The organism is Agrococcus carbonis (assembly GCF_900104705.1).
Classification (GTDB): domain Bacteria; phylum Actinomycetota; class Actinomycetes; order Actinomycetales; family Microbacteriaceae; genus Agrococcus; species Agrococcus carbonis.
In genome coordinates this window covers 1,119,839-1,174,181 of record NZ_LT629734.1, presented here as the reverse complement: position 1 = coordinate 1,174,181, position 54,343 = coordinate 1,119,839, and the positions used below count along the sequence as shown (strand labels likewise).

The following is a 54,343-nucleotide window of genomic DNA, read 5'->3' as shown; positions in this document are numbered from 1 at the left end:
GTGCCGGTGCTCGCCTCGTGGCTGCTCCGGCGCCCGAAGGCGGTCGTCGAGGCGGAGGCGGCGGCCGAGGCCGAGGCTGCGCGCGAGCATGCTGCGGCGGATGCGCGCGGCGCGGATGCGCGCACGACCGCCCGCCCGGGCCTCCGGCAGCGCTTCCGCCTGCGCCGCGCATCCGCCCCCGAAGCGCCGTCGGGCGCCGTCGCCGACGCGCGCGGGGCCGGCCGCTCCCGGCCGGGCGGTCCCGATGCCCCGGCCGCTGCCGCCCACGACCTCGAGGAGCGCCGCGACCGGCTCCGGCGCGGCTACCGGCCGATCCTGCTCGCGACGCTGCGGAGGCCCTGGCTCGTGCTCGTCGGTGCTGCCCTCGTGCTCGGTGCGAGCGGCGCCGCGGTGCCGCTCATGGCGACCAACTTCCTCGGGGACGACGGGCAGACGACGCTGCGCATGTCGCAGCAGCTCGAGCCCGGCGCCTCGCTCGACGCGCAGCTCGACGCCGCCGACGAGCTCTCGGCGCGCGTGGGCGAGCTCGACGGCGTCGAGACGGTCTCGGCGACCGTCTCGAGCGGCGCCGGCCAGTTCGCGGCCTTCCTCGGCGGCGGTGGCGGCGGCGCGATCAGCTACGGCGTCATCGCCGCCGACGGCACCGACATGACAGCGCTCCGCGAGGCGATCCGCGACCTCGCGGACGACCAGCCGGGCGAGGTGACCGTCGGTGAGTCGGGCGGCTTCGGCGGCAGCGACATCGAGGTCGAGGTGCAGGCCCCGACGCCCGACGCGCTCGAGGCGGCCACCGCATCCGTCACCGACGCCGTCGCCGGGCTCGACGGCGTCGCGCAGGTGACCGATTCCCTCGAGGGCGCGCAGCCGCTCGTGCAGGTCGCGGTCGACCGCGAGCTCGCCGCGAGCCTCGGGCTGAGCGAGGCCGCCGTGTCGGGCCTCGTGGCCCAGGCGATGCAGCCGACGCCGATCGGCGACATCCAGCTCGACGGCTCGCTCGTGCGCATCTGGCTCGACGCGATCGCGCCCGCCGCGACGCTCGACGAGCTGCGCGAGCTCGAGCTGCCGACGCCGCAGGGCCCCCTGCCGCTCGCCGACGTCGCCGAGGTGAGCGAGATCACGGGGCCGGTGTCGATCTCGACGAGCGACGGCAGTCGCACCGCGACGGTGACGATCACCCCCGACGCGGCCGACGTCGGCGGCCTCTCGGCGAGCCTGCAGGCCGAGCTCGACGCGCTCGAGCTCGCCGACGGCGCGACCGCCGAGGTCGGCGGCGTCGCCACCCAGATCACGGATGCGTTCACGCAGCTCGGCATCGCCGCGCTCGTCGCGGTGCTGCTCGTCTACGTCGTGATGGTCGCGACGTTCAAGAGCCTGCTGCAGCCGTTCCTGCTGCTCGTCTCGGTGCCGTTCGCGGCGACCGGCGCGATCGCGATGCAGCTCATCACGGGCGTGCCGCTCGGCGTCGCCTCGATGGTGGGCGTGCTCATGCTCGTCGGGATCGTCGTGACGAACGCGATCGTGCTCATCGACCTCGTCAACCAGTACCGCGACCGCGGGCTCAGCGTGCGCGAGGCGCTCGTCGAGGGCGCCGAGCGGCGCCTGCGCCCCATCCTCATGACCGCGGCGGCGACGATCTTCGCGCTCGTGCCGATGGCGGCGGGGCTGACGGGCCAGGGCGGCTTCATCTCGCAGCCGCTCGCGATCGTCGTGATCGGAGGCCTGATCTCGTCGACGGTCCTCACGCTCATCGTGCTGCCGGTGCTCTACCTCGTCGTGGAGGGCGCGATCGAGCGCCGGCGCGTGCGGCGCGGCACCGGCACGCGCGCCGAGCGGCGCACCGAGCTCGCCGCGGCCAGCGCACGCTGACCGCGCTCCCAGCGGATGCGCGGGGCGCGCTGGTTGGATGGCTCCGGCCCCGCGGCTCCCGAGCGCGGCGGTCGCACGGATGCGAGCGAGGAGGAGGTGAGGCATGCCGGCATTCCTGATCGTCCACTCGGCGTGCCCCGACGGCCGCATCGACGCGTACCTCCAGCCGCCGACCCTCGACATCGGCGGGCTCCGCGCGCCCCTCGACTGGGGCGACGTGACGCTCCACGTGCCGGCCGGCGACCTGCCCGTCACGGTGTTCGTCACCCGCACGAGCGGGCAGGTCGAGGGGGCGCGGATCACCGTGCGCACCCCGGCGGGCACCGGCACGCGGCTCACGTTCGTGCCGCCCCTGCAGCCGGGAGGGCAGTCGATGCTCCGCATCGACGGCCAGTGGCCCTCCGACCCGTCGATGCACTACTACGCGGCGCGCGACGCCCGCATCCTCGCCCGGCCGGCACCGGTCGCCGCCCCGGCGCAGCCGATGTCCGCGCCGGCTGCGCAGCCGATGTCCGCGCCGGCTGCGCAGCCGATGTCCGCGCCGGCTGCGCAGCCGATGTCCGCGCCGGCCGGGCAGCCGATGCAGGCTCCCGGGGCGCAGCCGATCCACGCGCCCGTCCCGCAGCCGGGGCAGCCCCTCCAGCCCACGTCGGCGATCTCGGCGCCCGCCGCCCACGTGACGCCGGCCGCGCCCGGCTGGCAGCCGTCGGCGCAGCTGCCCGCCGCACCGTCGGCGCAGTCGCCCGCCGCGCCGTCGGCGCAGTCGCCCGCAGCGCCGACCGAACCGCAGCCGGCGTCGCCCGTGCCTCCCGTCGGCCCCACGCCCGGCTCGACGGCGGAGGTGCCGCCGCGGCCATCCGCGTTCGGCCATCAGCAGGGTGCGCGCGTCGACCCCGTGCAGCCGTCGCCCGTGGCACCCGCGTCGCAGCCGGCGCCGTCGTTCGGTCAGCGCCCGCCGACCGTCGATCGCAGCGCCCAGACGCCCCCGATCCCGACCCCTGCCGAGTTCCACCGCCTCGAGCAGGAGGCGCACGACGCGCAGCGCAGGGCGTACGAGGCGTGGCAGGCGCAGCAGGTACCGCAGCAGCCGGCCGCGGCCGGCGCGCACGACGGAGCGCCCCAGCCGATCGAGCTCCAGGGGGCAGCCGGGCTCGCCGCGCCCGGCTGGTATCCCGACCCGTTCCGCCGCGCCGAGACGCGCTGGTTCGACGGGCGCCAGTGGTCGTCGTCGGTGATGCGGGGCGGCGTCCGCGCGGTCGATCAGCCGGGCTGAGGCGAACTGCCCCTGTCGTCGCGCGCGGTCGTGCCGTAGAGTGGGTCGGTCGGCTCGGGACAGCGCGCGTGTGCGCACCATGGAGATGTCGCCGCGGCCGGAGATCCCGCGAGCACCCTCGCGGTCGATGACGAAGCCCGCGATGCATGCGGCTCTATCAGCGCGAGCGAGATCTCGCGCGCAATGAATGCGAGCAATGGCAAGGAATGACTCGCGCCCCGAGGGCGCCCGCCGACCGAACGACCGAGACAGCCGCCCCGGCTCCCGCAGCAAGGGCCACCGCGGCTACCGCGACGAGCAGCCCTCGAAGGGGCGCTGGAGCCGCGACGACCGCGAGCGACGCGACCAGGGCGGCCGCACCGCATCCGGCCGCCCGAACTGGACGCCGCCGGAGGCGCGCGACCGCGACGCCCGTCGCGGCCCCGCCTTCCGCACGCGCGGAGGCGCCGACGGCGGCCGCGATCACCAGCGCGACGACCGCCTGCACCGCGGCGAGCGTCCGCGCGGGTTCGACCGCGCCCGCGACGAGCACAACGGCCGGGGGCGCTACGGCGCTGCACCGGCGCGCGGCGACCGACGCGACGACCGCCCGGCGCGCGACGACCGCGACCGCCGGTTCGATCGCGACGACCGCTCGCGCGGCGGCGACCGCCGGTTCGACCGCGACGATCGCGGCCCGCGTCGCTTCGACCGGGACGATCGCTCGCAGGGCGGGGACCGCCGGTTCGATCGCGACGACCGCTCGCGCGGCGGCGACCGCCGGTTCGACCGCGACGATCGCGGCCCGCGTCGCTTCGATCGGGACGATCGCTCGCAGGGCGGGGACCGTCGCTTCGACCGGGACGACCGCTCGGGCGGCGGTGACCGCCGGTTCGACCGCGACGATCGCGGCCCGCGTCGCTTCGACCGCGACGACCGCGGCCCGCGCCGCTTCGACCGCGACGACCGCTCGCAGGGCGGGGACCGTCGCTTGGACCGGGACGACCGCTCGCGCGGCGGTGACCGCCGCTCCGACCGCGACGATCGCGGTCCGCGTCGCTTCGATCGCGACGACCGCGGCCCGCGACGCGACGACCGCGGCCCGCGTCGCTCCGACCGCGAGGACCGCGGCGACCGCCGCTTCGACCGCGACGACCGCCCGCGCCGCGACCGCTCCGACGAGCGCCCGCGCCGCGACAGCACGTACTACCCGTCGAAGGAGTCGAACCCCTTCGAGCCGAAGGAGGACGTCGTCCTCGAGCGCCTTGAGGCGCAGGCCACGCGCGCCGAGGACATCGAGGGCGTCACGTTCGCCGACCTCGGCCTCGGCGCCGGGATCGCCGGTGCGCTCAAGTCGATGGGCGCCGAGCGTCCGTTCCCGATCCAGGCGGCGACCATCCCCGACGTGATCGCGGGCCGCGACGTGCTCGGCCGCGGCCGGACCGGCTCGGGCAAGTCGATCGCGTTCGGCGCGCCAATCGTCGAGATGCTGCTGCGAGGCCGCCCTGAGCGTCGCGAGCTCGGCCGGGCTCCCCGCGCGCTCGTCCTCGCCCCGACGCGCGAGCTCGCCCAGCAGCTCAACCACACCATCATGGGGCTCGGCCGTGCGGTCGGCATCTTCACGACCGTCATCGTCGGCGGCGTGAAGCAGGATCGACAGGTCGAGGCGCTCCGCCGCGGCGTCGACATCGTCATCGGCACGCCCGGTCGCATCGAGGACCTCGTCGAGCAGCGCCGCCTGAACCTCGGCGCCGTCGAGATCGCGGTGGTCGACGAGGCCGACCACATGTGCGAGCTCGGCTTCCTCGAGCCCGTGCAGCGCATCCTGCGCCAGACGAAGCCCGGCAGCCAGAAGCTGCTCTTCTCGGCGACGCTCGACTCCGAGGTGCAGACGATCGTCAAGGAGTTCCTCCCCGAGCCGGCTGTGCACGAGGTGGCGGGCGAGGAGCAGTCGACGAGCACGATCGACCACCAGGTGCTCGTCACCGACCGCTACGACAAGGATGCGGTGCTCGAGCAGATCGTGCGCAACCCGGGCCGCATCGTGGTCTTCACGCGCACGCGCGCGTACGCCGAGCGGCTCGCCGAGCAGTTCGACGACGCGGGCATCGCCGCGGTGAGCCTCCACGGCGACCTCACGCAGGCCAAGCGCAACCGGTCGCTCGAGAAGCTGCGGCGCGGCAAGGTCGACGTGCTCGTCGCGACCGACGTCGCGGCGCGCGGCATCCACATCGACGACGTCGCGCTCGTCGTGCAGGCCGACCCGCCGGACGAGTACAAGACCTACCTGCACCGCGCCGGCCGCACCGGCCGCGCGGGCAACGACGGTCGCGTCGTCACCGTCATCGCGCCGGCCCGCCGCAAGCGCACCCAGCAGCTGCTGGACCGCGCCGAGATCGAGGCGCCGATGATCCCCGTGCGCCCCGGCGACGACCTGCTCGACACGCTGAGCGCGCCGCCGGCACCGGCGCCCGCGCCGCCCGCCGAGGCGACCGAGGCCGAGCCGGCACCCGCCGGCGCCGACGCGTAGCGCGCCCCGACGCATCCGCCCCCGCAGCCCGAGCCGACGCGCTCCGCGGGCTCGGGGGCGGATGCGCGCCGCGGGCGGGGGCGGATGCGCGCTGCCGCCCAGGCGATCGGCTTGCGCGCGGCCCACGCTGGCGTAGCGTTGGGGCATGCGCATCGTCGTCATCGGCGGAACAGGGAACGCGGGCTCGGCGATCGTCCGAGCGCTCGCGCGCCGGGGAGCCGAGGCCGTGCCGCTCTCGCGCTCCGGCCGGGCGGTCGACGGCCATCCGGGCGTGCAGGCCGACATCGTCTCAGGCACCGGGCTCGACGCCGCGCTCGCGGCCGCCGAGGTGCTCGTCGACGCGTCGAACTCGCGCAACCCCATCGACCCCAAGCCCTTCACGATCGGCGCCCGGAACGCCGTCGCGGCGGCCGAGCGGGTCGGCGTGCAGCGCGCGGTCGTGCTCTCCATCCTCGGCGTCGAGGCGTCGAAGCTCTCCTACCATCGGCGCAAGCGCGAGCAGGAGCTCGCGTACCTCGACTCGCCCATCGAGACCGCGATCATCCGCGCCGCCCAGTTCCACGAGTGGTCGGCCGACCAGTTCGAGGCCGGCTCGGCGCTCGGAGCGATCCCCGTCGTGCTCGGCGGCCGGCTGCAGCCGGTGGCGGTGAGCGAGGTCGCCGAGCTCGTCGCCGACGAGGCGCTCGACCCGAGCGGCAAGCGGTTCATCGAGATCGCCGGCCCCCAGGTGCGCGTCTCCCGCGACCTCGCCAAGGCGTGGCAGGCCGCCACGGGCGCGCGCGGCATCATCGTGAACGGGCCGTTCCCGCCGTCGATGCTCGACTACCTGCGCTCCGGCGCCAACCTCACCGAGCAGCGCAAGGGCCGCATCACGTTCGAGGAGTGGCTGGCGCAGCGCCGCTGAGCCCCTCCACAGCGACCCGCCGGAGCGCGGCCGATGTCGGCGGCGCGGCCTAGGGTGGATGCGTGATGGACGCGAAGGGGGACGCGTGACGCACGCCATGCGCGACGACCGCACCGACGGCCGCATCGACGGCCCGATCGACGACTGGTTGCCGCCGAGCGACGACGACGCACCTGAGCCGCCCGAGCCGTCTGAGCCGTGGGACTCGTGGGGCGACGACGGCTGGGTGCCGCCGGACGACGCCGACGCGCCGCCCGCCGGCGGCGGCTGGGCGACCGCATCGCCCGGCGGGGCGCGAGCTGCGACCGCCGCTCGCCCTGCGCCGCGCGCTGCCCGCGCGCACGCGCCGGGCGTCGCCGCGTCGGCGAAGGCCGCCACGCCGCTCGAGGCGCTCACCCGGGTGTGGGGCTACGACGCCTTCCGCGGGCAGCAGGCCGAGGTGATCGACGAGGTCGTCGCGGGCCGCGACGCGGTCGTGCTCATGCCCACCGGCGGCGGCAAGAGCCTCTGCTACCAGATCCCCTCGCTCGTGCGCGAGGGGACGGGCGTCGTCATCAGCCCGCTCATCGCCCTCATGCACGACCAGGTCGACGCGCTCGAGCAGCTCGGGGTGCGGGCCGCCTACCTCAACTCGACGCAGTCCGTCGACGAGCGCCGCGACGTCGAGCGCCGGCTGCTCGCGGGCGAGCTCGACCTGCTCTACCTCGCGCCCGAGCGCCTGCCGGTCGCGCAGGGCCTGCTCGACGCCGCGCCCATCGCGCTCTTCGCGATCGACGAGGCGCACTGCGTGAGCCAGTGGGGCCACGACTTCCGCCCCGACTACCTGCAGCTGTCGATGCTCGGCGAGCGCTGGCCCGGGGTGCCGCGCATCGCGCTCACCGCGACCGCGACCGTCGAGACGCGCGCCGAGATCGTCGAGCGGCTCGGGCTCGACGGCGCGCAGGTGTTCGTCTCGAGCTTCGACCGGCCCAACATCCAGTACCGCATCGCGCCGAAGCAGGATGCGAAGGCGCAGCTGCTGCGCATCATCCGCGACGAGCACCCCGGCGCCGCCGGGATCGTCTACTGCCTATTGCGCCGCTCGGTCGAGTCGACGGCCGAGTGGCTGCGCGCCCAGGGCGTCGACGCGCTCCCGTACCACGCGGGCCTCGACGGCGGCACCCGCGCGGCGAACCAGCAGCGCTTCCTGCGCGAGGACGGCGTCGTCATGGTCGCGACGATCGCGTTCGGCATGGGCATCGACAAGCCCGATGTGCGCTTCGTCGCCCACCTCGACCTGCCGAAGTCGGTCGAGGGCTACTACCAGGAGACCGGCCGCGCGGGCCGCGACGGCGAGCCCTCGACCGCGTGGCTCGCCTACGGGCTGCAGGACGTCGTGCAGCAGCGGCGGATGATCGCCGAGGGGGAGGGCGACGCGCAGCGCAAGCGCAACCAGACCCTGCACCTCGACGCGATGCTCGCGCTCTGCGAGACGGTCGAGTGCCGGCGCGTGCAGCTGCTCGCCTACTTCGGGCAGGCGAGCGAGGCGTGCGGCAACTGCGACACGTGCCTCACCCCGCCCGACTCCTACGGCGGCACGGTCCCGGCGCAGAAGCTGCTCTCGACGATCGTGCGGCTGCAGCGCGAGCGCCGGCAGGCGTACGGCGCGGGGCACCTCGTCGACATCCTCGTCGGGGCCGACACCGAGCGCATCCGCCGATTCGGCCACGACGGGCTCGCGACCTACGGCATCGGCGCCGATCTGCCCGCAGCGCAGTGGCGGGGGATCGTGCGCCAGCTGCTCGCGCAGGGGCTGCTGCGCGTGCAGGGGGAGTACGGCGTGCTCGCGCTCACGGATGCGTCGGCCGCGGTGCTCGCGGGCGAGCGCGAGGTGCGCCTGCGGCACGAGACGAAGGCGCCCGCGCGCGCTGCGAAGCGGTCGGCGTCGACGATCGCGCTCGACGACGCGCAGCAGGCGGTGTTCCAGGCGCTGCGCTCCTGGCGCGCGGCGACGGCGAAGGAGCAGGCGGTTCCCGCCTACGTCGTGTTCAACGACAAGACGCTCGCGGCGATCGCCGAGCGCCGGCCGGCAACGATCGTCGAGCTCTCGACCATCACGGGGGTCGGCGAGTCGAAGCTCGAGCGCTACGGCGAGGCGGTGCTGGGGGTGCTCGCCGAGGCATGAGCGACCGCGTGCGGCTCGACGTCTGGATCTGGGCGGTGCGGCTCGTCAAGACCCGCGCGGCCGCGACCGAGGCGTGCCGCGGCGGCCACGTGAAGCTCAACGGCCAGGCGGCGAAGGCGGCGCAGCCCGTGCGGGTCGGCGACGAGGTGCGCGTGCGCATCCACGGCTTCGACCGCATCGTGATCGTGCGGCAGCTGCTCGCGAAGCGCGTCGCGGCGCCGATCGCGGCCGAGGCGATCGAGGACCGCTCGCCGCCGCGGCCCACCGCGATCGATGCCGCGCAGGTGCCGCACCGCCCGAAGGGCGCCGGGCGTCCGTCGAGCCGGGAGCGGCGCGAGATCGACCGGCTGCGCGGCCGCGACCGCTGACCGCGCTGCGCGTCAGCCTGCGCTCGCGAGCGCGCCCATGAGCAGCACGGAGCCCCAGGCGAGCACGAGGAGCCCGGCGGCGATCGCCGTCCAGACCCCGACGCTCTGCAGCCTGCCGTCGGCGCGCACCGCCAGGACGACGCCGCCGGCGCACACGGCGGCCGACGCTGCCAGCAGGGTGACCAGCATCGTGATGGTCGTGGCTCCATCGCTCATGGCTCCACCCAACCACGGCCCGCGAGGGTCGGGCGCGATGCTCTCAGGACATTCCCAGCAACGCGCTCGCGGCGGAGAGCACCGCGGGCACGAGCAGCAGCGTGCCCAGCACGAGCAGCGTCACGCCGAACGCGAGGAACGGCCGCGACGTGGAGTCGTCGTGCCTGCGGGAGCCCAGCACGAGCAGCACGACGCCGCCGCCGATGACCAGCAGACCGAGCACGACGGCGCCCACCAGGAGCAGGGTGCCGAGCATGCCGAAGGCCATGCCCGGAGCCTACCCGTCGGAGGCGGCGCGGCCGGCGCTGCGGATAGGCTGGAGCGCGTGCCTCGCCATTCCGTGTCGCCCCTGATCGCCCGCTCCTGGCTGCTCGTGCCGGCCTCGAAGCCCGAGCTCTTCGAGATCGCGCAGGCCAGCGACGCCGACGCCATCATCATCGACATCGAGGATGCGGTCGCGGCGAAGGACAAGGCGCAGGCGCGCGCGGACACGATCGAGTGGCTGAGCACGGGCCACCGCGCCTGGGTGCGCATCAACGACGCGGCGAGCGAGTTCTGGAGCACCGACCTGGCCGAGCTCAAGGAGGCGCCGGGGCTCGAGGGCGTCATGCTGGCGAAGACGGAGTCGTCCAGCCACGTCGACGACACGGCCGACCGCCTGCCGGAGGAGATGCCGATCCTGGCGCTGGTCGAGACGGCCCGCGGCCTGCAGAACGTGGCCCAGATCGCCAGCGCCCCCTCCACGTTCCGCATCGCCTTCGGCACGGGGGACTTCAAGCGCGACACCGCGACCGGCGAGGACCCCATCGCACTCGCCTACGCCCGCTCGCAGCTCGTGATCGCCTCGCGCGCCGCCCGCCTGCCCGCGCCGATCGACGGTCCGACCCTCGCGATGGACGCGCTCGAGGAGGGCACGCGCCTCGCGAAGGAGATGGGCATGTCCGGCAAGCTGTGCCTCACGCACACGCACGCCGCGACGATCAATGCGGGCCTCGCGCCGAGCGTCGAGGAGGTCGCGTGGGCGCACGGGTTCGTGCGCGCCTTCGAGGAGTCGGGCGGCAAGATCACCGACGGCAGCGACCTGCCGCGCCTCGCCCGAGCCCAGAAGATCCAGGCGCAGGCGCGCGACTTCGGCATCGAGGTCGACCCGGCGACGCTCGCCGAGCTCAACTACTAGGCCACCGCGCCGGTCGAGGAGCGCGCGCCGCAGGCGCACGCGAGCCTGTAGGTCGAGGAGCGCGCGCCGCAGGCGCACGCGAGCGCGTAGGTCGAGGAGCGCGCGCCGCAGGCGCACGCGTCGCGAGACCGGAGCCCGCATCCTCGCCGACGACGAGGCGCAGACGCTGAGGGGGCGGAGCGCCGCAGCGCCCCGCCCCCTCATGCATCGGATCAGCGTCCGAAGGCGTCCCCCACATCCTTGCCGGCGTCCTTGACGTGCTCGCCGGCCTGCTTCGCGTTGGCGACGGCCTGGTCCTTGTGGCCCTCCGCCTCCAGGCGCTCGTTGTCGGTGGCGTCGCCGATGCCCTCCTTGGCCTTGCCGACGCCTTCCTTGGCAGCGTTCGAGATCTTGTCGTCGAGACCCATACTCAACCTCCTTGCTCGGCCTGGAGCGATCGCTCCCGGGGGTACAGAACGTACGCGCGGATCCTGGACGTCTGCTCAGGGCGCCGACGCGCTGCGATCGCCCGAGCCGCCCACGACCGGGATCGACGACGTCGTCACGGGAGGGGCGTACGAGCCGGGTGCCGACGCATCCGCTTCGAGCTGCGCGAGGCGCGCCCGCTGCTCCATGGCCTCCTCCATCGCCGACTTCTGCTTGAGCGGCGGTGCCTTGAAGAAGATCGCGAGCACGAACGCGACGCTCACCGTGATGAGCCCCACCCAGAAGGGCATGAGGGTGGCGGTGTTGAAGCCGTCGAGGAACGGCGCTGCGAGCCGCGGGTCGGCGGTGTTGAGGAACGACGAATCGGAGTTGAGCGCGCCGCCGATCTGCTCGGGGTGCTGCAGCACGTCGAGGATGCGCGCGTTGCCGGGGTCGGCGAGCACCGCAGGATCCTCGAGCGCCGTCGCGAGGTCGGCCCGCAGGTCGGTGCGCGAGAAGGATTCGCGCAGCGTCTCGGGCAGCCGGGCGAACAGGAGCGAGAACGCGACGGCGACGCCGGCCGTGCCGCCCAGCTGGCGGAAGAAGGTCGACGAGCTCGTCGCGACGCCCATGTCCTTCGCCTGCACGGCGTTCTGCGAGGCGATCGTGAGCGTCTGCATGAGCTGCCCGAGGCCGAGGCCGATGCCGAACTGCGCGAGCAGCAGCGCCCACAGCGGGCTGTCGTACGAGAGCGTCACGAGCAGGCCGTAGCCGAGCGCCATGACGCCGAGGCCGACGACGGGGAAGAACCGGTACCGGCCGGTGCGGGCGATGATCTGCCCGGAGCCGATCGAGGCGATCATGAGCCCGAGGATCATCGGCAGCGTCGCGAAGCCGGCCTCGGTCGGGTTCATCCCGTGCACGATCTGCAGCACGAAGGGGATGAGCATCATCGCGGCGAACATGCCGAAGCCCGTGAACACCCCCAGGAGCGTCGCCATCGAGAAGGTGCTCGAGCGGAAGAGGTGCAGCGGGATGAGCGCGGCGTCGCCCATGCGGCGCTCGACCCAGACGAAGAGCACGACGCCGATGGTGCCGACCGCGTAGCAGGCGATCGCGGGGGCCGAGAGCCAGCCCCACTCGCGGCCCTGCTCGCCGACGAGCAGCAGCGGCACGACGCCCACGACGAGCAGCGCGGCGCCCCACCAGTCGATCCGCACGCGCTCGTGGTGGGCGGGCAGGTGCAGGTAGTGGAAGACCATCCACACCGCGGCGATGCCGATCGGCAGGTTGAACAGGAAGACCCAGCGCCAGCCGTCGAGCCAGAGGATCTCCGGCGTGCCGGCGAGCACGCCGCCGATGAGCGGGCCGAGGATCGACGAGACGCCGAAGACGGCGAGGAAGTAGCCCTGGTACTTGGCCCGCTCGCGGGGGCTCAGGATGTCGGCCATGATCGTCATCGGCAGCGACATGAGGCCACCGGCGCCGAGGCCCTGGAGGGCGCGGAACGCGGCCAGCTGCACCATGTCCTGCGCGAACGAGCACGCGATCGAGCCGACGAGGAACAGCACGATCGCGATGAGGAACAGCGGCCGGCGACCGAAGATGTCGCTCAGCTTGCCGTAGATCGGCGTGACGATCGTCGACACGATGAGGAATGCCGTCACGACCCACACCTGCAGGTCGAGCCCGTGGAGGCTGTCGGCGATGGTGCGCATCGACGTGCCGACCACGGTCTGCGAGACCGAGGAGAGGAACATCGAGATCATCAGGCCGACGATCACGAGCGTGATCTGGCGGCGGGACATCAGGGGATTCGTCGACTCGGGGTCGGCGGAAGAGCGCGGATCGCGCTGGGGCATGCGGGTCCTTGTCTGAAAAGTCATTAGCCCGACGAACGGTCTGGGCCCAGCAAGTATCGCACGACCGACCCTCGCCGCGCATCCGCCATCGCGACCGCGTGCGACGATGGCCTCGTGCGGATGCTGGTGCTCGGAGCGCTCGTGGTCGCCCTGGTGGGCGGCTGCTCAGCCGTGCCCGCGCAGCCGAGCGGCAGCCCCGCGCCGGCGCCGACCGCGACCGCGGCCGTGACGCACAGCGAGCGCCCCCAGGTCGAGCCCGCCCCGACCCGCACGCCGGCGCCCGCCGAGATCTGGGACGTCGACTCGGCCGAGAGCCTCCAAGTGGTCGTCAACAAGCGCCGGCCCATGGACCCGGCCGACTTCGCGCCCGAGCTCGTCACGGTCTCGACGGGCAACGAGGACGGCGCGGAGGTCGTGCGCCCCGAGGTCGACGCCGCGCTCACCGCGCTCGACGCCGCGATGCGCGCCGCGATCGGCGAGGGCACGTTCGTCACCTCGTCGTACCGCTCCTACGACCTGCAGGCCACCTACTACCGGCAGGCGGTCGCGCGCTTCGGCCAGCAGGGCGCCGACACGACGAGCGCGCGCCCGGGGCACTCCGAGCACCAGACCGGCCTCGCGATCGACCTCATGTCGACGTCGATGCAGTGCCGGCTCGCCCACTGCTTCGGCGACACCGAGGCGGGCCGCTGGATCGCCGCGCACGCGTGGGAGCACGGCTTCGTCGTGCGCTACCCCGAGGGGTCGGATGCGGTGACGGGCTACGCGTGGGAGCCGTGGCACCTGCGCTACGTCGGGCCCGAGGTGTCGAGCGCGATGCACGAGCAGGGGATCGCGACGCTCGAGGAGTTCTTCCGCCTGCCGCCGGCCCCGGACTACGACTCGTGAGCGCCGCCCGCCTCGTCCGTCCCACGCGCGCCGAGCGACGCATCCGTCCCGTGCGCGCGGCGGCCGTAGGGTTGCTCGCGCTCGCGGCGCTCGCGGGCTGCGCGGCGCCCGCGCCGCAGCCCACGGCCGAGCCCACCGCCGCGCCGCCCGAGCCGGCGACCGCGAGCCCCGTGCCCTCCGCGACGCCGACCGAGACCGTCGTCGAGGTCTCGGCGCTCGGCGACATGCTGCCGCACCAGACGATCCTCGACGGTGCCCGGACCGCGGACGGCTGGGACTTCACCCCGTACCTCGCCGACATCGCGCCGGTGCTCGATTCGAGCGGCCTCGTGACCTGCAACCTCGAGGCCCCGGTCGCCGGCGACGCGCTCGGCGTGCGCGCCTACCCGGCGTTCAACGCGCCGTCGGCGTTCGCGCGCGACCTCGCCGCCTCCGGATGCGACGCCTTCAGCACCGCCAACAACCACGCGCTCGACGCGGGGGTCGAGGGACTCGAGCGCACCGCCGACGTGCTCGACGCGCTGCCTGTCGTCTGGCACGGCACCGCCCGCTCGGCCGAGGAGCAGCGCATGCCCGCGATCACGGAGGTCGACGGCGTCCGCATCGCCCTCGTCTCGGCGACCGCGCTCACGAACGTCGCCGGCCCCGCCACGAGCCTCTCGATGCTCTCCGACCGGCCGCTCATCGAGCAGCTGATGGCGACGGCGGAGGCGGAGGCCGATGTCGTGGTGGTCGCCGCGCACTGGGGCGTCGAGTACGCGCCGACCGTCTCGCCCGCGCAGCGCGAGGCCGCCGAGTGGCTCTCGTCGCTCGGCGCCGACGTGATCATCGGCACCCACCCGCACGTGCTCGAGCCGGTCGAGTGGGTCGAGTCCGACGCCGGCCGCACGCTCGTCTGGTACTCGCTCGGCAACGCGCTCTCGTCGCAGATCGACGTGCCGCGCGTGTTCAGCGCCATCGGTCGCTTCGACATCGCGCGCACGGCGGACGGGGCGATCGAGATCCGCGAGCCGCGCGCGATCCCGATCTACATGCACTTCGACTGGTCGGTCGCCGACCGCCGGGCGGGCGTGCTCGAGACGCGCTCGAACCCGCACCTCTACCTGCTCGAGGATGCCGCCGAGCCGCTCACGCGCTCGGCCTGGGAGACGACCGTCGACGAGCAGCGGGCCGCGATCGCGGCCGCGCTCGGGCCCGAGGTGACGCTCGTCGACCGGTAGGCGCCGCTCGCCGCCGGTCGCCGCGCCCGGTCGCATCCGCCGCGTCGTCGCATCCGCCACGTCGCGGTCATCCGCCACGTCGTAGTCTGCCTGCATGGCGAAGATGGGCCGCAGCGGCGGCGGCTTCAAGGGCGGTGGCGGCGGCTTCCGCGGCGGCGGAGGCTCGCGCAGCTTCTTCGGCGGCGGCTCGCGCTCGGGCGGCGGCGGGTCGTTCGGCGGTGGCCGACGCAGCGGCTCGGGCGGCTCGAGCTGGTCGAGCTGGGGCGGCAGCTCGGGTTCACGGCGCTCCCGCAGCCGGTCGGGCGGCTCGAGCCAGGGAGACTGGCGCACGACGCTCATCGTCATCGCCGTGCTCGTCGTCATCTACATCATCATGAGCCAGTCGTGATGCGGCGCCCGCTCCTCGCCGCGCTCGCGGCCGCGCTGCTGCTGACCGGCTGCCAGCAGGGCGCGCTCGACCCGGCGCCCTCGGCCACCGGCAGCGCCACGCAGCCCACCCCATCCGCGACCCCGAGCCCGACGCCCGAGCCCGTGACGGTGTCGGTGAGCGCGATGGGCGACATGCTGCCGCACGACTCGGTGACGGCCGACGCCCGCCAGCCCGACGGCAGCTACGAGTACGGGCACTTCTTCGACGCCGCGCGGCCGATCTGGGCCGACAGCGACCTCGTCTACTGCAACCAGGAGGCGCCGAGCGGCGGCGTCGAGCTCGGCCTGACGTACTTCCCTGCGTTCAACGCCCCGGTCGAGTTCGCCGAGGGCCTCGCCGCGGCGGGCTGCAACACCATCGGCCTCGGCAACAACCACACCTTCGACCGCGGCCAGGAGGGCATCGACCGCACGCGCGCGGTGTGGGACGAGCTCGACCCGCTGCTCATCCACGGCGCCTTCCGCTCGGAGGAGGAGCAGGCCGAGGTGCCGACGACGCAGATCGCGGGCGCCGACGGCGGCGAGCTGACCGTCGCGTTCCTCAACTTCGTCGACCTGTCGAACACGCCCACGAACGACTACGCCGTGACGTGGCTCACCGACCCGCTCGTCGAGGAGCAGCTCGCCGAGGCCGAGCGCATCGCCGACGCCACGATCGTCGCCGTGCACTGGGGCGACGAGTACTCGCCGACCGTGAACGCGCGCCAGCGCGAGCAGGCGCAGCGGCTCGCCGACCTCGGCGCCGAGGTCATCCTCGGCACCCACCCGCACGTGCTGCAGACCGCCGAGTGGCTCGAGCGCGAGGACGGCACGCGCGCGTTCGTCTACTACTCGCTCGGCAACGCCCTCACGACGCAGATGGCGGTGCCGCGGGTCGTGAGCGCGGTCGCGCAGTTCGACCTCGTCGGCATGCCCGGCGGCCCCGTCGAGGTCGTCGACCCCGCCGCGGTGCCGCTCTACATGCACTTCGACCTGACGCCCACGCAGTTCGTCACGCAGGACTGGATCCACCGCCGCAACCTGCAGCTGCACCCGCTCGTCGACGCGGCCGAGCCCATCACGCGCTCGGCGTGGCGGAACGAGCTGACGGTCGAGTCGGGCGTGCAGCTCGTGACGGATGCGCTCGGCCCGCAGGTGCGCATCATCACGGACTCCTTCGCGCAGTAGTCGCCCGCTCGTCGAATCGCCCCCACCCTCGTCGAGCAGCGCCGTCGAGCCGTCCCCACGCTCGTCGAGTAACGCCGGAGGCGTGTATCGAGACGACGCTCGTCGATGATCTCGATACGCGCTTCGCGCTACTCGATCAGCGGCTGGGGGCGCTTCGCGCTACTCGATCAGCGGCTGGGGGCGCCGCGCGCTGCTCGATCAGCGGCTGGTTGCGCTGCCGCTACCCGGCGAGCGCCGCGTCGACGATCGCCTTCGCCTCCGCCTGCACCTGCCGCAGGTGGTCGGCGCCCGCGAACGACTCGGCGTAGATCTTGTAGACGTCCTCGGTGCCCGACGGGCGGGCGGCGAACCACGCGCGCTCGGTGACGACCTTGAGCCCGCCGATCGCGGCGCCGTTGCCGGGCGCCTCGGTCAGCCGAGCGACGATCGGGTCGCCCGCGAGCTCGGTCGCGGCGACCGCGTCGCCCGAGAGCTTCCCGAGCCGCGCCTTCTGCTCGCGCGTGGCCGGCGCATCCACCCGCTCGTACACCGGCGCGCCGAAGCGCGACGTGAGCTCGTCGTAGAGCTGCGACGGCGACTTGCCCGTCACCGCGCGGATCTCGGAGGCGAGCAGGCACAGCAGGATGCCGTCCTTGTCGGTCGTCCAGACCGTGCCGTCCAGCTGCAGGAACGACGCACCTGCCGACTCCTCGCCGCCGAACCCGACCGAGCCGTCGACGAGCCCGGGCACGAACCACTTGAAGCCCACCGGCACCTCCCAGAGCCGGCGATCCAGGGCATCCGCCACCCGGTCGATCATCGACGAGGAGACGAGCGTCTTGCCGATCGCCGCGTCGGCGCGCCAGTGCGGCCGGTGCGCGTAGAGGTACTCGATCGCGACGGCGAGGAAGTGGTTGGGGTTCATGAGCCCCCCGTCGGGCGTGACGATGCCGTGCCGATCGGCGTCGGCGTCGTTGCCCGTGAGGATGTCGAACTCGTCCTTGCGGGCGAGCACCGACGCCATCGCGTGCGGGCTCGAGCAGTCCATGCGGATCTTCTCGTCCCAGTCGAGCGTCATGAACGACCACGTCGGGTCGACCGCGGGGTTCGTGACGGTGAGGTCGATCCCGTAGCGCTCGGCGATCGCGCCGTAGTAGTCGACCGCCGCGCCGCCGAGCGGATCGGCGCCGATGCGGATGCCCGACGCGCGGATCGCGTCGAAGTCGATCGCCCGGCCGAGCGCGGCGACGTACTCCTCGCGGAAGTCATACAGGCCCACGCGCGAGTCGCTCGAGCCCTCGACCGCGACCCGCCGCACGCCCTCGAGCCCCGCTGCGATGAGCTCGTTCGCGCGCTTCGCGATCCAGCCCGTCGCGTCCGAATCGGCCGGCCCGCCGTGCGGCGGGTTGTACTTGAAGCCGCCGTCGCGCGGCGGGTTGTGGCTCGGGGTGACGACGATGCCGTCGGCGCGGCCCTCGTTCCCGGCGTCGTCGGATGCGTCGGCGTTGTGGGCGAGGATCGCGCGCGAGACCGCAGGCGTCGGCGTCACCGAGCCCCGCGCATCCGCCTGCACGCGCACCCCGTTGGCCACGAGGACCTCGAGCGCCGAGCGCTCGGCCGGCAGCGAGAGCGCGTGGGTGTCGCGGCCGATGAAGAGCGGCCCGGTGATGCCCTGCTCGGCGCGGTACTCGCAGATGGCCTGGGTGATCGCGAGGATGTGCGTCTCGTTGAACGCCGTGTCGAACGCGCTGCCACGGTGGCCGGAGGTGCCGAACGCGACCGCCTGGTCGGGGTTCGTGACGTCGGGCACGAGCTCGTAGTACGCCCGCTCGAGGGCGCTGACGTCGATGAGGTCGTGGGGCTGGGCGACGGTGCCTGCGCGAGTCATGGCTTCATCCAAGCACCGCGCCCTGGGCGGCGGCAGGTCGCGGCCGCGGATGGCGCCGATCTCGGCGGCCGCCGCGCACAGCGCAAGCGGCCCGTTGTCGCGGCCGAGCACCGGTGCCACACTGGCGCTCGTGGACGCACGCGATGGCGCGGACGACCGCGAGAGCGCGCTCGCGGCAGCGCACGAGGCGGCGCTCGAGTGGCTCCGCTCGCTCGACGAGCGGCCCGTGTGGCCGCGCGTCGGCCTCGACGAGATGCTCGAGGTCTTCGGCGGCCCGCTGCCCGAGCACAGCACCGACGCGACCGCCGTCGTGCGCCAGCTCGCCGACGGCGCGGGTCCGGGGCTCGTCGGCATCCCGGGCGGCCGCTTCTTCGGCTTCGTCATCGGAGCGACGCTGCCGGCGGCGCTCGCGGCTGACTGGCTCGTCTCCGCGTGGGATCAGAACTCCGGGTCGGCGATGCTCACGCCCACGACCGTCGCGCTTGAGCGCGTCGCCGGGCAGTGGATGCTCGACCTCTTCGGCCTGCCCGCGGGCGCGAGCGTCGGGTTCGTCACCGGTGGTCAGCTCGCCAACTTCGCGTGCCTGCTGACGGCGCGCAACGCCGTGCTCGCGCGCGCCGGCTGGGATCTCGCCGAGCAGGGGCTGCACGATGCGCCGCGGGTGCGCTTCGTCGTCGGCGCCGACCGGCACGGGTCGATCGACCGCGCCGCCCGGTTCCTCGGCATCGGTCGCGCCGAGTGGACGGTCGTCGAGGCCGACGACCAGGGGCGGATGCTCGCGAGCGGGCTCGAGCGCGCCCTCGACGCGGGAGAGGGCCCGGCCATCGTGTGCCTGCAGGCGGGAGAGGTGCACACCGGCGCCTTCGACGACTTCGGCGCGCTCATCCCCGTCGCGCACCGGCACGGCGCGTGGGTGCACGTCGACGGCGCCTTCGGGCTGTGGGCGGCGACGAGCCCGAGGCTGCGGCACCTGACCGCCGGCATGGCGGCGGCCGACTCGTGGGCGACGGATGCGCACAAGACGCTCAACGTGCCGTACGACTGCGGCATGGCGATCATCCGCGACCCCGCCGACTCGATCGCCGCGTTCCGCACCGGCGGCGACTACCTCGTCTACACGGGCCTCGACCCGTGGGATGTCACCCCCGAGCTCTCCCGCCGTGCGCGCGGCGTGCCTGCGTGGGCGGCGCTCCGCAGCCTCGGCCGAGCGGGGGTCGCCGAGCTCGTCGAGCGGTTGCACGCGAACGCGCGCGCGATGGCCGAGGGGCTCGGCGCGATCGACGGCGTCCGGGTGCTGAACGACGTCGACTACACGCAGGTGATGTTCCGGCTCGCCGACGACGCTGCGACGCGCGCCCTGGGCGCGGCGATCCTCGCCGAGGGCACCGCGGTCGTCACGGGCGCCGAGTGGCGCGGCCGGGCGGCGCTGCGCTGCTCGATGTCGTCGTGGGCGACGACGCCGGCCGACGTCGACCGCACGCTCGCGGCCGTCCGCTCCCTCGTCGGCTGAGCGTCGGGCGGACCGCGGCGGCGCACCCGCCGCGACCTAGGCTGGAGCCATGACCCAGCCCCGCGTCGTCACGTTCCTCGGCCCTCGCGGCACCTTCACCGAGGCCGCGCTCGAGCAGGTGCCGGGGCTCGAGCACGCCGAGCGCGTCCCGGTCGCGAACGTCGCGGAGGCGCTCACGGCAGTGGCCGAGGGGCGCAGCGACGCCGCGATGATCGCGATCGAGAACTCCATCGAGGGCGGCGTCACGGCGGCGCAGGATGCCCTCGCCGCGACCCCGGGCCTCCGCATCATCTCCGAGCACGTGGTGAGCGTGAACTTCTCGCTCGTCGCCCCCGTCGGCACCGCGCTCGACGACATCCGGGTGGTCGCCGCGCATCCGGTCGCGTGGGCGCAGTGCAGCGGCTGGCTGCAGCGGGAGCTGCCCGGCCGCGCGCACCTCCCCGCCGCCTCCAACGTCACCGCCGCGGCCGAGCTCGCCGACGGCCCCGCGCAGGCCGCCCTCTCGACGCCCACGATCGGGCACTGGGTCGAGGGGCTCGAGGTGCTCGCCGACCGGATCGGCGACAACCCGGATGCGGTGACGCGGTTCCTCTTCGTCGGCCGCGTCGCCGAGGTGGGCGAGCCCACCGGCGCCGACAAGACGAGCGTGGTCGTCGAGCTGCCGGCCGACAAGGCGGGCATGCTGCTCGACATGCTCGAGCAGTTCGCGACGCGCGGCGTCAACCTCTCGCTCATCCAGTCGCGACCGATCGGCGACCGGCTCGGTCGCTACCGCTTCGTGATGGACGCCGACGGGCACATCCGCGACGAGCGGGTGGCGGATGCGCTGCTCGGCCTCAAGCGCTTCAGCCCCCGCGTCGTGTTCCTCGGCTCGTACCCGCGCGCCGACGGCCAACGCATCGAGGTCGAGCGCCGCTACTCGAACGCCTCCTTCGAGGAGGCGCGCGACTGGCTGCGCGGCCTGCTCGCCGGCGAGCCCGAGTAGCCCCGCCCTTCGCTCGTCGAGCGTCCCTGTCGCTGGTCGAGTAGCCGCCGCAGGCGGCGTATCGAGACCCCGCCGCGACCCCCTTCGCCGGTCGAGCAGCCGCCGCAGGCGGCGTATCGAGACCACGCCGCTCCCTCTCGCCGGTCGAGCAGCCGCCGCACGCGGCGCATCGAGACCCCGCTGTCTAGACCGGCACACCGCCCTGCGCGCCGCGGTGCGGCACCCGCACGCGGAGCGCATCCTGCCGGATGCCTGCGCGCAGCGCGACGGCCTCACCGACCACGTCGCCGTCGACCTGCACGGCGCGCGGCTCGTCGAGCCTGGCATGCGTCTCCTTCGCCTGGCCGTAGCCGAGCGCCGCGCCCGTGCGCTGCCGCTTGAGGTGGCCGCGGCGGCGCAGCAGCTTCGTGACGAGCAGGTTGTTGCGCGCGACGTAGCCGGCGACCTGCAGCCAGCCGCGCGCGCCTCGCGGGCGGATGAGCGCGATGTCGAGCATGCCGTCGTCGATCACCGCATCGGGCAGCACGACGATGCCGTTCGTGACCGTGCCGCAGTTGCCGACGAGCATCGTGTTGACCGTCGAGCGCAGCGTGCGCCCCGCATCCATGCGCACCTGCACGCGCACCTTGTCGAGGCCCGAGATCACGCGGCCGGCGGCGTCGACGTAGGCGAGCCAGCCCACCTTCTTCTTGAGCTGCTCGTCGGTCTTGTCGATCATCTCGGCGTCGAGCCCGAAGCCGACCATGACCGCGAACGCGTGCTTCGTGCGCGTGCCGTCGGGCGCCTCGATCTCGAGCTCGCCCAGGTCGATCTCGCGCTCCTCGCCCTCGAAGGCCGTGCGCACCGCGTTCTTGAGGCTCGCGACGTCGATGCCGAGGTTGCGCGCGAGCAGGTTGCCGGTGCCTGCGGGGATGATCGCGAGCGGCACGGCGGTGCTCGTGATCTCGTCGGCCGCGACGCGCACCGTGCCGTCGCCGCCCGCGACGAGCAGCAGGTCGATGTCGGCCTCGAGCGCCGAGCGCACGGCCGCGCGGCCGGCGTCGTCGGCCGCCGTCTCGAACCAGACGGGCTCCGACCACTCGAGCGGCTGCGCCGACTCGACGGCGACCGCGAGCTCCTGCCGATCGATCTTCACCGGGTTGTAGACGATGCCTGCGCGCATGGGGGCACAGTACCGGCCGTCGCCTGTGCCGCGGCGAGCAGCGGCCGATGCCGCGCCCACGCCGCGGCGAGCGGCGGCCGACGCCGGGCCACGCCGCGGCGAGCCAGTGCCCGCGACGATCCTGGGTGGCTCCCCGCCGCCCGCTCGTAGACTGGGGGCGTGATCGATCCTCAGCTGCTGCGCGAGCAGCCCGACCTCGTGACGGCCAGCCAGGAGCGCCGCGGCGACCCGGTGTCGTACGTCGACGACGCGCTGGCCGCCGAGAGCGCCCGCCGCGCCGCCATCACCGAGTTCGAGCGCCTGCGCGCCGAGCAGAACGCCCACGCGAAGCTCGTCGGCCGGGCGAGCAAGGAGGAGCGCCCGGCGCTCATCGAGCAGGGCAAGGCGCTCGCGGGCGGCGTGAAGGAGGCGCAGGCCCGGGTGACCGAGGCCGAGGCGGCCTTCGACGCATCCGTCATGAGGCTCGGCAACCTCGTGCACCCCGACGTTCCGGCCGGCGGCGAGGAGAACTTCGTCACGCTCCTCGAGCACGGCGAGCAGCGCGCGTTCGACTTCGAGGCGCGCGATCACGTCGAGCTCGGCGAGAGCCTCAAGGCCTTCGACATCGCGCGCGGCGCGAAGGTCGCCGGCACGCGCTTCTACTACCTCACGGGCATCGGCATGCGGCTCGAGCTCGCGCTCATGCTGCTCGGGCTCGACCAGGTGCTCGGCGACGGCTTCACGCCGCTCACGACGCCCACGCTCGTGCGGCCCGAGATCATGCAGGGCACGGGCTTCCTCGGCGAGCACGCGAGCGAGGTCTACCACCTGCCCGCCGACGACCTCTACCTCACCGGCACGAGCGAGGTGGCGCTCGCGGGCTTCCACGCCGACGAGATCCTCGACCTCGAGGGCGGCCCCAAGCGCTACGCCGGCTGGTCGACCTGCTACCGCCGCGAGGCCGGGAGCGCCGGCCGCGACACCCGCGGCATCCTGCGGGTGCACCAGTTCAACAAGCTCGAGATGTTCTCGTACGTCAAGCCCGAGGACGCCGAGGTCGAGCACGACCGCATGCGCGCGCTGCAGGAGCGCATGCTGCAGGCGTGCGAGCTCGACTACCGCGTGATCGACGTCGCGGCGGGCGACCTGGGCTCCTCGGCATCCCGCAAGTTCGACATCGAGGCGTGGATCCCCTCGCAGCAGCAGTACCGCGAGCTCACCTCCACGTCGAACTGCACGACGTTCCAGTCGCGCCGCCTCGCCACCCGCTACCGCACCGAGAGCGGCAGGACGGCGCCGGTCGCGACGCTCAACGGCACCGCCGCGACGACGCGCTGGCTCGTCGCGATCCTCGAGACGCACCAGCGGGCCGACGGCTCGGTGCGCGTGCCCGAGGCGCTGCGCCCCTACCTCGGCGGCCTCGAGGTCATGGAGCCGGCGGCATGATCCGTCGGGCGGATCGGCTCCTCATCGCGCTCGACATCGACGGCACCGTCGTGCGCGAGGACGACTCGATGTCGCAGCGGGTGGCGGATGCGGTGCGCTCGGTCGCCGAGGCCGGTCACGACGTGGTGCTGGCCACGGGCCGCTCGAAGGCGACGACGGTCTCCACCGCGCAGCGCCTCGGCATCGAGCCGAGCCACCTCGTCTCCGCCAACGGCGCGCTCGTGCTCGAGCGCCGCAGCGCCGACCACTACGCGACGATCCACGTCGAGACCTTCGATCCGGCGCCGGCCCTGCGCACGATCGCGCAGGGCCTGCCGACCGGCTCGTTCATGGTCGAGGACGCCACGGGCCACCGTCGCTACACCGACGGCATGATCGACTGGAACCTCGACGAGGCCGAGGAGGTCGCGTTCGAGGAGCTGCTCGAGATCCCCGCGATGCGCGTCGTCGTGATGAGCCCCGACCACCAGGTCGACGAGTTCCTCGAGATCGTCGAGTCGATGGGCCTGCACAAGGTCTCCTACGCGATCGGCTACTCGTCGTGGCTCGACATCGCGCCCGACGGGGTCAACAAAGCCACGGGCCTCCAGCGGGTCGCCGACCTGCTCGGCTACTCGCGCGACCGCATCCTCGTCGTCGGCGACGGACGCAACGACATCGACATGTTCCAGTGGGCCGTCGCCGGGCAGGGCCGGGCGGTCGCGATGGGGCAGGCGCCCGACGAGGTGAAGGCCGCAGCGAGCGAGGTCACCGCCTCGGTCGAGCAGGACGGGCTGGCGATCGTGCTCGAAGGGCTGCTCGTCAGCGCCTGACGAGCGCTTGGCTGCGCGGCGTAGAATCCTCCGAGGCCCCCCACGCCCCAGCATGCGGTCGGGCCGATGGAGGGCTGTCCGAGCGGCCGATGGAGCCGGTCTTGAAAACCGGTGGGCAGCAATGCCTCGTGGGTTCGAATCCCACGCCCTCCGCAGCGGGCGATCGCCGATCGCCGAACCGCAGGAGGGACCGACATGGCAGCGCAGCGCACGCAGAGCGTCGTCGACACGTCGTCGATGGCGCCGCGCCACGGTCGGCTGCGGCGCCGCTCGGGCGTCGCGCACGTGCTGCGCTGGGTGGCGCTCGGTCTCTCGGTCGTGCTCATCGCCGCGATCGGCGTCGTCGGGGTCTCGCTGCTGCGCTTCTCGACGGGGCTGCAGACGGTCGACCTCGGCTCCGACGTGCCGCCCGCCCAAGCCGGCTTCGCGCCCTACGAGGGCGGGTTCACGATCCTGCTCGTCGGCTCCGACCAGCGCACGGGCCAGGGCGCTGAGTTCGGCGAGAATTCGTACGGCGAGGGGATGCTCAACGACGTCACGATGCTGCTGCACGTGAGCGACGACCACCAGCTGGCGCGCGTCGTCTCGTTCCCGCGCGACCTGATCGTCGACTTCCCGGCGTGCGAGGATCCGGAGACCGGCGAGACGCAGCCCGCCGTGACGGGCATCCAGTTCAACCAGGCGCTCAGCCGGGGCGGGCTCTCATGCGTCGCCGAGGTCGTCTCCGACATGACCGGCATGCCGGTGCCGTACGCGGCGATGATCACGTTCCAGGGCGTCATCAGCATGTCGAGCGCCGTCGGCGGCGTGCCGGTGTGCTTCGCCGGCCCGATCGACGACCGCTGGACGGGCCTCGAGATACCCGCGGCGGGCACCTACGAGCTCGAGGGTGCCCAGGCGCTCGCGTTCCTGCGCTCGCGCCACGGCGTCGGCGACGGCTCCGACCTCGCCCGCATCTCGTCGCAGCAGGTCTTCCTCTCGTCGCTCGTGCGCACGCTGCAGTCGGATGCGGTGCTCACCGACCTCACGAAGCTCTACGGCATCTCGCAGGTCGCGCTCGAGAACATGACGCTCTCGTCGGGCCTCGCAGACATCGGCACGATGGTGTCGATGGCGCGCGTGCTCGCCGACATCCCGCTCGAGACGATGCAGTTCGTCGTCTACCCGAACGCGCTCTCGGGCAACCGCGTGTACCCGATCGAGGACGCGGCCGAGGAGCTCATGCGCCGCATCCGGCTCGACCTCCCGATCGAGCTGGGCGAGGACTCGCTCGGCGTCGGCTCGACCCAGGAGACGCCGACGCCGACGCCGGAGCCCGGCGAGCCGCTGCCGACCGAGACGCCCGAGCCGACCGAGACGCCCGGCGCGACGCCGACTCCCACGCCCACGGACGGGCTCGAGGGCGTCGTCGGGCAGGATGCGTCGCAGGAGTCGTGCGTCGTCCCCTTCGGCGGCTGACGGCGCCCTCCGTCCCCTCGCGGGTCGAGGAGCGCGCCGGAGGCGCACGCGTCACGAGACCCTTCCGTCCCTTTGCTAGACTTGCCGCTGGCCTGTCGTCAGGCGGGCCACGGAGACGTCGCATAGTCCGGTCTAGTGCACCACCCTGCTAAGGTGGAGTCCCCAATAGGGGACCGAGGGTTCAAATCCCTCCGTCTCCACGCAGGCCCCGCCATCCTCGGATGCGGGGCCTTTCGTGTGCCGCGACACGCCTGCGAATACCGCATGTTTGCGCGAGCGCTGGTATGACACGCCGTGCACTTGTACCCTTGGTGCGTCACGAACCCAGATCGAGGTCCTCTCATGCGCTCGCGCCCCCTCGCCGTCCTCGTCGCTCTCGCTGCGGCCGTCGGCATCGTCCTCCCCATCGGTGCCACGGCATCCGCCGCCCCCGCCGCCGCCGCGCCGCTCGCCCAGGGCGTCGCCGTCGACCGCGACACCGCCGGTGAGCTCGCCGCGGTCTTCGACGCGATCAACGCGTTCCGCGCCACCGAGGACCTGCCGCCGCTGCGCTTCATGCCGGCGCTCCACACCGTCGCGCAGTCGTGGAGCTACGAGCTCGGCCAGACCGATCAGTTCAAGCACCGCACCGACTTCGCGTCGCGCTACCCCGCGGGCTCGACGCGCTCGGGCGAGATCATCGCGTGGCGCAGTGACATGCGCGCCGCCGAGCTCGTCACGCAGTGGATCAACTCGCCGGCCCACAAGGCCCACCTGCTCGGCGACTACACGGCCATGGGCATCGGGGTCGCCGAGGTGCGCGACTACCGCGGCTCGTCGCGGACCGCCCTGATCGGCACCGTGAACTTCGGCAAGTACGTGGGCTCGGCGCAGCCGACCACCTACGCGAACGTGCAGGAGTGGGTGCGCGCGGGCGGCCGCGTCGCCTCCCCGCCGCCGGCGCCGCTGCAGACGACCTTCGACCGCATCCCCGCACGCGACACGATGCAGGCCTCGGTCGAGCTGAGCGCGTCGTCGAGCGATGCGACCCAGGTCTCCGAGGTCTACCTCGCGCCCAGCCACGTCTTCTTCGAGGCGCTCACCGCTGCCCCCGCCGCGGCCCGCAATGACCGCGCGCTCCTGCTCGTCGATCCCGCCGGTCCCTCCTCGGCGGTCCTCGCCGAGCTGCGGCGGCTCAACCCCGCGACGGTGACCGCGGTCGGCACCGCGAGCGTGCTGAGCGAGGCGAGCCTGAGCGCGGTCCGCTCGGCGCTGCCCGCGGCGCAGGTCACGCGCGTCGCCGGCCGCGACGTCGCCGAGATCTCGGCGAACTTCGCCCGGCAGGAGTTCCCCGGCGCTCGATCCGCCTACATGGCCGCCGAGCGCAACCTCTCCGACGCGACTTCGGGCGCGTCCTCGGCCGCCGTCTCGGGCGTGCCGCTCGTCCTCACGCCCCGCGTCAACACGATGCCGGATGCGGTGCGCAGCTACTTCGCGCAGGCCCGCCTCTCCGAGCTCGTCATCGTCGGCGGCGCCCCGACGCTCGCGAAGGCGCACCAGGATCAGGTGCGTGCCGCGAGCTCGGGCACCGCGGTGCAGCTCGTGCGCGGCGCCGACCGCTTCCGCACCAACGCCGCGACGCTCCAGACCGCCTGGTCGGGCGCGCAGAGCACCGTCTACCTCGCGTCGGGCCTGCGCTTCGGGCACGCCGCGATCGGCAGCGCCGTCGCGACGGGTGTCGGCCCCGTCGTCCTCACGTCGATCGGCTGCGTGCCGCCGGCGCCGCATTCGTTCGCGAGCGCGGTGGATCCCGACCGCGTGGTCGCGCTCGGCCGCGAGTGGACCGTCAGCGACAACGCCGCGATGCTGGGCCGCTGCGCCCGATGACCGGCGCCGGCCGGTCGGCGGGCCCGTCCTGCCGGCCGGTCAGCCGTCGATGACGGCGTTCGGGTTCGCCGCCCGCGCGAGCGCGAGCGCGTCCGCCCGGCGCTGCTCGGCCTCGGCGCGCAGGGCGGACGCCTCCGCCTCGGCCGACTCGACCTCGGTGGCGCGGGCCGCGAGCTCACCGCGGTAGCGCTCGAGCTCCTCCCAGCGGTACTGCAGCGACGCCTCCCACGACATCGTCAGCTCGGCCCCGCCGGCCGGTCGCAGCGTCACCTCCCAGCGCGCCTGCTCCTCGGCCGGCGTCGCCTCGAACCGCGCGAGGTCCTCGCCGTAGGTGGCCGCGGCGGCGTCGTAGCCGCGGCGGTCCGCGTCGAGCTGCGCCCGGTCCCGCGCGGTGCGCGCGGCGGCGTCGTTCGCTGCCGACCATGCCGCGTCGGCCGCGGCGACAGCGTCGTCGACCACCGCATCCGCCCGCCGGTGCGCATCCACGAGCGCGAGCCGGTCGGTGAAGATCCTCGCGTAGCGCTCCTCGAGCTGCGCCGGGAACCCGCCCGCCACGGCGACCTGCGACCCGAGGTAGGCGAACTGCTCGTTCGCCCGGTTCGCCTCGTCGCCCGCGACCGACCACTCGATCTGCTCGTGCACGGGATCGCTCGCCGGCACCATGGCGGTCGCGTCCGCGACCAGGCGGTCGATCTGCGCGCGCTCCATCGGGCTGGCGCGCGCGTAGACGGCATGCAGCAGCTCGTGCGCCGCGATGGAGACCATCGAGCCGTGCAGGCGCTCGTCGTCGGGTCGGAGCACGAAGATGCGATCGGCGTCGCGGCTGAGCGCCTGGCCGACGAAGCATCCGCCGGTGAACAGGTCGGAAGCATCCGCGTCGCCGACGCCTGCGCACTCGACGGCGATCGCGTCGGCGTCGACGAGTCGCGGCCGGGCCGCGAAGAAGATCGAGCGGCCCTCGTCGGTCAGGAACATGGCGTCGGCGAGTGCGACGACCTCCGCGTCGGGCGCCGCGTCGGGCGGCGCGTCGGCAGCCGGCGTGCCGGAGGTCGGCTGCGGCGCCGCCGCGCTCGGCGCAGGGCCGGTGTCGTAGCCCCGCGGCGGCACGATGCCGCCCCACAGCGCCATCGCGCCCCCGAGCGCGACCGCGGCCAGCAGCGCTGCGGTGCCGACGGCGGTGCGGACAGGCATGCGGCGTCGCGAGCGCGACGGAACCGGCTCGAACGACGTCATCGGGCGCTCCCACGGTGCGGCGGCGGCCGTCGGCCGGCGCGCTGGGGGACGCGAGGTCGGCGGTGCCTGAGGCGTGCTCTCCGCGCGCGGGGCGCGGATGCGATGAGGCTATCCGAAGGCGGGCTGCGCCTGCGGTCGTGCGTCGGCGGTGCGCACCTGCGGGATCCGCAGGAAGTTTCTCAGCGAGCCGGGTGCTCGGGACGCTACGCTTGCGGCGGCGCAGAGTAGATCTTGCTCTGCGCTTCTGAACGCAGCTCCGGCTGCTTTGCATTGATTGAAGGAAATATGGCAACCGGCACCGTCAAGTGGTTCGACTCGGGCAAGGGCTTCGGCTTCATCGCGCCCGATGACGGCGGCAAGGATCTGTTCGCTCACTACAGCCAGATCCAGTCCAACGGCTTCAAGACCCTCGAAGAGGCTCAGGCAGTCGAGTTCGAGATCGTCGAGGGCAACAAGGGCCCGCAGGCAGCGAACATCCGCCCCCTGTGAGCCTGGTCGCGCCGCTCGCGGCGCGACTCGATTCGCGCTGACGGCCAGGGATCAGTTAGACTGATCCCTGGCCGTTTGGCCAAGCGCCCGTAGCTCAACGGATAGAGCATCTGACTACGGATCAGAAGGTTGGGGGTTCGAGTCCCTCCGGGCGCGCACTGTGTTGAGACAGTCAGAAGGCCACTTGCGAGAGCAGGTGGCCTTCGTGGTTCCCGGGAGCGACTCGCCGCCGGGCGACCGGCTCAGGTCGATCGTGCCGGTGCCGGCACCTGCGCCGTCCATCGCAGCGTCGCACCCCCGTCCAATCCCGATTCCAGCCGCGCGTCGCCGTCCCAGCGCCGTGCGCGGCGGCTCAGGTTGGCGAGGCCGCTCGTGTGCGCGAGCTCGCCGATGCCCACGCCGTCGTCGGTGATCTCGAGCGTCACCATCGCATCCTGCACCGCGAGCGAGACGCTCGTCCGGCGCGCGTGCGCGTGCTTCGCGGCGTTCGCGAGACCCTCCCTGATCGCGGCGAGCACGTCGTCGGCGAGGGCGCCCGTGATCGTCAGGTCGACCGGGCCGGAGAACCCGACGTGGGGTGGGAGCGGGAGCACGGGATCGAGCTCCGTGAGCAGGTCGAGCACTCGGTGCCGCAGCGTGGGGCTCTCGCCGCGCTGGGCGGTCAGGGCGAAGATCGAGGTGCGGATCGAGGCGATCGCACGGTCGAGCGACTCCACCTGCTCGACGAGCTGCTCGCGAGCCGCCGGCTCGTCGTCGAGGCGGCCGGCGATCGACTGCAGCTGGAGGCCGACGGCGAACAGCCGCTGGATGACGTGGTCGTGCAGGTCGGCGGCGATCCTGGCGCGCTCCTCGAGCAGCGCCAGCCGCTCGTGATCCGACCGGTTCGCCGCCAGCTCGAGCGCGACGCCGACCTGGCTCGCGAAGTCGGCGGCCATCTCGAGCTCGGCGGCTGAGAACTCGGCGCGCCCCGCATCCCGGCTCGCGCTGAGCACCGTCACGGGGCGCCCCGCGGTCGCGACGGACACCGCGAGGGTCGACCCGCGCTCGAACCGCACGTCCGCCGCAGCCATGGCCGCCATCGCAGGCTGGCCGCTCGCGATGACGCGGGCGCTCAGCGAGCCGCGACCGCTCAGCGTTTCGCCCTCGAGGCCCGCCGCTCGTCGTCCAGCGGCGGTCTCGATGCGCACCTCCTCGGCGGAGACGGGCCGCACGATGCACGCGAGATCCGCGGCGGCGAGCTCGAGCACCCGGTCGGCGACGAGCTGCAGCGGGTCGCCCTCGTGCTCGGAGAGGAGGGTGGCGGTGATCTCGGCGAGCGCCGCCGCCCACCGCTGGCGCCGCATGGATTCCTCGAACAGGCGCGCGTTGTCGATCGCGATGCCTGCAGTCGCGGCGAGCTCGCCGAGGAGCGCCTCGTCGTCCGCAGTGAAGGCGCCGGATGCGGCTTCGGTGAGGTAGACGTTGCCGAACACCTCGGCGCGCACCCGGATGGGCACGCCGAGGAAGCTCTCCATCGGCGGATGGTGCGGCGGGAACCCGATGGATCTCGGATCGCTGCCCAGGTGCGCGAGGCGGATGGGCCGCGGGTCGTCGATGATCGCGCCGAGCAGGCCGAGGCCCTTCGGGAGCTCGCCCATCCGGGCCGCGAGCGCCTCCGGGATGCCGACGTGGATGAAGCGCTCGAGGTGCCCGTCGGGCGCGATGACGCCGAGCGCCCCGTACTTCGCGCCGACGAGCTGCACCGCCGCCTCGACGATGCGCCGCAGCACCGCCTCGAGGTCGAGCTCCTCGACCATCGACTGGCTGACCCGCAGCAGCCGCCGCAGCCGCGCCTGCGAATCGTGCGGAGACTCGGTGAGGTCGGCCGCGGCGTGGACCAGCCCGTCGTCGCGCCCGGTCGAGAGCGCGGGGGGCTCCCGGCGCTCGGTCATCCGCATCTCGCCTTCACGTCGTTGCAGGTCGGGAGTATACGCCTGGGCCCTTCGGCCCTGCACCCCTCGCTCGCCGCTGTGAGCCTTGACCCATGGAGCGGGTCGCTTCGGTCGCCCCGCGAGGCTCCTGGGTGAGGGGGGATCGCGTGGGCGAGACCTTCGTGGGCGTCGACCGGGGCGCGTCGGCGTCGACCTCGTTGCGGTGGGCGGTGTCGCGAGCCGCGGCCCTCCGCGAGCGCGTGGTGCTCGTCCACGCGGCCGAGCACGCGGCCGACGCGGTGCGCGGCGAGCGCATCCTCGCCGAGGCGGAAGAGGCGGCCCGGCAGCAGTCGGCCGACGTGCGCTGCGAGACACGCCTGCTCGAGGGCAGCGTCATGCGCGCACTGGTCGCGCTCGGCCGGCCCGGCGATCTGCTCGTGATCGGCACCCGGAGGACCGGCTTCTTGCGAGGGCGCCTCATCGGCTCGCGCGGCGTGCTCGTCGCGATCGCGTCGCGGCGCTCCGTCGCGGTGCTCCCGGAGCACGATCGCCAGGGGCGGCGCGGGGTGCTCGCCGGCATCCCGCCCACCGGTGACCCGAGCGTGGCGGTCCGCGCAGCGGCCAGGGAGGCGCAGCGGCTCGGGGAGCCGCTCACCCTGCTGCTCGCGTCACCGCCGGCGGACGGCGCGAGCGAGGCCGGCTCCGCCGATGCGCTCGCGCGCGCACGGGCGGTGGCGACGGATGCGGGGGCGCCGCCGTCGATCGCGGCGCGCGCCGTGCGCAGACCGGTCGCCGAGGCGCTCCTGGATGCCGGGCGCTCGGCCTCGCTCGTGGTCCTCGGCGACTCCGGCCGCGGCCCCGTGGCCGGACCCGTCGTGCACGACGTGCTGATCAACATCACTGCGCCGGTGCTCATCGCGCGGGCGGATCGCTGACCGCTCCGCAGCGGGACCTTCGCCCCTGCAGCACGGGCCACCGGAGCGCACACTCGGCTTCGGCGAGACGGTGGAGGACGGCATGGGCGAGGATCGGCGGAGCGTGCGGGTGGTCGAGAAGGCGGGGCCGTGGGGCTTCTTCTTCCTGCTCGCGTACATCGGTGCCGCGATCTACTTCATCGCGCACTCCGACGGCAGCTTCTGGGCCGTGGTCCTCGGGCTGCTCCAGGCGGCCGTCTGGCCCGTCTTCTTCCTCTACCACCTGCTGGAGACGCTCGGCGTGTGAGCCGCGGGCTCGCCCTGGCACGCGGCGCAGCGCGGTGGTACCGTGCGGGCCACCCGCTCGGAGGCGCCGATGACCCGCATCTTCCTCGTCGACGACCACGAGATCGTGCGGCGAGGCGTCGCCGATCTCCTCGGCCGCGTCGACGGCTTCGAGGTCGTCGGCGAGGCCGACGGTGCGCGGCGCGCGCTCGTGCGGATCGCCGCTGCGCTGCCTGACGTCGCGCTGCTCGACATGCGGCTCCCCGACGGCGACGGCATCGACCTGTGCCGCGAGATCCGGTCTCGCCATCCGGAGGTGCGCTGCCTCGTGCTCACCGCCTTCGACGACGACGAGGCGATGCTGTCGGCGGTGCTCGCGGGGGCCGACGGCTACGTGCTCAAGAGCATCTCCGGCACGCGCCTCGTCGACGCCATCCGCGCCGTCGCGGCCGGCCGACCGCTGATGCCCCCAGCGATCGGGAAGCGGATCTTGGCCCGGAGCGACGCCGACGGCCGCGACGACCCGCGCTTCGGGTCGCTGCAGCTGCGGGAGCGCCAGGTGCTCGCGCTCATCGCCGAGGGGCTGACGAACCGGCAGATCGGCGCCCGTCTCGGGCTGGCGGAGAAGACCGTGAAGAACTACGTCTCCGGCCTGTTGCGCAAGCTCGGGCTCGAGCGCCGCACGCAAGCGGCCGTGTACGAGCTCGGCCGGAAGCACTCGGACGAGTCGATGTGACCTTCGGCCCGGTCGCCCGGCACGGGCCGGAGGAGCGTGGGGCCATGTTCAGCTCGATCATCGTCGGTTGGGACGGCTCGACCGCGTCGCAGGCAGCGCTCGACTGGGCGGCGACGATCGCCCTCGACCGACCGCTCGTGCTGCTGCACGCGATGGGCGGCACCCCGAAGGGCAGCGACTACCTCTCGGCGACGAGCGAGCGCTCGGCGCAGCGCGTCGGGCTCATGGAGGTGGCCGACGCGGTGCGGCTCGCCCACCCCGGCATCCGGGTCGAGACCGAGACGGTGCAGGGGGCGGCTCTCGACGAGCTCGGTCGGAGGCTCGCGGAGGACGCGCTCGTGGTCGTCGGCGGTCCGGATGCCGGCATCCGGAGCCCGTGGACCCTCGGCGCGCGGCTCGCGGGCCGGCCTGGGCGGCGCGCCGTGGCCGTCGTCCCGGTGGACGCCCCCGCCGTGCGCCCTTCGGCGCTCGTGGTCGGGATCGACGGCACCGCCGAGGCCCGCGCGGCGCTCGAGCTCGCGATCGCCGAGGCCGACGCGCTGGGCGCGAGCGTCCGCATCGTGCACGCGTGGGATGTGCCGGCCGGGTGGAGCCACGGCTTCGGCGAGTACCCCACGCAGGCCGACATCGACGTGCTCGAGGACATCCATCGCGAGCTGCTCGAGGATGCGGTCGAGTTCGCCGGCTCGCTCGGCGCTCGCGTCGAGAGCCGGCTCGAGATGGGGCCGGCAGCCGAGGTGCTGCGCCAGGAGGGCGACTCTGCGCTCGTCGTCGTCGCGAGCCACGCGGCGGGAGGCCTCGCGCGCTTCTTCCTGGGCTCGGTCAGCCATGACCTCGTGGTGCGGCCGAAGGGCCCCGTGCTCGTGCTCGGCACCTAGCCGGACACCGCATCCGCCGGACGTGCGCCGCCGGACGCGCCGCGGCCGCGGGCCGACTCGGGAGTCGACGCCGCGGCCGCGGGTGTCAGTGCTGATGTCACATGATGATGTCATCGTCGCCGGCGATGGACGACATGATGATGTCGTCGTCGCCACCGAGCGTGACAAGCAGGTGAGTAGGAAGCTGCTCGCGACGCTTCATGTCACTCCTTCGTGTCGGCGGATGGTGCTGTCACGTCTGTTTATAGAGCGTCGAGCGCGCTTTCCGCTAGAGGCAACCTTGCGCCGCAGGAAAATCAGCCCTCGAGCCTCGCCGACTCCAGCTGGATGTCGACCCCGGCGAGCGCCTGCGACACCGGGCAGCCGGCCTTCGCCTGCTCGGCGTAGTCCTGGAACTGCTCCTGGTCGATCCCGGGCACGCGGCCGGTGACCGTGAGCACGCTCGTTGTGATGCCCTCGCCGGCGACGAAGGAGACCTTCGCGCTCGTCGCGAGCGACTCCGGCGCGTGGCCGGCCTGCGCGAGCGTGTGCGAGAGCGCCATCGAGAAGCACGAGGCGTGGGCGCCGGCGATGAGCTCCTCGGGCGTCACCGCGCCGCCCTCCTCCGCGCGCGCCTTCCACGACATGTCGAAGCTGGTGCCCGAGCCGAGCACCGAGGTGCCGCTGCCGGATGCGAGGTCGCCGTTCCAGGTGGCGTTGGCGTTCGAGGTGATGGCCATGAGAAGTCCTCCTTGGTTCGCACGTGCCCGCACACCGCGGGCCGACGGTGCCAGCGTACGCACCGCATCCGACGACCGGCAGGGGAGCGCGTGCGAGGATGGTGCCATGACTGAGAAGCCCGAGATCGACGCCCCCGAGGGGCCCGCCCCCACCGACCTGGAGATCACCGACATCACCGTCGGCGACGGCGAGGAGGCGGTGACCGGCAAGCAGGTCAGCGTGCACTACGTCGGCGTGACGCACTCGACCGGCGAGGAGTTCGACGCCTCCTACAACCGGGGTGCCCCGCTCGAGTTCCCGCTCGGCGTCGGCATGGTCATCAAGGGCTGGGAGCAGGGCATCGAGGGGATGCGCGTCGGCGGCCGCCGCAAGCTCGTCATCCCGCCCCACCTGGCCTACGGCGAGCGCGGCGCCGGCGGCGTGATCGGCCCGAACGAGACGCTGATCTTCGTCTGCGACCTCGTCGCCGTCCGCTGACAGATCGCTGCTGACCGGCTCCGACGCCCAGGACGGGCGTCGGCGCTGGCGTCGCGGAGGAGGCCCGAAAGGGCCTCCTCTTCCAGCTCCAGCGCGTCTGCGACCTGATCGCGGTCCGCTGAAGCACCCCACGCTGATCGAGTAGACGCCGCAGGCGTCGTATCGAGATCCCGTCTCGATGCGGCCCTGCGGGCCTACTCGACGGCCGTGGGATGGCCCGCTCGACGACCGCGGGATCGGCGGTCAGAGCGCCTTGCCGGGGTTCAGGATGCCGAGCGGATCGAACGCCGCCTTCACCGCGCGCTGCAGCGCGAGCTGACGCTCGCCGAGCTCGTCGACGAGCCAGCGGCGCTTCAGGATGCCGACGCCGTGCTCGCCGGTGAGCGTGCCGCCGAGCGCGATGCCCGCGGTGAACACCTCGTGGGCGCAGGCCCAGATCTCCTCGCTCGGCTCCGTGCCGTCGAAGACGAAGGTCGGGTGCAGGTTGCCGTCGCCCGCGTGCGCCGACGTGACGAGCCGCACGCCGTGCCGCCGCGCGGCCTCGTCGCACGCGCGGAACATCTCCGCGAGCCGCGAGCGCGGCACCGAGATGTCCTCCACGAGCACCGTGCCGAACGACTCGAGCGCGAAGTGCAGCTGCCTGCGCACCTGCACGAGCGCATCCGACTGCGTCAGGTCGTCGGTGCGCTCGACGGCGCCGCCGTGCGCGGCGAGGATCTCGGCGACCGCCGCCGACGTCGTGTCGGCGCCGAGGTCGTCGGTCTGCACGAGCACGAACGCGCCCGCCATCGCGCGGCCCGTGTAGGCCGCGAGCATCGAGACGGCCTCGCGGCCGACGAGCTCCATGATCGCGGGCCGGATGCGGGCGGCCGTCACGGCCGTGCAGGCCGCGGCCGCGCTCGCCTCATCCGCGAAGAACGCGCCGACCGTCCAGACGGGACCCTCGACGAGCGGTCGCAATTTGAGGGTGGCGCCGACGACGATGCCGAGCGTGCCCTCCGAGCCGATCATGAGCGCGGTGAGGTCGAGGCCTGTCACGCCCTTCACCGTGCGGTGGCCGGTCGTGACGAGGCTGCCGTCGGCGAGCACGACGTCGAGCGCGAGCACCCACTCGCGCGTCACCCCGTACTTCGCGCACAGCAGCCCGCCGGCGTTCGTGGCGATGTTGCCGCCGACGGTCGAGATGGCGCGGCTCGCCGGATCCGGCGGCCACCACAGCCCGTGCGCCGCGAGCAGCTCGTTGAGCTCGGCGTTGCGGATGCCCGGCTCGACCACGCACGACTGGTCGACGACCGAGACGTCGCGCAGGCGCCGCATGCGGTCGACCGAGACGACGAGCTCGCCGCCGCCCGCGATCGCCCCGCCCGCGAGCCCCGTGCCGGCCGCGCGCGGCACGACCGGCACGCGGTGCGCGCTCGCCCACGCCATCGCCGCCTGCACGTGCTCGACGGCCTCCGCCTCGACGATCGCGAGCGGCGGCGCGACCGAGCGGTGGCCCGACTTGTCGGCACGCGCCACGTCGAGCGCGGCGGGGTCGGTGACGACGACGTGCGGCGGCAGCGCCGCGCGCAGCGCGTCGAGGCTCACGCGCGCACCAGCCCGTCGACGAGGCGCCACGCGCCGGGAAGGCCGGTGCAGCGCACCGAGTGCGCGTTGTCGGGCGTGCGCGTCTCGAGGCCTGTGACGTGATCGGCGAACGCGCGGATGAACGTGCCGTGCGCGACGATCACGAGCGCGTCGACCGGGTGCGCCGCAGCGACCTGGTCGACCGCGGCGACCGCCCGGCGCTGCAGCGCCTCGAACGCCTCCTCGCCGGGCCAGTCGGTGCCGAAGCGCGCGATCGCCTCCGCCTTCGTCAGTCCCTCGGCCTCGCCGTAGGCGCGCTCGATCAGGCTCGCGTATCGCCCCGCGACGTCGAGGCCGAGCTCGGCGGCGATGATGTCGGCGGTGACGGCGGCGCGCTGCAGCGGCGACGACACCACCGCATCCCACGGACGCCCGCCCGGCGGGTGCTCGGCGAGGAGGCGCGCGGCGGTGTGCGCCTGTGCGATGCCGGTCTCGTTGAGCGGGATGTCGCTCGTGCCCTGCAGCCTGCCGTCGCGGTTGAAGTCGGTCTGGCCGTGTCGGACGAGCGCGATCTCCATGCCCCGAGCCTAGGCGCGTGAGAATCCCGTCATCCACAGGCTCACATCCGGGCCCGCCCGCGCGTTGGCAGGGTATGAGAGGACTACGGCCATGAAGCACACCATCATCGACAGCCCGATCGGCCCGCTCACGCTCGTGCGCGGCGACGCGGGGCTCACCGGCCTCTACATGCCCGACCACAGCCCGGCCCCGGATGAGGCGCGCTTCGGCGACCGCGACGATGCGGCGTTCACGGATGCGGTGCAGCAGCTCGGGGAGTACTGGGCAGGGGAGCGCACGGCGTTCGACCTGCCGCTGGCGGGCATGGGCACGCCCTTCCAGCAGCGGGTCTGGGCGGCGCTGCGCGCGATCCCGTACGGCGAGACCCGCACGTACGGCTGGATCGCCGAGCAGCTCGGCCAGCCGACCGCCGTGCGCGCGGTCGGCTTGGCGAACGGTCGCAACCCGCTCTCGATCGTCGTGCCGTGCCACCGGGTTGTCGGCGCGAGCGGCGCGCTCACCGGCTATGCGGGCGGCGTCGAGCGCAAGCGGTTCCTCCTCGACCACGAGCGCGGCGCTGCGCTCCCAGGCGCCGGGCTAGATTCGGTCGCGTGAGCCGTGCGCCCTTCGAGAGCCTCGTCGAGGCCCATGGCGCGCGGGTCTGGCGCGTCTGCCGTGCGCTGCTCGACGAGGCCGACGCCGACGACGCATGGAGCGAGACCTTCCTCGCCGCGCTCGAGGCGTACCCGACGCTCGCGCACGACACCCGCATCGAAGGCTGGCTCGTGACGATCGCGCACCGCAAGGCGATCGACGTGCTGCGCCGGCGCTCGCGGCTCGTGCTCGGCGAGCCGCCCGACCGGCTCGCCCCCGATGCGACGGTGCCCGGGCGCGCCCGCGACCTCGACCTCGCGCGAGCGCTTCTGCAGCTGCCGCCGCGGCAGCGGGAGTCGGTCGTGCTCCACCACCTCGGCGGCCTGCCGTTCACCGAGGTGGCCGCGGCGCTCGGGGCGTCGTCGGATGCGGTGCGCCGCGCGTCGTCGGACGGCGTGCGCCGCTTGCGCTCCCTGATGGGAGGCGACGATGGCTGACGCCCTCTTCGACGCCGAGCTCCCCGCCGGGCGGCTCGACGCGCTCCGCGCCGGCCTCGCCGATCGCGCGGCCGAGCGCGCCCTGCTCGACGTCGCCTTCCGCACCCTCGACACCGACCTCGGCACGCTGCTCGTGGCGGGGACGCCCGCGGGCCTCGTGTCGGTGACCTTCGACGGCAGCCATCCCGACGCGACGCTCGAGCGGCTCGCCGCGGCGCTGAGCCCGCGCGTGCTCGAGGCGCCCGCCCGGCTCGACGCCGCATCGCGCAGCCTCGAGCGGCTGATCGAGGGCCGGGCGCGAGCCTTCGACGGGGCGCTCGACCTCTCGCTCGCGCACGGCTTCGGGCGCCAGGTCGTCGAGCAGCTGCGCGAGATCCCCTACGGGGAGACGCGCAGCTACGGCGACGTCGCCCGCGCGATCGGCTCGCCCGGCGCCGTGCGCGCGGTCGGCACCGCCTGCCGCCGCAATCCGCTGCCGATCGCCATCCCGTGCCACCGCGTGGTGCGCAGCGACGGCTCGATCGGCCAGTACGCCGGCGGGCCGGAGGCCAAGCAGCGGCTGCTCGCCGTCGAGGCGTCGACCGCGCGGTAGTCCCCTCGTCGGTCGAGGAGTCCCTCGTCGGTCGAGGAGCGCGCCGGGCGGAGCCCGGCACGCGTCACGAGACCCCGCAATCCCCTCGCCGGTCGAGTCGGTCCCCTCGCTGGTCGAGTAGGCCGCAGGCCGTATCGAAACCACCCGCTGCCTCGCCGGTCGAGTAGGCCGCACGCCGTATCGAGACCACCCGCCCACCGCCCTCGGGCGACCCTCGCTTCCGCCCCGCTACCGTGGTCGCGTGCCCTCCACCACCCTGCTCGCCGTCGTCGAGCGCGACGGCTTCACCGAGGCCGAGCACCACGGCGTCGCCGTGCTCGTCGACCCCGACGGCGCCGTCATCGAGGCCCACGGCGACATCACGCGCGCGTTCCTCGCCCGCAGCAGCCTCAAGCCCCTCTACGCCGCGTCGCTCATCGCCGCCGGCCTCGTCGAGCTGCAGCCCGAGCACGCGGCCCTCGCGAGCGCGAGCCATCACGGGCACCACGAGCACCTCGAGACCGCGCAGGCGATGGCGAAGGCGCTCGGCGTCGACGAGCACGCGCTGCGGTGCCCGCCGATGCGCGACCCGGAGGGCGTGCTGCGCCGCTTCGCGCACATGTGCGCCGGCAAGCACATCGCGCTCGCTGCCGCCGCCCGGGCGCTCGGCGCGAGCGACGACTACTGGAGCGGCGACCACCCCCTCACCGCGATCCTCCGCGACGGCATCGCCGTCGCGACCGACGAGGCGATCCGTCAGAGCGCGCGCGACGGCTGCGGGGCGATCGTCTTCCCGACCACCCCGGTCGGCCTCGCCCGCGCCTTCCGCCGCCTCGCGCCCGACGGCACCGGAGCGCACCGGCTCGTCGGCGACGCCATGCGCGCGCATCCGACCCTCATCGACGGCGCGGGCAGGCCCGACGCCGTCGTGATCGCCGAGACCGGATGCGCGACGAAGTTCGGCGCCGAGGGCACGCAGGCGATCGTCGCGCCCGACGGCACGACGGCGGTGGTGAAGACCGCCGACGGCGCCCGTCGCGCGGGAGCACCCGTCGCGCTCGCCCTGCTCGAGCGCGCAGGCGCCGTGCCGCGCGGCACGCTCGATCGCCTCGCCGAGCCGCTCGGGCTCGTGCAGCGCAGCGCCGACGAGCCCGTCGGCATGCTGCGCGTCACCGTCTGAGTCGCTGCTGGTCAGCGCTCGAAGTCTGCCCGGGCCGCATCGGGCCGCGAAGCGCCGGCCTGAGATGCCCGGCGCCGTCCGTTGGGCACGCCCGCGGCCGGCGCTGCGGCGACGACGACGATCGCCTCGATCGCGAGCGCGACGAGGCAGCCGTGCGGGTAGTAGCCGGTCGCGAGCACGCCCGCGATCAGCACCGGGAGCGTCGCACCGAGCAGCACCCGCAGCCACGTCGGCCAGCCGCGCGCCGTGAACGCTGCGGCGATGCCGGCGAGGCCGACGAGCACGAGCAGCGGGCCCTCGGAGCCCCAGAGCGCGTGCAGCGGCGACTCCTCCGGCGTGGAGAGGTAGCTCGCCGGCGTGACGACGGCGCCCGCGAGCACGAGCGCCGCGAGCACCCGCCCACCCCACCCGCCACGCCACAGCGACGGCAGCAGGGCGAGGCCGATCGCGAGGAACGAGAGCCCGGCGAGGGCGCCGAAGAGGATGTACGGCTCGTCGACCGCGGCGCGCACCGACCGCCACGGATCGATGCGGCTGAGCTGCCCCACCCACGGCGCGCCCCAGTCGGCGGCGGTGAGCGGCAGAGACACGAGCGCCCACGCGCCGCCCGCTGCGGCGAGCGCGATGCGGCCGGGTCGAGGCCCCACGCGCACGGCGCCCGCACCGCTCACAGCGTCACCGCGAGCCCGGCCCACAGCACGACCGCCGCCACCGCTGCGAAGACCAGCTCGGTCGCCGCGAGATGCCGCTTGGCCAGCCGCGAGATCGACATGTTGATCACCGAGTGCAGCGGCAGCGTGACGAGCACGAGCCACGGCTGGGCGAACAGCAGCAGCGTGAAGCCGATGTGCACGGCCGTCGCGCTCACGCGCTCGAGCACGCCCCACACCACCTGCTGCGCGCCCAGCATGCCCTGCGCCTCGAGGAGCGCCCGCGCCTCGAGGGACTTCGCGTCGGTCTTCGTGATGAGGCTCGCGAGCGCGATGCCGTTGACCACGACCAGCAGCACCTCGACCGTCGCCCAGCCGAAGCCCGCCCAGAGCGCGTCCTCGGTCGAGCGGATCGCGAGCAGCACGAGGGCGAGCCTCACGAGCTCCTCGGCCGGTCCGGAGCACCAGCCGACGATCGTCGCGGTGCGCTCCGGGGTCGTGCGCCGGCTGACGAGCAGTGCGATCGGCTGCCGCAGCACGAGCGCGAGCAACCAGCCGGCGGCGCCGAGCACGAGCGCGATGAGCGGAGGCGCGCCGGCGAGCGCGAGCAGCAGTGCACCCAGCAGCATCGGGACGGGGAGGGCGGCGAGGGCGTTGCGCCGCATCGTCGCGGCGGGCCCGTGCTCAGCGCTCGTGGTCGTCATGGGGCTCCTCCTGGTGGGGCTGCGTCATCGGCAGCGTGATCGTCGCGACGGTGCGGGGCCGGCGGCCGGGCGCGGCCGGGGCCGCCTCGTACCTGGCGATCACCTCGCGCAGCTCGCCGACCATCGCCACGAGCTCGTCGTGGGTCGCGTGCACGACGTGCATGCGGTACCCGACCCCGTCGCGCTCGAGGTCGACGTCGCCGCGGTCGAGGTAGGAGCCGTACTCGCCCATGAGGCTGCCGACGAAGGCGCCGAAGTAGCGGAAGTGCTCGTCGTCGCTCGACTCGGCGACCTCGTCGGCCGCCACGATCGCTGTGCGGGCGAGCCCGTAGGTGCGCTCGACCGCACCGCGCAGCTGGCGCTCGGCGACGATCTGCAGGATGCCGCGCTCGTGCAGCAGGGCGAGGTGGCGGTAGAGGCTCGACTGCGACAGCTCGGGCAGCGCCGAGAGCAGCTCCTGGGCGGTCGCGGGCGCAGCGTTCAGGGCGCGCACGATCGCGAGCCGCTGCGGATGGAGGATGACCTCTGCCCTACTCGGCGCCTGCTTTCCCATACTTGAGAATGTAGCACCGGGTGTGTACATTCCCAATCGCGAGAATGCACTCGCCGCCCCTCTCGGGCGTCACTCAGCAGAGAGCCATCCATGCACGGACCCGACACCCCGCGCGCCGACGTGCGCACCGCATCCGGCGCCGACCGCCGGCGCACCATCCTCACCTTCCTCCTGATCGCGTACGGCTGGGCCGCCCTCGTGGGCCTCGGCCTCTTCCTCACGCGCACGCCACTCGACTCGATCGCGGGCATCGCCGCGATGGGCCTGCTCGTGATGCCCTCGCCGTTCGTCGCGGCGCTCATCGCCGAGCGCGGCATGCGGCGCGATCGGCTGCGCCTGCCTCGCCGCGGCGGGGTGCTCGTCTTCCTCGTCGCACCCGTCGCCGCGGTGCTCGCCTTCGTTGCGCTCTTCGTGGCGGCCCACCTCACCGGCGGCAACCTGCTCGGGCTGCCGCTGTTGGGCCTCGCGACGACCGACGCGGAGATCCTCGCGGGCGCAGCGGCGCTCCTCGGCTCCGACGCGGTCGCGGGCGCGGGCGCGCCGCCGCCGCTGCCTGTGCTGCTCGCGGCCGCGATGCTCATGGCCGTGGTCGCCGGCTGGACGGTGAACGGACTCGTCGCGATGGGGGAGGAGTACGGCTGGCGCGGCCTGCTGTGGGAGCAGCTGCGACACCTCGGCGTCGTGCGCGCCAACCTGCTCGTCGGCACGGCGTGGGGCCTCTGGCACACGCCGCTCATCCTGCAGGGCTACAACTACGGCGGCGCGCCGCTCGGCGTCGTCGCGATGGTGGTCTTCTGCATCGCCATGTCATTCGTGCTCTCGGCGATCCGCGAGCGCACCGGCAGCGTGGTGCCCGTCGCCGCGGCGCACGGCATCCTCAACGCCGTCGTGCCGAGCTTCCTCATCGTCGCTCCGGGCGCGGATGCGGTGCTGACGGCGCCGCTCGGGCTCCTGGGCTCGGCCCTGATGCTCGTCGTGGGCGCCGCGGCGTGGCGGCTCGCGCGCCGCGGCGTGAGCCGTACCGCGGCGACCGAGCGCCTCACGGTCGTCGCGTGAGCGGCTGGGCGGGCGTCCTCCAGGGCGCCCGCCCTCAGGGACGCGGCTCGAGCCGCTCCCACGTGCCCTCCGAGATCACCTCGACCTCGCCGTCGACCACGGCGAGCGCCGTATCGTCATCGATCGCGTACACGGGCGCGGGGATGTCGGCCGCCCACTCCGCGATGCGCTCGAGCGACGCGTCCTCCATGTCGGGATGGCCGAGGTGCGGGTAGAGCGCGAAGCCCACGAGCCCGAGCGCGCGCTCGGCGTCGCGCCCCATGTCGCTTCCGTCCGGGACGAAGCGCAGGTCGAACGCTGCGTCGCAGTTGTGCGGGGTGACGGTGATGCTGCCGGCGCTCACGCCCAAGTACACGGTGTCGTGCAACTCGGGGAGGAGGTCCGCGAGCCCCGACTCGCGCATCCAGTGCACGAGGTAGAGCACGTCGCCGCCCCAGACGAGCAGCGCGTCGACCCCGCGCACGGCCGCCTCCCACTGGTCGCGCCGCACGGTCGGCAGCGCGGTGAGCTCGAGCACGCCGAGCGAGCGCCAGCCGATCCGGCTGAGCGGTCCGCCGACCGTGCCGTCGGTGACGCCGCGCACCATGTCGGGGCCCTCGGGGAACGGATGCGCGCCGGTCGGCACGAGCAGCGCCGTGGACTCGGCGATCGGCTTGCCGAGCATCCGCTCGAGCGCGGCGCGGATGCTGGCGTTGGTGATGCCGTTCGAGGTGAGCAGGTACTTCATGCGCGCGGGGTCCGGATGCGGGTCACGCGTCGAGCATGCCGCGCGGCCGGGCGCGTGTCCACGGCCGTCACAGGCGCGCGGCGCACGCCTCGGCGAAGGCGCCGAAGCCGCGCTCGACGACGCCGAGCAGGGTCTCGTCGGTCGCGAGGTGCTCGCGCCAGCCCGCCACCGCATCCGCTGAGCGCAGCTCGCTGAGGGTCGGCGACGCGACCGAGTCCCACAGCCGCATGACGCGGTCGTCGGCCTCGAGGTGGAACTGCATGCCGACGGCGGATCCGTAGCGGAAGGCATCGTTGTCGACGGTGTCGCTGCGGGCGAGCAGCGTCGCCCCGGGCGGCAGCGAGACGACGTCGGAGTTCCAGCGCATGGCGCCGATCGTGCCGACGTGGTCGCCGAGCCATGGATCGGGGGCGACGAGCTCGATGTCGATGATGCCGACCGCGTCGACCGCGCCCTCGCGGTGCTCGCCGCCGAGCGCACGCCCGATGATCTGGTGGCCGAGGCAGAGGCCGAGCACCGGGATGTCGGCGTCGATCGCCCGCAGCGCGAGGTCGGCGGCGGCCTGCAGCGAGGGGAACCGGTCGACCTCCGCGGCGCTCATCTGGCCGCCCGTGATGACGATGCCGGCGATCTCGTCGAGCGGCGGCAGCCGGGTCTCGAAGACCGCCTCGCGGGTCGGCAGGTGGCTGAGCAGCGTCATGGCGTGCCCGCCGGTCTCGTACTCGATGTGCTCGACGAACAGGACGGAACGCGCCAATGCGGGGCCTCTCTCTCGTGCGGCTAGCCTAAGCGCATGGGCAGCAGGGCGACGGCGTTCGCGATGGCGCCAGACGGCGTGCGGATCGCGCTGCACGAGCTCGGCGACCCGGGCGGCCGGCCGGTGCTCATGATCCACGGCTTCTCCTCCAACGCGCAGCGCAACTGGATCGGCAGCGGGTGGGGCGGCGCGCTCGCCGAGCAGGGCCTCCGCGGCATCGCGATGGACCTGCGCGGCCACGGTGAGAGCGACCGGCCGAGCGTCGGCTACGACGTGCCGCGGTTCGTCGACGACGTCGATGCGGTGCTCGAGCAGCTCGCCATCGACGAGGCGCCCGGGGCGATCGGCTACTCGATGGGCGCGCGGCTGCTCTGGCGGCACGCGGGCACGCGGCCGCACGCGTTCCGCGCGCTCGTGCTCGGCGGGCTGCCCGCGGGCGACCCGTTCCAGCGCTTCGACGTCGACCTCGCGCGCCGGGCGCTCGCCGGCGAGGCGGAGCCGGGCCCGATGGAGTCATTCATCGTCGATCTCGTGGGCGTCTTCCCCGAGCACGACCCCGCGACGCTCGTGACGCTCGCCGGCGAGGTCTCGCGCACGCTCTTCGACCCCACCCAGGCACCGCCGCAGGTGCCGACGCTGCTCATGACGGGCGCGAAGGATCGCCGCGCGGCCGACACCCGCGAGCTGCTGCCGCTGCTGCCCGACGGGCGCTTCGAGGAGATCCCCGGGCGCAACCACATCGACGCACCCACCTCGGGCGCCTTCCGCCGCAGCGCATCCGCCTTCCTGGCCGCGCACCTGGGCTGATCGGCGCACGCGAGCTCGAGCGGCTCGGCGCCCCGACCGCACCCGCCGCGGACAGCAAGAGGGCCGGTCGAGCATCGCCCGACCGGCCCCAGTCCCTTGCACCAAGCGGGGCGTCGCCCTCGCTTCCGTCGACCGCCACAGCACTACGATCGACGTGCCTCGACGGTATAACGGAACGGTAACGAGCGCGCCCAGTTCCCGCTGTGATTTCGCTGTGTTCCGGTGTACCCCAGCGGCGGATGCGGTGGGGTCAGAAGCGGTCGGGGCTCGGTCCGCCGGCGAGCACCGTCACGTCGGCGTGCCGGTCGAAGCGGTAGCCCGCCCCCCGCACCGTGCGGATCACCTCGGCGTAGTCCCCGAGCTTCGCGCGCAGCCGGCGCACGTGCACGTCGATCGTGCGCTCGTTCGGCCGGTCGTCGGCGTCCGCGTCCCACAGCGCGTCGATGATGTCGCAGCGGCCGACCGTCGTGCCCTCGCGCAGCACGATGTGCTGCAGCAGCTCGAACTCGCGGTAGGTGAGCGGGGCGACCTCGTCGCCGATCGCGACGCGCTTGCGCGTGAGGTCGATGACGATGCCCGGGTCGACCTCGGGCGCCGGCTGCTGCACGGCCGGGTCGCCGAGCGCGCGGCGCACCACGTCGACGTCGCGGCCGCCGGCGCCGGCCGGCGCGAGTGCCACGGCGGCGTGCGTCTGGGCGCTGGGCGCGAGCCGGCTCGTGAGCGCCCGCAGCTCGCCGACCAGGCGGGCCAGCTCGATCCGGTCGGCGGCCGCGGCGTCCTCGCCGAGGCCGACGTAGAGCACGAAGCCGCGTGCCTCGGTGCCCTCGGGCACGGCGCGGACGGGGCTCGAGGGGGCGGCGGCGGCCGGCGGCGCGGGGCGCAGCGGTGCCGGAGCGAGCGCGCTCGAGCCGTGGACGGCAGGCAGCTCGCGGGACGGGCGTCGGGTGCGGGTCGGGAATGCGGTGATGGTCATGGTGGGGCCTTCCGGCGTGCGGTCGGCGGCCGCCCCGATGCGGGCGATGAGGGCCGTCGACCCAGGTGGCCGACCCGTGGGTCGGTGCGTGTCGAATGCGAGCCGCGTGGGCTCGGGGACCGCTCGGGGCTGCTCAGGCCCACGGAGCGCGACGCCGTGGCGTCAGCGACTCCTCAAGGAGCGGTCGGGCGGTGCGAGCTGTGCTCAAGCACACATTCGACGCATGTCGACCATCGGCATCATCATGCCGTTCGTCCCGTTCGTCGCGAGGACGGACTGGGGGCGGAAGGTGGTCGTCATGCCTGCCAGTATCGCGGCTTCGAGCGTCGGAAGTCAAACGACGCAAGAATGTGACGAACCATGACGGAAACGGGCGCGCCGGACGGGCGGCGCGCGGTACGCGCGACGGCGAGTCGGCCATGCGGCGCCCGGCGAATGGGGCGCCGCGAGCGCGTCAGTCGCCGACGGTGCCGTAGAGCCGGTCGCCGGCGTCGCCGAGCCCCGGCACGATGAAGCCGTGCTCGTTGAGGCGCTCGTCGAGCGCGCCGAGCACGATCGTCACGTCGCGCCCCTCCATGTCGCGCTCGACGCGCTCGAGGCCCTCGGGCGTGCCGAGCAGGCAGATCGCGGTCACGTCGACGGCGCCGCGGTCGAAGAGGAACTGCATCGCGCCGGAGAGCGAGCCGCCGGTCGCGAGCATGGGGTCGAGCACGAAGCACTGCCGGTCGGAGAGGTCGTCGGGCAGCCGCTCGGCGTAGGTCGTCGGCTCGAGCGTGACCTCGTTGCGGGCCATGCCGAGGAACCCGACCTCGGCGGTGGGCACGAGCGCCGTCATGCCCTCGAGCATCCCGAGTCCCGCGCGCAGGATCGGGACGACGAGCGGGCGGGGCTCGGCGATCGCGACGCCCGTCGTCGTCGTCACCGGCGTGCGGATCTCGCGCGGCGTCACGCGCACGTTGCGCGTCGCCTCGTAGGCGAGCAGCGTCATGAGCTCACCGACGAGCGAGCGGAACGTGGGGGAGGGCGTGCGCTCATCCCGCAGCACGGTGAGCTTGTGGGTGATGAGCGGGTGGTCGGCGACGTGGACTCGCATAGGGTTCAGGGTAGTGGGCGCAGCCGGGCGCCCGGGCCGGGCGAGGGGATGCGGATGCGGGCTGCCGCGCGCGACGAGCGCCTCATGCGGCTCGCCCTCGACGAGGCCGCGCGAGCCGCGACGACGGCCGACGTGCCCGTCGGCGCGGTCGTGGTCGACGCATCCGGCGCCGTGATCGGCACGGGCCGCAACGAGCGCGAGGCGCGGCACGATCCGACCGCGCACGCCGAAGTGGTCGCGCTGCGCGAGGCGGCGGCGCGGCAGGGCTCGTGGCGGCTCGACGGATGCGCGCTCGTCGTGACGCTCGAGCCGTGCGTCATGTGCGCGGGCGCGATCCTCGCGAGCCGCATCGAGCGGGTGGTCTTCGGCGCGTGGGACGAGAAGGCCGGCGCGGCCGGCAGCGTCGTCGACGTGCTGCGCGAGCGGCGGCTGCCGCACCGCGTCGAGGTGGTCTCAGGCGTGCTCGCCGACGAGGCCGAGGCGCAGCTGCGCGCCTTCTTCGCCGGCCGTCGCTGAGCTCTCGGTCGGCCGAGCTGCCGCGACGCCCGCCGATCAGCGCGACGCGCCCGCTCGCCGCTCGAGGGGCCGCCCGCCGTCAGGTCAGGGGCGGGCGGCGGCGCTTCGGCTCGCGCAGGTCGACGCTGTCGCCCGCCTCGGCCTCGCTCTGCGCGGCCAGCTGCTGCTCGTAGACCGCCGGCCGGTAGATCTCATCGAAGATGCCGGGGCCTGCGGATCTGCGTGCCCGCTGCCACGAGCGGCTGTGCCAGATGCGCGGCCCGAGCAGGACGAGCGCGACCGTGGTGCCGAGCACCACCGCCCACGCTGCCGGCTCGAGCCAACCCATCCGCTCACCCCGTGATGCTGCGGGCCATCAGCGCCAGAAGACGGCGATGAGCAGGTTGACGAGCGCGAGCCCGCCGGCGGCGTGGAAGAACGGCATGAGCTTGCGCTCGATCGCTACGTCGGCGACGACCTGGGCCCCGCCGGCCTGCAGCGTCGCGCGCTCCTTGCGGATCGCCTTCTGGCGCAGGAAGCCGATGAGCGCGGCGACGAAGACGACGACGGCGACGAGGCCCTTGATGCCGAGCTTCATGTGGTTGGGCTCGCCATCGCCGGCCATCGCGAGGCCGTAGAGCGCGACGCCCGAGACCAGCTGCAGGGAGGCGCCGATGAGCATGATCGGGAAGCTGTGGCCCGCCTTCGCGCGCATCTGCACGAAGAAGGTCCCGACCAGGAGCGAGGCCCCGATCAGGTGGACGGCGACGAGCAGGGAGTGCAGGAAGTCCATGCAGACAGCCTACACAACCAGTCCTGTCAGTTGCCCGACTGGATGACGATGTGGTCGGTCGAGGGCGCGATCTCCGGCTTCGCGACGTAGAGGTCGGGCTCGATGTAGATGACCCGTGCCTGCGGCACCTCGGCGCGCAGCTGCCCCTCGAGGTCGTTGATCGTGCGCGCGACGTGCTCGATGTCGGACTGCGGCGGGAACGCGACCTTGGCGGCGATCATGAGCTCGTCGGGGCCGAGGTAGAGCGTCTTCATGTGGATGAGCGACTCGACGCCGGGGTTGGCGTTCAGCACGCGCTGGATCCGCTGCTGGTCCTCGCGCGTCGCGCCCTCGCCGATCAGCAGCGACTTCATCTCGACCGCGAGCACCGCGGCGACGAGGATCAGGAGCGTGCCGATCATGAGCGTGCCGATGGCGTCGAAGACCGGGTTGCCGGTGAGCACCGAGAGGCCGACCGCGACGAAGGCGAAGCTGAGGCCGAGCAGCGCCGCGAGGTCCTCGAGCAGGATGACGGGCAGCTCGGGGCTCTTCGCCTTGCGGATGAACTCCCACCAGCGCGTCGTGCCGCGCACCTGGTTGGCCTCGCGGATCGCGACGCGGATGGAGAACGACTCGAGCACGATCGCGATGCCGAGCACGGTGAGCGGCAGCCACGGCACCTCGATCTCGTGCGGGTGCTGCAGCTTGCTCACACCCTCGTAGATCGAGAACAGCCCGCCGACCGAGAAGAGCACGAGCGCGACGATGAACGCCCAGATGTAGCGCTCGCGCCCGTAGCCGAACGGGTGGTCGGGCGTCGCCTGCTTCTTCGCGAGCCGCCCGCCGAGCAGCAGCAGCAGCTGGTTGCCGGCGTCGGCGACGGAGTGGATCGCCTCGGCCAGCATCGATGCCGAGCCCGAGAAGAACCAGGCGATGAACTTGGTGATGGCGATGCCGGTGTTCGCGAGGAACGCCGCGATGACCGCCTTCGTACCGTGGTTTGCGCTCACGGGCGCGAGTCTACGCGTCCGGCCGCGCCGCATCCGGAGCCGCCGTGGATAGCCTGGCCGGATGACCGATCTCCTCCCTCCCATCGCCATGCTCGGCGTCGGCTCCATGGGCGGCGCGATCCTCCGGGGGCTCGTGCGCCACGGTGCCGAGTCGATCGCCGTCACCAACCGCAGCCGCGAGAAGGCCGAGGCCATCCGGCTCGACGGCGTCGAGTCGATCGCGCTCGAGGACGAGCCCGGCGGCAACGCGCGCGCGGTCGACGGCGCGAAGCTCGTCGTGCTCGGCGTCAAGCCCGCGGGCATCGTCGACCTCGCGCGCGAGATCGGCCCGCACCTCGCGGCGGATGCGGTGGTCGTCTCGATCGCGGCGGGCACCACGACCGCGTCGATCGAGGCCGTGCTGCCCGCATCCGTCTCGGTCGTGCGCGTGATGCCCAACACGCCGTCGACCGTCGGCCTCGGCGTGAGCGGCGTCGCGGGCGGCAGCCGCGCCACCGAGGACGACGTCGCGCTCGTCGCGCGCATGTTCGAGGCGGTCGGCGACGTGATCGTGCTCGACGAGTCGCAGATCGACGCGCTCTCGACGATCTCGGGCTCGGGGCCCGCCTACGTGTTCCTGCTCATCGAGGAGCTCACGGGCACGGCCGAGCGGATGGGCTTCACCGCCGAGCAGGCCGCGACGATGGTGCAGGGCACCTTCCGCGGCGCGAGCGAGCTGCTCGCCGCGGGCGACGTCGACCCGGCCGAGCTGCGGCGTCGCGTCACGAGTCCCAAGGGCACGACCGAGCAGGCGATCCGGGTGCTGCAGGAGGCCGACCTCGGGGCCGTCTTCGATCGCGCGACCGCGGCCGCGCTCGCTCGCGCGAAGGAGCTCGCGGCGGGCTGAGGGCGGGCCGAGCGGCTCAGCGCGGCCAGTCGCCGGAGCGCGACTGCGCGATCGCGATGAGCGCACCGACCTCCGCCGGCTCGAGCCGCGCGAGCTCCGGCACCGGCATCGTGCCGCGGTTCAGTCGGTGCATCCAGCGGGCGAGCGGCGCCGCGCCGGTGAGCCAGGGCCGCTGCCCGGCCGGCGAGACGTGCAGCAGCAGCTGCCGCCCCTTGCCGCGCTTGCCCGTGTGGGCGATCGCCGCGGCGCCGATCTCGCGCCACGGCACGAGGTCGCCGCCGTGGTGCCGCAGGCCGTGCGGCTCGAGCACGAGGGCGCGTCGCCGGTGTGCGAGGACGTGCAGTCCGGTCGACACCCCGACGACGCCGAAGAAGGCGACCCCGACGAGGCCGACGAGCACGACGAACGGGCTGTCCCAGCGGCTCGAGCCGAACGGCAGGCTCGAGAGCGGTCCGATGACCAGCGCGGCGCTCGCCACGGCGAAGGCGGCCCCGCCGAGCAGCATCAGCACGCCGGGGGCGGCCCGCCCGCGCAGGGCCACTGCCTCGCCGCGCAGCACGCGGTCGGCGATCACGCGCGCGTCGGGTCCCAGCACGCCGGCCGTCATCGCGCGGTGCCGTCCACGTAGCGCCAGCCGCCGTCGCGCCGGAACCGGCTGAGCTCGCGCATGACGCCGCGCTCGCCGTCCGCGACCCAGTGCGCGGCGAACGCGACCATGCCCTCGTCGTCGAACGGGCCGCCCGCGGCGTGCTCGATGTCGAGGCGCAGCCAGCGGATGCCGGGGTCGAGCTCGAGGGAGCGCGGCCGCGTCGAGGGGTGCCACGAGGCGAGCAGCCACTCGACGTCGTCGAGCGCGAAGGCGGTGTAGCGCGAGCGCATGAGCGCCTCGGCGGTCGGTGCTTCGCGCTGGCCGCGCTGGATCGGCCCGCAGCATTCGCCATAGGTCAGCCCCGTGCCGCAGGGGCAGCGGGCGGTGTCGTCGAGCGCGGTGCTCACGAGCCGAGGCCCGCGAACCGCTCGATGTCGGCGTGGTGGCCGGAGACGATGATGAGGTCGTGGTTCGACACGACCGTCTCCGGGGTGGCGTAGGTGAACTCGCCGCCCGGGCTCTTCACGCCCACGACGGTGAGGTGGTACTTCGAGCGGATCTGCGACTCCGCGAGCGTCATGCCGCGGATGCGCTTGGGCGGGTACATCTTCACGATCGCGAACTGGTCGTCGAACTGGATGTAGTCGAGCATCCGGCCCGAGACGAGGTGGGCGACGCGCTCGCCGGCCTCCGCCTCCGGGTAGATGACGTGGTTGGCGCCGATCCGGCTGAGGATCTTGCCGTGCGACTGGCTGATGGCTTTCGCCCAGATCTGCGGGATGCCGAGGTCGACGAGGTTGGCGACGATGAGCACCGACGCCTCGATCGACGACCCCACCGCGCACACGGCGATCGAGAAGTCCTGGGCGCCGAGCTGCTTGAGCGCGTCGATCGACCGCGCATCCGCCTGCACCGTGTGGGTGAGGCGCTCGGACCACTTCTGCACGAGGTTGATGTCGTCGTCGATCGCGAGCACCTCGCGGTCGAGGCGCGCGAGCTGCCCGGCGGTCGCGGCGCCGAAGCGGCCGAGGCCGATCACGAGCACGGGGGCGTCGTGGGGGATCCTGTCAACCAACGATCGGCCTCTCCTCGGGGCGCGTGAACAGCTGCGTGCGCTGGCTCGCCGCGAGCGCGGCGGCGAGCGTCACACTACCGATGCGTCCGGCGAACATCGTCAGGGCCAGGATGACCTTCGCCGGGTCCTCGAGGCCGGAGTGCGTGAAGCCCGTCGAGAGGCCCACGGTGGCGAACGCGCTGATGACGTCGAAGAGCACGAACGACATCGGGGCGCCGGTGATCTCGAGCAGCACGACGGTCACGAGGGCGACGATGGTCGCGCTCCAGAGCGTGACCGAGACCGCGAGGCGCAGCACGTCGGACGGGATGCGGCGGCCGAACGCCTCCATCGAGCGGCGGCCGCGCGCCTCGGCGACCGCGGCGAGGAAGAGGATCGCGAGCGTCGTCACCTTGATGCCGCCGGCGGTCGAGGCCGAGCCGCCGCCGACGAACATGAGCATGTCGGTCACGAGCAGGCTCGAGTTGTGCAGCAGCCCGAGGTCGTCGACGGCGAAGCCGCCGGAGCGCGCCATCGACGACAGGAAGAAGGCGTGCAGCAGCTGCTGGCCGAAGTCGCGCGTGCCCCACGAGTCGCCGTTGCCCCACTCGAGCACGAGGTAGGCGAGCCCGCCCGCGAGGAAGAGCATCACCGAGACCGAGATGGTGAGCTTGACGTGCAGCGACCACTGCCGCGGACGGCTGAGGTGGCGCAGCAGCACGAAATAGACGGGGAAGCCGAGCGAGCCGATGAAGACGCCGAGCATCAGCACGATCATGAACCACGGGTCGGTCGCGTACGGCTCGAGGCCCTCGACCGTCGGGACGAAGCCGGAGTTCGTGAAGGCCATGATCGACCAGTAGACGGCCTCGTAGAGGGCGGTGAGCGGATCCTTCCCCTCGAGCAGGATGCGCGGGTACAGCAGCACCACGAGCGCGGCCTCGAAGGAGAGCACCGAGATCGCGACCGTCCGCAGCAGCCCGCCGACCTCGCCGAGCCGGATCGCCTGACCCTCCTTCACGACGCCCTTCCGCACCCGCGACGGGTTCGAGTCGCTCGCGGCCAGGAGCCGCTGACGCAGGCCCAGCCGGCGCGCGACCGTCATGCCGAGGAGCGACGCGAGCGTCAGCACGCCGATGCCGCCGACCTCGACGCCGACCATCACGACGGCGTTGCCGAGGGGGCTCCAGTGCGTGGCCATGTCGACGACGGTGAGGCCCGTGACGCACACGACGCTCACGGCCTGGAAGAACGCATCCACGATCGGCGTCGCCCGGCCGTCGGCCGACGCCCACGGCGTCATGAGCAGCAGCATGAACACGACGTTGAGGCCCGCGAAGACGAGGATCGCGAAGCGGGCCGGGTAGCTGCTCGCGAAGACGTCGAGGCCGTCGCGGGCACGCCCCACGAACGATCGATCGCTCGAGGTCTGCTGGTCGGCCACGGACGGCGCCTCCTTGTCGGGCGGTCTGCGTGAGCTCCACCGCGCAGAACGGGCCCAGCGTAGTCCTTCGAGCCGCCCGCGACGCTCCGGCACGGTTTGTCGCACCCGCGCGGCGCTGGCATGCTTTCGACATGGCCGACATCTTCAGCGTCATCGCGGACAGCACGCGACGCGACATCCTGAGCGTGCTCCTCGAGCGCCGCAGCATGACGGGCGAGGCCAGCGTCAGCCAGATCGTCGAGGCGCTCGGCGTGCCCCAGCCGACGGTCTCGAAGCACCTGCGCACCCTGCGCGACGCCGGGCTCGTGACGGTGCGCGAGGACGGCCAGCACCGCTACTACGCGATCGTGCTCTCGCCCTTCGACCAGATCGACGACTGGCTCATGCCGTTCATCTTCGCCGACGGCGAGCAGGAGGAGGCGAGCCTCGGCGCCGCCGCCTTCGCCGCGTGGGCCGGCGTCAACGTGCAGGCGCCGCTGCGCGCCGCGGCGGACCAGGCCCGGCAGGCCGCCGAGCAGGCGCGCGTCGCCGCCGAGCAGGCCCTCGCCCGCATCGGCGACCGCGTCGAGCACCCCGCGCCCGTCGGCGCCTCCCTCGGGCGCCGCGCCGCCGAGAGCGTGCACGACCTGCAG

At 73.6% G+C, this 54,343-nt stretch carries 57 protein-coding genes and 3 tRNA genes (2 of these 60 cut by a window edge); 35 read left to right on the top strand and 25 right to left on the bottom strand.

The genetic code is table 11. From position 1 onward, the window contains the following. From BLT67_RS05670 to BLT67_RS05645, 6 genes are all read left to right on the top strand, one after another. Nucleotides 1–1,866, top strand: the 3' portion of a protein-coding gene (locus BLT67_RS05670) for an efflux RND transporter permease subunit (RefSeq protein ID WP_092666111.1). The gene continues 1,425 nt to the left of window position 1, outside the view; the window shows 1,866 of its 3,291 coding nt (coding positions 1,426–3,291); the start codon falls outside the window, past its left edge; its stop codon occupies nt 1,864–1,866. A 103-nt stretch (nt 1,867–1,969) separates the two neighbouring features. Then, nucleotides 1,970–3,139: a DUF2510 domain-containing protein gene (locus tag BLT67_RS05665; RefSeq protein ID WP_092666110.1), complete on the top strand. Its 1,170-nt coding sequence runs from the start codon at nt 1,970–1,972 to the stop codon at nt 3,137–3,139. Nucleotides 3,140–3,335: 196 nt separating this feature from the next. After that, complete coding sequence (locus BLT67_RS05660; RefSeq protein WP_092666109.1) at nt 3,336–5,648, top strand: DEAD/DEAH box helicase; 2,313 nt, start codon at nt 3,336–3,338, stop codon at nt 5,646–5,648. A gap of 145 nt (nt 5,649–5,793) precedes the next feature. Beyond that, nucleotides 5,794–6,552: an SDR family oxidoreductase gene (locus tag BLT67_RS05655; RefSeq protein WP_092666108.1), complete on the top strand. Its 759-nt coding sequence runs from the start codon at nt 5,794–5,796 to the stop codon at nt 6,550–6,552. Nucleotides 6,553–6,649: 97 nt separating this feature from the next. Next, nucleotides 6,650–8,716, top strand: a complete 2,067-nt coding sequence (gene recQ / locus BLT67_RS05650) for a DNA helicase RecQ (RefSeq protein ID WP_092667545.1) — start codon at nt 6,650–6,652, stop codon at nt 8,714–8,716. Next, nucleotides 8,713–9,084 (top strand): RNA-binding S4 domain-containing protein, encoded by a 372-nt coding sequence (locus tag BLT67_RS05645; protein WP_092666107.1) that lies wholly within the window; start codon nt 8,713–8,715, stop codon nt 9,082–9,084. The genes recQ and BLT67_RS05645 overlap by 4 nt, the downstream gene beginning before the upstream one ends. Nucleotides 9,085–9,096: 12 nt before the next feature. Here the strand turns inward: BLT67_RS05645 and BLT67_RS05640 are convergent, their stop codons facing one another. Continuing rightward, nucleotides 9,097–9,300 carry a hypothetical protein gene (locus BLT67_RS05640; RefSeq protein ID WP_092666106.1) on the bottom strand — a complete coding sequence of 68 codons (204 nt, stop codon included), beginning with the start codon at nt 9,298–9,300 and terminating at the stop codon, nt 9,097–9,099. 43 nt (nt 9,301–9,343) lie between these two features. Then, nucleotides 9,344–9,568 carry a hypothetical protein gene (locus BLT67_RS13680; RefSeq protein ID WP_231945601.1) on the bottom strand — a complete coding sequence of 75 codons (225 nt, stop codon included), beginning with the start codon at nt 9,566–9,568 and terminating at the stop codon, nt 9,344–9,346. A 57-nt stretch (nt 9,569–9,625) separates the two neighbouring features. On the opposite strand from BLT67_RS13680, the gene BLT67_RS05635 reads away from it, so the two are divergent. Then, nucleotides 9,626–10,477 (top strand): HpcH/HpaI aldolase/citrate lyase family protein, encoded by an 852-nt coding sequence (locus BLT67_RS05635; RefSeq protein WP_231945600.1) that lies wholly within the window; start codon nt 9,626–9,628, stop codon nt 10,475–10,477. Nucleotides 10,478–10,689: 212 nt separating this feature from the next. Here the strand turns inward: BLT67_RS05635 and BLT67_RS05630 are convergent, their stop codons facing one another. Next, nucleotides 10,690–10,884, bottom strand: a complete 195-nt coding sequence (locus tag BLT67_RS05630; RefSeq protein ID WP_092666104.1) for a CsbD family protein — start codon at nt 10,882–10,884, stop codon at nt 10,690–10,692. Nucleotides 10,885–10,959: 75 nt separating this feature from the next. Continuing rightward, nucleotides 10,960–12,690: an MDR family MFS transporter gene (locus tag BLT67_RS05625; RefSeq protein WP_092666103.1), complete on the bottom strand. Its 1,731-nt coding sequence runs from the start codon at nt 12,688–12,690 to the stop codon at nt 10,960–10,962. A gap of 174 nt (nt 12,691–12,864) precedes the next feature. Here BLT67_RS05625 and BLT67_RS05620 point away from each other — a divergent pair, with 174 nt between their 5' ends. The 4 genes from BLT67_RS05620 (at nt 12,865) to BLT67_RS05605 (ending at nt 16,448) form a co-directional block, all read left to right on the top strand. Beyond that, a complete protein-coding gene (locus BLT67_RS05620; protein ID WP_231945630.1) occupies nt 12,865–13,632 on the top strand; it encodes a M15 family metallopeptidase in 768 nt (255 codons plus the stop codon). Further along, entirely contained in the window at nt 13,629–14,852 is a 1,224-nt protein-coding gene (locus BLT67_RS05615) for a CapA family protein (RefSeq protein WP_157674206.1), read from the top strand. Before BLT67_RS05620 ends, BLT67_RS05615 begins: the two co-directional genes overlap by 4 nt. Before the next feature lie 94 nt (nt 14,853–14,946). After that, nucleotides 14,947–15,240, top strand: coding sequence for a hypothetical protein (locus BLT67_RS13590; RefSeq protein WP_197674437.1), 294 nt, complete (start codon nt 14,947–14,949; stop codon nt 15,238–15,240). Next, the gene (locus tag BLT67_RS05605; protein WP_157674204.1) at nt 15,240–16,448 is read left to right on the top strand and encodes a CapA family protein; all 1,209 of its coding nucleotides are present in this window, start codon (nt 15,240–15,242) and stop codon (nt 16,446–16,448) included. The genes BLT67_RS13590 and BLT67_RS05605 overlap by 1 nt, the downstream gene beginning before the upstream one ends. Nucleotides 16,449–16,668: 220 nt before the next feature. Here the strand turns inward: BLT67_RS05605 and pgm are convergent, their stop codons facing one another. Continuing rightward, nucleotides 16,669–18,315, bottom strand: a complete 1,647-nt coding sequence (gene pgm / locus BLT67_RS05600; RefSeq protein WP_092666099.1) for a phosphoglucomutase (alpha-D-glucose-1,6-bisphosphate-dependent) — start codon at nt 18,313–18,315, stop codon at nt 16,669–16,671. Between the two features lie 130 nt (nt 18,316–18,445). Here pgm and BLT67_RS05595 point away from each other — a divergent pair, with 130 nt between their 5' ends. Together BLT67_RS05595 and pheA are read left to right on the top strand one after the other, a co-directional pair. Further along, a complete protein-coding gene (locus BLT67_RS05595; RefSeq protein WP_231945599.1) occupies nt 18,446–19,825 on the top strand; it encodes a pyridoxal phosphate-dependent decarboxylase family protein in 1,380 nt (459 codons plus the stop codon). A 49-nt stretch (nt 19,826–19,874) separates the two neighbouring features. Beyond that, a complete protein-coding gene (pheA, locus tag BLT67_RS05590; RefSeq protein WP_092666097.1) occupies nt 19,875–20,810 on the top strand; it encodes a prephenate dehydratase in 936 nt (311 codons plus the stop codon). A 184-nt stretch (nt 20,811–20,994) separates the two neighbouring features. Here pheA and BLT67_RS05585 read toward each other — a convergent pair whose 3' ends face one another. Further along, on the bottom strand, nt 20,995–21,972 hold the full coding sequence (locus BLT67_RS05585) for a diacylglycerol/lipid kinase family protein (RefSeq protein ID WP_092666096.1): 978 nt from the start codon (nt 21,970–21,972) through the stop codon (nt 20,995–20,997). Between the two features lie 159 nt (nt 21,973–22,131). Here BLT67_RS05585 and serS point away from each other — a divergent pair, with 159 nt between their 5' ends. The 6 genes from serS (at nt 22,132) to BLT67_RS05555 (ending at nt 27,533) form a co-directional block, all read left to right on the top strand. Next, complete coding sequence (serS, locus tag BLT67_RS05580; protein ID WP_092666095.1) at nt 22,132–23,397, top strand: serine--tRNA ligase; 1,266 nt, start codon at nt 22,132–22,134, stop codon at nt 23,395–23,397. Further along, nucleotides 23,394–24,209: an HAD family hydrolase gene (locus tag BLT67_RS05575; protein WP_092666094.1), complete on the top strand. Its 816-nt coding sequence runs from the start codon at nt 23,394–23,396 to the stop codon at nt 24,207–24,209. Before serS ends, BLT67_RS05575 begins: the two co-directional genes overlap by 4 nt. A gap of 68 nt (nt 24,210–24,277) precedes the next feature. Next, nucleotides 24,278–24,362, top strand: a tRNA-Ser gene (locus BLT67_RS05570). 42 nt (nt 24,363–24,404) lie between these two features. Further along, entirely contained in the window at nt 24,405–25,667 is a 1,263-nt protein-coding gene (locus BLT67_RS05565; protein ID WP_092666093.1) for an LCP family protein, read from the top strand. 111 nt (nt 25,668–25,778) lie between these two features. Beyond that, nucleotides 25,779–25,867: transfer RNA gene (locus BLT67_RS05560), tRNA-Ser, on the top strand. 142 nt (nt 25,868–26,009) lie between these two features. Continuing rightward, nucleotides 26,010–27,533 carry a cell wall-binding repeat-containing protein gene (locus tag BLT67_RS05555; RefSeq protein WP_092666092.1) on the top strand — a complete coding sequence of 508 codons (1,524 nt, stop codon included), beginning with the start codon at nt 26,010–26,012 and terminating at the stop codon, nt 27,531–27,533. A 39-nt stretch (nt 27,534–27,572) separates the two neighbouring features. On the opposite strand, the gene BLT67_RS05550 is transcribed toward BLT67_RS05555, so the two are convergent. Then, complete coding sequence (locus tag BLT67_RS05550; protein ID WP_157674202.1) at nt 27,573–28,724, bottom strand: hypothetical protein; 1,152 nt, start codon at nt 28,722–28,724, stop codon at nt 27,573–27,575. Nucleotides 28,725–29,051: 327 nt separating this feature from the next. On the opposite strand from BLT67_RS05550, the gene BLT67_RS05545 reads away from it, so the two are divergent. Together BLT67_RS05545 and BLT67_RS05540 are read left to right on the top strand one after the other, a co-directional pair. Continuing rightward, nucleotides 29,052–29,255 carry a cold-shock protein gene (locus BLT67_RS05545; protein WP_092666090.1) on the top strand — a complete coding sequence of 68 codons (204 nt, stop codon included), beginning with the start codon at nt 29,052–29,054 and terminating at the stop codon, nt 29,253–29,255. Nucleotides 29,256–29,338: 83 nt separating this feature from the next. Beyond that, a tRNA-Arg gene (locus BLT67_RS05540) sits at nt 29,339–29,411 on the top strand. Nucleotides 29,412–29,497: 86 nt separating this feature from the next. Here BLT67_RS05540 and BLT67_RS05535 read toward each other — a convergent pair. Beyond that, the gene (locus tag BLT67_RS05535) at nt 29,498–31,186 is read right to left on the bottom strand and encodes a sensor histidine kinase (protein WP_172801986.1); all 1,689 of its coding nucleotides are present in this window, start codon (nt 31,184–31,186) and stop codon (nt 29,498–29,500) included. Between the two features lie 146 nt (nt 31,187–31,332). On the opposite strand from BLT67_RS05535, the gene BLT67_RS05530 reads away from it, so the two are divergent. From BLT67_RS05530 to BLT67_RS05515, 4 genes are all read left to right on the top strand, one after another. Further along, nucleotides 31,333–32,100: a universal stress protein gene (locus BLT67_RS05530; RefSeq protein WP_092666088.1), complete on the top strand. Its 768-nt coding sequence runs from the start codon at nt 31,333–31,335 to the stop codon at nt 32,098–32,100. 82 nt (nt 32,101–32,182) lie between these two features. Further along, the gene (locus BLT67_RS05525; RefSeq protein WP_092666087.1) at nt 32,183–32,386 is read left to right on the top strand and encodes a hypothetical protein; all 204 of its coding nucleotides are present in this window, start codon (nt 32,183–32,185) and stop codon (nt 32,384–32,386) included. Between the two features lie 69 nt (nt 32,387–32,455). Further along, complete coding sequence (locus tag BLT67_RS05520; protein ID WP_092666086.1) at nt 32,456–33,100, top strand: response regulator; 645 nt, start codon at nt 32,456–32,458, stop codon at nt 33,098–33,100. A gap of 44 nt (nt 33,101–33,144) precedes the next feature. Continuing rightward, nucleotides 33,145–33,978, top strand: a complete 834-nt coding sequence (locus BLT67_RS05515; RefSeq protein ID WP_092666085.1) for a universal stress protein — start codon at nt 33,145–33,147, stop codon at nt 33,976–33,978. Nucleotides 33,979–34,274: 296 nt separating this feature from the next. Here the strand turns inward: BLT67_RS05515 and BLT67_RS05510 are convergent, their stop codons facing one another. Next, nucleotides 34,275–34,697: an OsmC family peroxiredoxin gene (locus BLT67_RS05510; protein ID WP_092666084.1), complete on the bottom strand. Its 423-nt coding sequence runs from the start codon at nt 34,695–34,697 to the stop codon at nt 34,275–34,277. A gap of 106 nt (nt 34,698–34,803) precedes the next feature. On the opposite strand from BLT67_RS05510, the gene BLT67_RS05505 reads away from it, so the two are divergent. Beyond that, nucleotides 34,804–35,175, top strand: coding sequence for an FKBP-type peptidyl-prolyl cis-trans isomerase (locus tag BLT67_RS05505; protein ID WP_092666083.1), 372 nt, complete (start codon nt 34,804–34,806; stop codon nt 35,173–35,175). Between the two features lie 243 nt (nt 35,176–35,418). Here BLT67_RS05505 and BLT67_RS05500 read toward each other — a convergent pair whose 3' ends face one another. Beyond that, nucleotides 35,419–36,762: an FAD-binding oxidoreductase gene (locus BLT67_RS05500; protein WP_092666082.1), complete on the bottom strand. Its 1,344-nt coding sequence runs from the start codon at nt 36,760–36,762 to the stop codon at nt 35,419–35,421. Then, nucleotides 36,759–37,319 carry a histidine phosphatase family protein gene (locus tag BLT67_RS05495; RefSeq protein ID WP_092666081.1) on the bottom strand — a complete coding sequence of 187 codons (561 nt, stop codon included), beginning with the start codon at nt 37,317–37,319 and terminating at the stop codon, nt 36,759–36,761. The genes BLT67_RS05500 and BLT67_RS05495 overlap by 4 nt, the downstream gene beginning before the upstream one ends. 91 nt (nt 37,320–37,410) lie before the next feature. Between BLT67_RS05495 and BLT67_RS05490 the strand changes: the two genes are divergently transcribed. The 4 genes from BLT67_RS05490 to BLT67_RS05475 all read left to right on the top strand — a co-directional run bounded on the left by BLT67_RS05490 (nt 37,411) and on the right by BLT67_RS05475 (nt 40,141). Next, nucleotides 37,411–37,914 carry a methylated-DNA--[protein]-cysteine S-methyltransferase gene (locus BLT67_RS05490; protein WP_092666080.1) on the top strand — a complete coding sequence of 168 codons (504 nt, stop codon included), beginning with the start codon at nt 37,411–37,413 and terminating at the stop codon, nt 37,912–37,914. Further along, on the top strand, nt 37,911–38,390 hold the full coding sequence (locus tag BLT67_RS05485; RefSeq protein ID WP_092666079.1) for an RNA polymerase sigma factor: 480 nt from the start codon (nt 37,911–37,913) through the stop codon (nt 38,388–38,390). The genes BLT67_RS05490 and BLT67_RS05485 overlap by 4 nt, the downstream gene beginning before the upstream one ends. Beyond that, entirely contained in the window at nt 38,383–38,982 is a 600-nt protein-coding gene (locus tag BLT67_RS05480; RefSeq protein WP_092666078.1) for a methylated-DNA--[protein]-cysteine S-methyltransferase, read from the top strand. The genes BLT67_RS05485 and BLT67_RS05480 overlap by 8 nt, the downstream gene beginning before the upstream one ends. A 241-nt stretch (nt 38,983–39,223) precedes the next feature. Next, nucleotides 39,224–40,141, top strand: coding sequence for an asparaginase (locus BLT67_RS05475; protein ID WP_157674200.1), 918 nt, complete (start codon nt 39,224–39,226; stop codon nt 40,139–40,141). A gap of 11 nt (nt 40,142–40,152) precedes the next feature. On the opposite strand, the gene BLT67_RS05470 is transcribed toward BLT67_RS05475, so the two are convergent. From BLT67_RS05470 to BLT67_RS05460, 3 genes are read right to left on the bottom strand one after another with little or no spacing between them, the layout of a single operon-like run. Continuing rightward, on the bottom strand, nt 40,153–40,812 hold the full coding sequence (locus BLT67_RS05470; RefSeq protein ID WP_092666076.1) for a hypothetical protein: 660 nt from the start codon (nt 40,810–40,812) through the stop codon (nt 40,153–40,155). Continuing rightward, complete coding sequence (locus BLT67_RS05465; protein ID WP_092666075.1) at nt 40,809–41,495, bottom strand: hypothetical protein; 687 nt, start codon at nt 41,493–41,495, stop codon at nt 40,809–40,811. Before BLT67_RS05465 ends, BLT67_RS05470 begins: the two co-directional genes overlap by 4 nt. Further along, on the bottom strand, nt 41,476–42,048 hold the full coding sequence (locus BLT67_RS05460) for a helix-turn-helix domain-containing protein (protein ID WP_172801985.1): 573 nt from the start codon (nt 42,046–42,048) through the stop codon (nt 41,476–41,478). The genes BLT67_RS05465 and BLT67_RS05460 overlap by 20 nt, the downstream gene beginning before the upstream one ends. Before the next feature lie 90 nt (nt 42,049–42,138). Here BLT67_RS05460 and BLT67_RS05455 point away from each other — a divergent pair, with 90 nt between their 5' ends. Then, the gene (locus tag BLT67_RS05455) at nt 42,139–43,104 is read left to right on the top strand and encodes a CPBP family intramembrane glutamic endopeptidase (RefSeq protein WP_092666073.1); all 966 of its coding nucleotides are present in this window, start codon (nt 42,139–42,141) and stop codon (nt 43,102–43,104) included. Nucleotides 43,105–43,138: 34 nt separating this feature from the next. On the opposite strand, the gene BLT67_RS05450 is transcribed toward BLT67_RS05455, so the two are convergent. Next, on the bottom strand, nt 43,139–43,831 hold the full coding sequence (locus BLT67_RS05450; RefSeq protein ID WP_092666072.1) for a Type 1 glutamine amidotransferase-like domain-containing protein: 693 nt from the start codon (nt 43,829–43,831) through the stop codon (nt 43,139–43,141). A 67-nt stretch (nt 43,832–43,898) separates the two neighbouring features. Then, nucleotides 43,899–44,588 (bottom strand): type 1 glutamine amidotransferase, encoded by a 690-nt coding sequence (locus tag BLT67_RS05445; RefSeq protein ID WP_092666071.1) that lies wholly within the window; start codon nt 44,586–44,588, stop codon nt 43,899–43,901. 36 nt (nt 44,589–44,624) lie between these two features. Between BLT67_RS05445 and BLT67_RS05440 the strand changes: the two genes are divergently transcribed. Then, complete coding sequence (locus tag BLT67_RS05440; protein ID WP_092666070.1) at nt 44,625–45,395, top strand: alpha/beta fold hydrolase; 771 nt, start codon at nt 44,625–44,627, stop codon at nt 45,393–45,395. 250 nt (nt 45,396–45,645) lie between these two features. Here BLT67_RS05440 and BLT67_RS05435 read toward each other — a convergent pair whose 3' ends face one another. After that, nucleotides 45,646–46,368, bottom strand: a complete 723-nt coding sequence (locus tag BLT67_RS05435) for a winged helix-turn-helix domain-containing protein (RefSeq protein WP_092666069.1) — start codon at nt 46,366–46,368, stop codon at nt 45,646–45,648. Nucleotides 46,369–46,822: 454 nt separating this feature from the next. Further along, nucleotides 46,823–47,461, bottom strand: a complete 639-nt coding sequence (gene upp, locus BLT67_RS05430; protein ID WP_092666068.1) for a uracil phosphoribosyltransferase — start codon at nt 47,459–47,461, stop codon at nt 46,823–46,825. Nucleotides 47,462–47,515: 54 nt separating this feature from the next. Here upp and tadA point away from each other — a divergent pair, with 54 nt between their 5' ends. Next, a complete protein-coding gene (gene tadA, locus BLT67_RS05425) occupies nt 47,516–47,977 on the top strand; it encodes a tRNA adenosine(34) deaminase TadA (protein WP_407922517.1) in 462 nt (153 codons plus the stop codon). Between the two features lie 79 nt (nt 47,978–48,056). Here the strand turns inward: tadA and BLT67_RS05420 are convergent, their stop codons facing one another. Genes BLT67_RS05420 through BLT67_RS05410 form a run of 3 tightly spaced genes read right to left on the bottom strand, consistent with a single transcriptional unit; the run spans nt 48,057 to nt 49,738 of the window. Next, a complete protein-coding gene (locus BLT67_RS05420) occupies nt 48,057–48,305 on the bottom strand; it encodes a hypothetical protein (protein ID WP_092666066.1) in 249 nt (82 codons plus the stop codon). A gap of 27 nt (nt 48,306–48,332) precedes the next feature. Beyond that, nucleotides 48,333–48,749, bottom strand: a complete 417-nt coding sequence (locus tag BLT67_RS05415) for a hypothetical protein (protein ID WP_092666065.1) — start codon at nt 48,747–48,749, stop codon at nt 48,333–48,335. Between the two features lie 26 nt (nt 48,750–48,775). Further along, nucleotides 48,776–49,738: a cation diffusion facilitator family transporter gene (locus BLT67_RS05410; RefSeq protein ID WP_092666064.1), complete on the bottom strand. Its 963-nt coding sequence runs from the start codon at nt 49,736–49,738 to the stop codon at nt 48,776–48,778. 61 nt (nt 49,739–49,799) lie between these two features. Between BLT67_RS05410 and proC the strand changes: the two genes are divergently transcribed. Further along, on the top strand, nt 49,800–50,624 hold the full coding sequence (gene proC / locus BLT67_RS05405) for a pyrroline-5-carboxylate reductase (protein WP_092666063.1): 825 nt from the start codon (nt 49,800–49,802) through the stop codon (nt 50,622–50,624). 16 nt (nt 50,625–50,640) lie between these two features. Here proC and BLT67_RS05400 read toward each other — a convergent pair whose 3' ends face one another. The 4 genes from BLT67_RS05400 to BLT67_RS05385 are packed head-to-tail and all read right to left on the bottom strand — an operon-like array spanning nt 50,641 to nt 53,711. Then, nucleotides 50,641–51,219, bottom strand: a complete 579-nt coding sequence (locus BLT67_RS05400; RefSeq protein ID WP_157674198.1) for a hypothetical protein — start codon at nt 51,217–51,219, stop codon at nt 50,641–50,643. Nucleotides 51,220–51,227: 8 nt separating this feature from the next. Next, entirely contained in the window at nt 51,228–51,620 is a 393-nt protein-coding gene (locus BLT67_RS05395; protein WP_092666061.1) for a YchJ family protein, read from the bottom strand. Next, complete coding sequence (locus BLT67_RS05390) at nt 51,617–52,288, bottom strand: potassium channel family protein (RefSeq protein WP_092666060.1); 672 nt, start codon at nt 52,286–52,288, stop codon at nt 51,617–51,619. The genes BLT67_RS05395 and BLT67_RS05390 overlap by 4 nt, the downstream gene beginning before the upstream one ends. Further along, nucleotides 52,281–53,711, bottom strand: a complete 1,431-nt coding sequence (locus BLT67_RS05385) for a TrkH family potassium uptake protein (protein ID WP_231945598.1) — start codon at nt 53,709–53,711, stop codon at nt 52,281–52,283. Before BLT67_RS05385 ends, BLT67_RS05390 begins: the two co-directional genes overlap by 8 nt. A gap of 131 nt (nt 53,712–53,842) precedes the next feature. On the opposite strand from BLT67_RS05385, the gene BLT67_RS13830 reads away from it, so the two are divergent. Beyond that, nucleotides 53,843–54,343, top strand: the 5' portion of a protein-coding gene (locus BLT67_RS13830) for an ArsR/SmtB family transcription factor (protein ID WP_092666059.1). 198 nt of this gene lie beyond the right edge of the window; the window shows 501 of its 699 coding nt (coding positions 1–501); the start codon lies at nt 53,843–53,845; the stop codon falls past the right edge of the window.

What these genes read in the sequence shown, in the direction of transcription:
- BLT67_RS05665 (WP_092666110.1), top strand. Translation starts at nt 1,970, where the DNA reads ATGCCGGCATTCCTGATCGTCCACTCGGCGTGCCCCGACGGCCGCATC.
- BLT67_RS05660 (WP_092666109.1), top strand. Translation starts at nt 3,336, where the DNA reads ATGGCAAGGAATGACTCGCGCCCCGAGGGCGCCCGCCGACCGAACGAC.
- BLT67_RS05655 (WP_092666108.1), top strand. Translation starts at nt 5,794, where the DNA reads ATGCGCATCGTCGTCATCGGCGGAACAGGGAACGCGGGCTCGGCGATC.
- recQ (WP_092667545.1), top strand. Translation starts at nt 6,650, where the DNA reads ATGCGCGACGACCGCACCGACGGCCGCATCGACGGCCCGATCGACGAC.
- BLT67_RS05645 (WP_092666107.1), top strand. Translation starts at nt 8,713, where the DNA reads ATGAGCGACCGCGTGCGGCTCGACGTCTGGATCTGGGCGGTGCGGCTC.
- BLT67_RS05640 (WP_092666106.1), bottom strand. Translation starts at nt 9,300, where the DNA reads ATGAGCGATGGAGCCACGACCATCACGATGCTGGTCACCCTGCTGGCA.
- BLT67_RS13680 (WP_231945601.1), bottom strand. Translation starts at nt 9,568, where the DNA reads ATGGCCTTCGGCATGCTCGGCACCCTGCTCCTGGTGGGCGCCGTCGTG.
- BLT67_RS05630 (WP_092666104.1), bottom strand. Translation starts at nt 10,884, where the DNA reads ATGGGTCTCGACGACAAGATCTCGAACGCTGCCAAGGAAGGCGTCGGC.
- BLT67_RS05625 (WP_092666103.1), bottom strand. Translation starts at nt 12,690, where the DNA reads ATGTCCCGCCGCCAGATCACGCTCGTGATCGTCGGCCTGATGATCTCG.
- BLT67_RS05620 (WP_231945630.1), top strand. Translation starts at nt 12,865, where the DNA reads ATGCTGGTGCTCGGAGCGCTCGTGGTCGCCCTGGTGGGCGGCTGCTCA.
- BLT67_RS13590 (WP_197674437.1), top strand. Translation starts at nt 14,947, where the DNA reads ATGGCGAAGATGGGCCGCAGCGGCGGCGGCTTCAAGGGCGGTGGCGGC.
- BLT67_RS05605 (WP_157674204.1), top strand. Translation starts at nt 15,240, where the DNA reads ATGCGGCGCCCGCTCCTCGCCGCGCTCGCGGCCGCGCTGCTGCTGACC.
- pgm (WP_092666099.1), bottom strand. Translation starts at nt 18,315, where the DNA reads ATGACTCGCGCAGGCACCGTCGCCCAGCCCCACGACCTCATCGACGTC.
- pheA (WP_092666097.1), top strand. Translation starts at nt 19,875, where the DNA reads ATGACCCAGCCCCGCGTCGTCACGTTCCTCGGCCCTCGCGGCACCTTC.
- BLT67_RS05585 (WP_092666096.1), bottom strand. Translation starts at nt 21,972, where the DNA reads ATGCGCGCAGGCATCGTCTACAACCCGGTGAAGATCGATCGGCAGGAG.
- BLT67_RS05575 (WP_092666094.1), top strand. Translation starts at nt 23,394, where the DNA reads ATGATCCGTCGGGCGGATCGGCTCCTCATCGCGCTCGACATCGACGGC.
- BLT67_RS05565 (WP_092666093.1), top strand. Translation starts at nt 24,405, where the DNA reads ATGGCAGCGCAGCGCACGCAGAGCGTCGTCGACACGTCGTCGATGGCG.
- BLT67_RS05555 (WP_092666092.1), top strand. Translation starts at nt 26,010, where the DNA reads ATGCGCTCGCGCCCCCTCGCCGTCCTCGTCGCTCTCGCTGCGGCCGTC.
- BLT67_RS05550 (WP_157674202.1), bottom strand. Translation starts at nt 28,724, where the DNA reads ATGCCTGTCCGCACCGCCGTCGGCACCGCAGCGCTGCTGGCCGCGGTC.
- BLT67_RS05545 (WP_092666090.1), top strand. Translation starts at nt 29,052, where the DNA reads ATGGCAACCGGCACCGTCAAGTGGTTCGACTCGGGCAAGGGCTTCGGC.
- BLT67_RS05535 (WP_172801986.1), bottom strand. Translation starts at nt 31,186, where the DNA reads ATGACCGAGCGCCGGGAGCCCCCCGCGCTCTCGACCGGGCGCGACGAC.
- BLT67_RS05525 (WP_092666087.1), top strand. Translation starts at nt 32,183, where the DNA reads ATGGGCGAGGATCGGCGGAGCGTGCGGGTGGTCGAGAAGGCGGGGCCG.
- BLT67_RS05520 (WP_092666086.1), top strand. Translation starts at nt 32,456, where the DNA reads ATGACCCGCATCTTCCTCGTCGACGACCACGAGATCGTGCGGCGAGGC.
- BLT67_RS05515 (WP_092666085.1), top strand. Translation starts at nt 33,145, where the DNA reads ATGTTCAGCTCGATCATCGTCGGTTGGGACGGCTCGACCGCGTCGCAG.
- BLT67_RS05510 (WP_092666084.1), bottom strand. Translation starts at nt 34,697, where the DNA reads ATGGCCATCACCTCGAACGCCAACGCCACCTGGAACGGCGACCTCGCA.
- BLT67_RS05505 (WP_092666083.1), top strand. Translation starts at nt 34,804, where the DNA reads ATGACTGAGAAGCCCGAGATCGACGCCCCCGAGGGGCCCGCCCCCACC.
- BLT67_RS05495 (WP_092666081.1), bottom strand. Translation starts at nt 37,319, where the DNA reads ATGGAGATCGCGCTCGTCCGACACGGCCAGACCGACTTCAACCGCGAC.
- BLT67_RS05490 (WP_092666080.1), top strand. Translation starts at nt 37,411, where the DNA reads ATGAAGCACACCATCATCGACAGCCCGATCGGCCCGCTCACGCTCGTG.
- BLT67_RS05480 (WP_092666078.1), top strand. Translation starts at nt 38,383, where the DNA reads ATGGCTGACGCCCTCTTCGACGCCGAGCTCCCCGCCGGGCGGCTCGAC.
- BLT67_RS05465 (WP_092666075.1), bottom strand. Translation starts at nt 41,495, where the DNA reads ATGACGACCACGAGCGCTGAGCACGGGCCCGCCGCGACGATGCGGCGC.
- BLT67_RS05460 (WP_172801985.1), bottom strand. Translation starts at nt 42,048, where the DNA reads ATGGGAAAGCAGGCGCCGAGTAGGGCAGAGGTCATCCTCCATCCGCAG.
- BLT67_RS05455 (WP_092666073.1), top strand. Translation starts at nt 42,139, where the DNA reads ATGCACGGACCCGACACCCCGCGCGCCGACGTGCGCACCGCATCCGGC.
- BLT67_RS05450 (WP_092666072.1), bottom strand. Translation starts at nt 43,831, where the DNA reads ATGAAGTACCTGCTCACCTCGAACGGCATCACCAACGCCAGCATCCGC.
- BLT67_RS05440 (WP_092666070.1), top strand. Translation starts at nt 44,625, where the DNA reads ATGGGCAGCAGGGCGACGGCGTTCGCGATGGCGCCAGACGGCGTGCGG.
- BLT67_RS05435 (WP_092666069.1), bottom strand. Translation starts at nt 46,368, where the DNA reads ATGACCATCACCGCATTCCCGACCCGCACCCGACGCCCGTCCCGCGAG.
- upp (WP_092666068.1), bottom strand. Translation starts at nt 47,461, where the DNA reads ATGCGAGTCCACGTCGCCGACCACCCGCTCATCACCCACAAGCTCACC.
- tadA (WP_407922517.1), top strand. Translation starts at nt 47,516, where the DNA reads ATGCGGGCTGCCGCGCGCGACGAGCGCCTCATGCGGCTCGCCCTCGAC.
- BLT67_RS05420 (WP_092666066.1), bottom strand. Translation starts at nt 48,305, where the DNA reads ATGGGTTGGCTCGAGCCGGCAGCGTGGGCGGTGGTGCTCGGCACCACG.
- BLT67_RS05415 (WP_092666065.1), bottom strand. Translation starts at nt 48,749, where the DNA reads ATGGACTTCCTGCACTCCCTGCTCGTCGCCGTCCACCTGATCGGGGCC.
- proC (WP_092666063.1), top strand. Translation starts at nt 49,800, where the DNA reads ATGACCGATCTCCTCCCTCCCATCGCCATGCTCGGCGTCGGCTCCATG.